Source organism: Streptomyces luteolus, assembly GCF_029968015.1.
GTDB lineage: Bacteria > Actinomycetota > Actinomycetes > Streptomycetales > Streptomycetaceae > Streptomyces > Streptomyces luteolus.
The window spans coordinates 1-57,671 of sequence record NZ_JASCIS010000003.1 but is presented as its reverse complement, the minus strand read 5'-3'; the positions used below and the strand labels follow the sequence as shown (position 1 = coordinate 57,671).

Below are 57,671 nucleotides of genomic sequence, written 5' to 3'. Positions count from 1 at the left end.
AGGCTGACCTCGACGTTGCGCGACATGCGGACGATCCCGCACTGGTGCTGCCACCACCAGTGGTCCTTCTGGAAACCCCATACGGAGAAGTCCTCATAGGCGGAGTCGAGATCCGCGAGGTCGTCGAGGAGCGCGATCATGGGCCGTCGTACGAGATGTTCCCGGTCCTTGCGGTGCCGCTCGCGCTGCTCGCGCGCGGGCTCTCCTTGCAGGCGGAGCAGTACGTCGAAGGCCTCGACCGGCCAGCCGGTGAACTGTCTGGGCATGCCCACACCCTATGAACCACGAGGCCCAACCGGGTCCGGGATCAGGGTAGTTCGCCGCGTCGATCTCGGAGCGAGCCGTGTCGTTCTGCGTCTCAGTGGGGTGTCGCTCCGACTTGGCTCAGATTTCACGCTGTCGGGGTGGGCTGATGATGCGGCAGATGTGGTCGGCGTCGCTGCAGGACTGTGGGTCGGTCTCGGCGGCTCGCTGGGCAAGGTCACGGAGGGCGGTGCGGGTCTTGCGGAGTTCGGCCATGCGCCGCTTGATCTCGTCGAGGTGCTGGTTGATGAGGTCGGTGACGTGCCCGCAAGGGGCCTCGCCGCTGTCGCGAAGGGCGAGAACGCCGCGGATCTCGGCGAGGGTGAGCCCGGCGTGCTGGGCGTCGCGGATGAACGCGAGACGGGGTTCGGCGGCGGGCGGGTAGTCGCGATAGCCGCCCGAGGTTCGTGGTGGATCCGGCATCAGGCCGGCCTGTTCGTAGTAGCGGATGGTCTTGGTGGTCAGTCCGCTTCTGGTGGCGAGGTCCCCGATGCGCATGCCTCAAGGTTAGCCCTTGACCTTCCAGTGCGCTGGAAGGTCTAGCCTCGGCCGCAGAGACGATGAACTGGGAGGACGACACCATGCGGATCACGGTGCTGACGGTTCCGGACTGTCCCAACGGGCCCGTCGTGCAGGAGCGGATCACTGCCGCGCTGAGCGGGCGGGCCGCTGAGGTGGAGCTGGTGGAGGTGACCGGGCCGGCGGAGGCCGAGCGGTCGGGGATGACCGGGTCGCCGACCATCCTGATCGACGGCGCCGACCCGTTCGGGATCGTGGGGGCGGCGCCGAGCGTGTCGTGCCGGATCTATCGGCATGCTGACGGCAAGGCCGACGGGGCCCCGAGTGTGGACGAACTGCGCGAGGCCCTGACCTCGGCGGGCCTGCCCGGGTCCGCGGATGACGACTGCTGTGCGGTGGACGCGCTGGACCTGGTCGGCCGGGACGGCCGAGGGCGACTCGCGCCCGACACCGGCGGGCTGCGGGCCGTGCATCAAGCGGTACTGCGGCACTTCGCCGACACCGGCAGCGCCCCTGAGGCGGCGGTGCTGGAGCCGGTCGCGAACGCCGCCGGCCGGACAGCGCCAGAGGTGCTGGCCGAGCTGGCACGGGAGGATTTCCTGACCCTGGGCCCGGACGGGCGGATCCGGGCGGCGTATCCGTTCTCCGCGGTGCCGACCCGGCACCGGGTGACGATCGCGGGCGGCGTGCAGGTGTGGTCGATGTGCGCGATCGACGCGCTCGGCATCCCCGCCATGCTCGGCCGCGATGTGGTGATCACCTCCGTCGACCCGGTCACCGGCGAGAGCGTCACGGTGACCAGCGAGAACGGGCAGACGGTGTGGGAGCCCGCGGCGGCGACGGTGTTCGTCGGACGCAGGGGCGGATGTTCCGGGCCCGCGGCCGAGGTGTGCTGCGACACCCTGAACTTCTTCACCAGCTCCGCCTCCGCTCGGACGTGGATCTCGCGGCACCCGGACGTGAACGGCCAGATCGTGGACCGGTCCCGCGCCGAAGAAATCGGCCGGAGGACGTTCGGGCCGCTGCTGACCTCCGGCTGACCAGCCCGGCAGGCGTCAATCCCGCCAGACCCGCCAGACCCGCCAGACCCGCCAGACCCGCCAGACCCGCCAGACCCGCCAGACCCGCCAGACCCGGCAGGCCGTCAGTCCCGGCAGGCCGGCGGTGTCGGGCCGGTCCACCACCCGCGATGACTCATCGCGGCTGACACCAGTCCGTGGCTGGTGTGGCGTCGAATCACCAGTGACAGCCACACGGTCCTGGTGAGGCGAGTGCGATGACGAAGGACGAGTTCAGGCTGCTGATCGAGCAGGCGCGTGCGGAGGCCCGGCGTACCGTTCTGGTCCCTCGGGCGGTCAGCGCAGGCGATCGGTACGCGGCCCGCGCACGGCACGCGGAGTTCGGGGCCGGCGCGCATTGACGTTCGCGGTCTGGCAACCGTTCGCGGTCTGACAACCGTTCGCGGTCTGACACCCGAAGGCGGCATCGGTCTCCCGGCCTCCGCCAGGGGCAGGCGTACGTCGTCAGAACCGCCAACCACCGCACCGCGGCGGGCACGGACAGCGAGGCGTCACCCCGATGCCGCTTCCACAGCGCCAAGGCTGATCGCTGCTGACAGGTTGACCTCGATGGTGTCCCCGAACTGAGAGGTGCCCGTGATTCACGTCAGCGAGACCTTCGCCCTGCACACCACCGAGGAGTTCCTCACGGAAGAGGAATCCACTCTGCTCGAGAAGGTCATGACATCCGACCCGCCGGAGACGGATGGGGGCGCCGAACCCTCGTCCCGCTACGAGCGTGCTCCTGCCGCGGCACAGTCGGTCCTGCAGCAGGCCTTCGAGCGGGCCCTGCCGTCCCTGAAACGCGTGATGCCCGCCGTCGCGGCCGCGGCTCCCTGGTCGTACGCGGAGATCGTCGCGGGTGACTCCGTGCCGGTCCACGTCGACGGCATCCCGGACCCGCTCGCTCACCCCAAGCGCATCGGCCGGATCGGCGTGGTCATCACGGCGGCGCAGCAGGGCGGGGAGTTCTACGTGGCCACCACCGCCAGCCCCGAGCTGTGGACGGACACCGAACTCGGCGAGACGGACGGTTTCCATCGAGGCATGCGACTGACACGGAGCCTTCCCCACGAGGTCGACCCCTCTCCGCAGATCCACGCGTCACCGACCTGGGCGCAGAGCCTTCCGCAGACCCGCTGGACGACCGACGCGCCGGCCAGGACCGCCGTCGCCTACGGAGCTCAGCTGATGCACGGTGTGACGCCTGTGACGAGCGGCGTCGTCCGCAAGTTCGTCACCGACCTGCTGGCCGCCCCGTCCCCCTGACAAGTCGGAAACGGGCCCGCCACACCCAGGCACACACGGCGGTGGCGGGCCTTCGGCCCAACTCACGTACCGGAAGCGAGCGGTGGAATCGGATCTCGACGGACAGGTCGCGCTGGTCAGCGGTGCCGCAGGCGGCATCGGGGCGGCGGTCGCGCGCCTGCTCGCTGAACGTGGTGCGCAGGTGTTGGCGACCGACCTCCGTGCCGGGCCGGTGACCTCGCCGGGCAGCGGCCGCCCGCAGCAGCTCGACGTCACCGACCGCGATGCCGTCGACACCATGATCGACAGCATCGTCGAGAACAACGAGCGCCTCGACATCCTGGTCAACGTCGCCGGTGTGCTGCGCCCGGCCACGGTCACCGAGACCACCGACGAGGACTGGGCCCACTCCTTCGCCGTCAACACGACCGGGGTCTTCCATCTGTGCCGGGCGGCGGGCCGGGTCATGGCCGCGCAGCGCCGCGGCTGCATCGTGACGGTCGGGTCCAACGCGGCGGGTGTCCCTCGTACGGGGATGGCTGCCTACGCCGCGTCGAAAGCGGCGGCCGTGCACTTCACCCGGTGCCTCGGTCTGGAACTCGCCGCCAGTGGCGTGCGCTGCAACGTCGTCTCGCCCGGAGCCACCGACACCGCTATGCAGCGACAGTGGCTCGGACCGGGCGGCCTGGGGCAGGCCGTCCAGGGCGATCCGGCCGCCTACCGGGTGCCCGTCCCGCTGGGCCGCATCGCGGCTGCCGCCGACATCGCCGAGGCCGTCGCCTTCCTGGCCTCCGACCGCGCCCGCCACATCACGCTGCACGACCTGTACGTGGACGGCGGATCCAGCCTCCGGGTCTGAAGCCTCTCCTCCAGCGGGCGGCGGCCCGGCACACGCACGGACAGGAGCCGTCGATGACCGCGCCCCCTTCCTCGCCCACCGATGTGACGACGGACCGGCGCTACAGCGCTGCCGACGAGCTGCTGCGGTCCTACCGCCCGGCCACCGATCGCTTCTTCGCCTCGCCTTCCGGAACACTGCTGGCCCGTGGCGTGAGAGCAGCGGTGAGGCACGGACCGGAACCGTTGCCCGTGCGGGTCCGGTCCGCGCTCCAGGCCGCCCGCACCGACCGCACGCCCGTGCCCGTCGCGATCGGAGCCGTACCGTTCCATGTGACGGAACCCTGCGCGGTGGCCGTCCCGAGGGTTATGTACCGGGCACCGGCTCTTGCCGCGGACCCGGCATTCGCCTCGGTCGTACCACCGTCGTCCGCCTGGCGAGGCCGGCTGCGTCCGCTGCCCGGCCCGGAGGGGTACGCATCAGCAGTGGAGGCAGTGCTTGAGCTGCTGCGGTCGGGTGAGCTCAGCAAAGTCGTCCTGGCGCGGGCCCTGGACGTCACCAGCGACCGGGATCTCGACCTGCCGGGCCTGCTGCGGCGGCTTGCCGTCAGCGATCCGGCAGCCCACGTGTTCGCCGTTCCCTCCGGAGGCGGGCGTACGCTCCTGGGCGCCAGCCCCGAGCTCCTCGTCGCCCGCCGAGGACGAACGGTGACCACCGTGCTGCTGGCCGGCTCCCGGCCACGCGGCGCCGACCCGCGTCAGGACGCACAGTACGCCGCGGAACTGCGCACCTCCGACAAGGACCGGCGCGAGCACACCATCCTCGTCGACGCGGCCCTGGAGGCGCTTCACCCACACTGCACGCACCTCGACAGGCCCCCCGTACCCCGGCTGTCGGCGACCGCCACCATGTGGCATCTGGCCACCGCGGTCACGGGCACCCTCGCCGACGAGCACATCACCGCGCTCGCTCTCGCCTGCGCCCTGCACCCCACCCCTGCCGTGTGCGGCACGCCAACTCCTGCCGCCCAGAGGGCGATCCGAGAGCTGGAACGGTTCGACCGCGGCATGTACACCGGCCTGGTCGGCTGGGAGGACCTGCACGGTGACGGCGAGTGGGCGCTCGCCATCCGCTGTGCCGAGGCAACCTCACGTACGGCACGGCTGTTCGCCGGCGCGGGCATCGTCGCCGGCTCCTGCCCCCAGGCCGAGACCGCCGAGACGGGAGCCAAGTTCGCCACCGTCCTACGAGCCCTCGGCGTCCAGCCGTGAGTCATCCGCTCACCGGCCCGTGCCGTTCACCGGCTCGTGCCGTTCACCCGCTCGTGCCCTTCACCGGCTCGTGCCCGCTTCGGCACGAATACCTCTCCAGGACGCGTACCGAGCGAGGAGACACCATGGACAGTCATCTGCACGTCGACGGCGCACTGTTGGAGTATCTGCGTGCCCATTCCCTGCGGGACACGTCCGTCCTGGCGACACTCCGTCGCGAGAACCGGCGGCTGCCTTGCGGCTCCATGCAGGTGTCACCGGAGCAGGGGCAGCTCCTGGCCCTGCTGGTCCGCATCAGCGGAGCACGGCGGGTGCTGGAAGTCGGCTGCTTCACCGGCTACAGCGCGCTGTGCATGGCGTCCGCTCTGCCGGCCGACGGTTGCCTGGTCACCATCGACCAGAGCGAGACATGGACACGGACCGCCCGCAGGTTCTGGCAGCGAGCCGGAGTCAGCCACCGAATCGACCTACGGCTGGGCGATGCCACGCGGATCCTCAGCGAACTCGTCGACGAACAGCGCGGGGAACCGGTGCCGCCGTTCGACCTGGTATTCATCGACGCCGACAAGACGAACTACCCCCACTACTACCAGTGCGCCCTGGAACTCGTGGGCGAGGGCGGGCTCATCGTCCTGGACAACGTGCTGTGGTCCGGGAGAGTCAGCGACCCCGCCCACACCGACCCGGAGACCACCGCTCTCCGCAGTCTCAACGCCCTCGTGCACCAGGACGAGCGCGTGGACACGGTGATCCTGCCCATCGGCGACGGCATGACCCTGGCCCGCAAGCGTCCCGCAGAGCGCCCCCTGGCACGGAGTGACCAGCGCGATGAAGTGCCGGGCTGAGCAACCGGGTGGAGAGGGTGCATACGACAGCGGCGCGTGTGCGCCCCCGTACGCTCCCGCGTTTGCTCCGCGCCGGCACGATCACAAGCATCGGGGGAGCTGCGCCACGGCGGTGGGACTGGCCCGCTCACCTGCGGTGTCTTCGAGATGTGCGCGGTGTTCTCGCCGGTGCCGGCCCCTCTCATCCGGGTGACAAGCCCTTCCTCCCGAGCATGGTTGTTCTCACCCTCGGGCACCTTCGGTGCGGCGCCCGCAGGCGCCACAGACGCGGGTCGTCACCTCACGCGATGACGGTGGCCCCCGCCCCATTCCCCTCACCTTGCAAGGAGTTGCTGTGCGCCGTTACCTTCCCGTCCTCGCCGGGGCCCTCTTCCTCACCGGTGTCCTCGCCGGTCCCGCCCACGCCGCCCAGGGAGAATTCAGCTGGACCGGGTTCGTCACCGATGGCGGGTTCGACAACCCGGCCGACCACGTCTGCCACACGATCGACAGCGCTCATGAACTGCCGGAGCACGGCAACGCCAACAACGACACGGACAGCCTCGCGCTGCTCTACGGAAGCAGCGACTGCCAGGGCGACCCGCACATGGCGATGGTGCCCGGCGAAGAAGCCGAAGTGATCGACGACGTGGAAGGCGTCCGCTTCATCCCCGTTCCGTAGAGCACCTGCTCGGTTACCGCTGTGGCCTCGCGAGCGAGGCCACAGTCGGCCCTCCGGCTCCGCCGGACGGACCGTCGTCGACATCGATCCCGACCCCGGGCGGAACGGGGACAGGGTGCGTCATCTCGACGTCCTGACGTGTTCCTTGGCGGCGACCAGGGAGGCATTGCGCCGCAGCGTTGGCGGCGACCAGGGAGGCATTGCGCCGCAGCGTTGGCGGCGACCAGGGAGGCATTGCGCCGCAGCGTTGGCGGCGACCAGGGAGGCATTGCGCCGCAGCGGTGATGAACCTCTGCTCGTCGTCGGCGGTGACTGCGGGGTTGAACTCGCCCCTGTGTCGCACACCGTGGCCCGCCACGGCGACAACCTCGCGGTGGTCTGGTTCGACGCCCACGCGGATCCCGAGGCGTTCAGGGGGAAGACCGCCCTAGATGAGCGGCACGGCGCCCGGCCGGGTGTCCTGGATTCAACCGTCGGCCGAACACCACTGCACCGTGATCAAAGAATACGGCGTCAACGTGGTCTCGCGCCGGCAGGGCCCAACGAGGTCGAGCTGCTGCAACTGCTCTACGACGTAAGGGACTTCGCCGACGTTAGCCCGGGTCGGTAGTGGAGACGATGATTTCCGCCGACGGGGCGTTGCGGCTCTCCGTAATCCGCGAGGGGTTCTCCCGCCGCGTCGTCGCCTGGGAGACCTCCGCCCGTGCGCGACGGTGCTGACTCACCCTGCCCAGCGCCTGTCCGTGCGCCCCTCCGTCTTGGTCAACGTACTGGCGGACGTCCTTCGAGGCCGCGGTTGAGGAGTCGGGCTGCCTCGTCGGCCATCGCAGGCAGTAGGTCCTGAACGGTGACCAGCTCGGTGATACCGCTGGCCACTTGTCCGGCGGAGACGATGCCCTCGTCCACGTCCCCGTCACGCTGTGCGTGGAACAGCGCTTTTTCGCCGCGGTACTTCGCCGTGTACGGGCTGCCGTCCCGGCGAGCTGCGGACCACCTCTCCATGGCCCGGTTCCGCAGCACCCTGGCCGGGCCTTCCGTCACGAGGTCATCGCCCTCTCCTGCTGCGAGGACTGCCTGCGCGTAGGCGGGGTGCCATTCGATGTCCTCGGTGGCGATGAAGCGGGTGCCCATGGCGACGCCCGATGCGCCGAGGCAGAGGGCTGCGGCCAGTGCGCGGCCGTCGCGGGCTCCGCCGGAGAGCAGGACGGGTATGTCCACGGCATCCGCGACGTTGGGCACCAGCACCATGGTGTGGACTGGGTGTGGCGCGATGTGGCCGCCCATCTCGTAGCCGGAGGCGATGACGGCGTCGACGCCCGCTGCCGCCGCCTTCACGGCCTGCCGGGTGGATCCCACCTTCTGGAGGTGGATGAGTCCGGCGTCGCGGATGTCCTCGCACAGCTCGCCGGGGAATCCGGAGGAGGTGATCAGCACTTTGGGTGGTTCGCCGGCCTTGCGGGCCGCGATCACGGCACGCAGGTACGTGGCGGAGATCTCGCTGATGCTGCCGGAGGGGTCCCGGACTACGGGGACGTTGACGGCGAAGGGCCGGTCGGTGAGGGAGGCGGTGTGCGCGATGCGTGAGCGCAGTTCCCGTTCGCCCCGGGAGGGTTCGGCCTCGCGGCCCGGTGAGCTGACCGTGCCGAGGCCGCCGGCGTTGGAGACGGCGGCGGCCAGACGGTCGGTGACGTACGGCCCCATGCCGTCCTGCACGATGGGATGGTCGATCTCCAGCAGTTGGGTGAAGCGGGTGGACAGGGGCGGCATGGCGGTTCTCCTCGTGAGGTGATGCGGTGGCGGCCCGGCGTGGTCACCGGGATCGCAGCGGGGCGGGAGGCGGGGCCGCTGCACGCTGCAGGAGTTCGGTGACCACCGGGCCGAGCGTGGCGGCCTGGAAACGATGCTCGGACTCCGTGAACGGACCGTGGCGCCACCCCTCGGCGATCCCGAGTCGGCGCCCGGAGATCTCGAAGACCTGCCCGGTGACACCTGCGGAGTCCGGCCCCGCCAGCCACTCCACCAGCGGGGAGACGTCCTCCGGTTCAGCGGGATCAGCGCGTTCGGCGGCGTCCGGGGTATCCGGGGTATCGGGAGTGTCCGGGGTGTCGGGAGTGTCCGGGGTGTCGGGAGTGTCCGGGGTGTCCGCGGCATCGGGAGTGTCCGGGGTGTCCGGGAGTACGCCCATGGCCACGAGGTCGGCGAGTGCGGTGGTCATCATCCGGGTGGCCGCGCGCGGAGCGATGGCGTTCACGGTCACCCCGTACTGCGCGAGCTCCCTGGCCGCGATCACGACGAACGCGGCGATGCCCGCCTTCGCCGCGCCGTACGCCGCGAAGCCCGGCATGCCGTAGAGCCCGGAGGCGGATGTAGTGCAGATGAGCCGCGCATGGCCCTGCTCCCCGGCGCGGGCGCGGTCCCGCCAGTGGGCGGCCGCAGCCCGGGCTGGGCCCAGAGTGCCCTTCAAGTGGACTCGCAACTGGGCGTCCACGTCTTCCTCGTCGAGGTCGGCGACCAGTCCGCCGCGCAGGATGCCTGCGTTGCACACCAGGACGTCCAGCCGTCCGAACGCATCGAGCGCGGTGTCGACCAGGCGGCTGCCCGATTTCCAGCAGCCGATGTCGTGGGTGGCGGCCACCGCGTGGCCGCCTGCGTCACGGATCTCTTCGACCACGACGTCCGCCGGGCTCCGGCCGGCAGGGCCGAGGTCGCCCACGACCACGCGTGTCCCGGCGGCCGCCAGGGCGAGGGCGTGAGCTCGTCCGATGCCGCGGCCCGCGCCGGTCACGATCGCGACGCGTGGCTGTTCGGTCAGCGGGTGGTGCCGTTCCTGGGCCGCGTCGAGCTCCGTCATGACAGCCGCTCGATGACCATGGCCATGCCCTGCCCGCCGCCGACGCACATGGTTTCCAGACCGAATTGCTTGTCGTGGTACTGAAGGGAGTTGATCAGGGTGGTGGTGATGCGGGCGCCCGTCATGCCGAAGGGATGGCCGACCGCGATGGCGCCGCCGTTGACGTTGAGCCTTTCCAGGTCGATGCCGAGCTCTCGGTAGGAGGGGATGACCTGCGCGGCGAACGCTTCGTTGATCTCCACCAGGTCGATGTCGTCGATGGTCATCCCCGCCAGAGCCAGGGCTCGACGGGTGGCTTCGACCGGCCCGAGGCCCATGATCTCCGGGGAGAGTCCGGAGACGCCGGTGGCGACGATCCGCGCCAGCGGGGTGATGCCCAGCCGGCGCGCCTTGGTGTCGGACATGATCACGAGAGCCGCGGCGCCGTCGTTGAGCGGGCAGCAGTTGCCGGCGGTGACCCGCCCGTCGGGCCGGAAGACCGGCCCCAGGTCGGCGACCTTTTCGTACGTGACGCCGGGGCGCGGCCCGTCGTCGGCGGTGACGAGCGTGCCGTCCGCCGCGGTGACGGCGGTGATCTCCCGTTCCCAGAAGCCGTTCGCGACGGCCTGTTCGGTGAGGTTCTGCGAGCGCACCCCGAACTCGTCCATGTCGCGGCGGGAGACGCCCTTGGCCAGGGCGAGGTTCTCCGCGGTCTGCCCCATGGAGATGTAGACATCCGGCAGCAGGTTCCGCGCCCGGGGGTCCTGCCAGCCGTCGGTTCCCTGCTCGGCCGTACGAGCGGTCCGCTTCATGGCCTCGTCGAAGCGCGGGTTGACGGTGTCGGGCAGCGAGTCGGAGGTGCCCTTGCCGTAGCGGGAGACCATCTCCACTCCGGCGCTGAGGAAAACGTCCCCTTCCCCTGCCTTGATGGCATGCAGGGCCATCCGGGTGGTCTGCAGGCTGGAGGCGCAGTAGCGGGTGACGGTGGTGCCAGGAAGCTGGTCGTGACCGGCCAGGACGGCGACCACCCGGGCCATGTTGAAGCCCTGCTCGCCGCCGGGAAGACCGCAGCCGAGCATGAGGTCGTCGATATCGGCCGGGTCGAGTTGGGGCACCTTGGCCAGCGCCGCGTTGACCATCCGGGCGGCGAGGTCGTCCGGGCGCAGCTCCTTCAGCGATCCCTTTCCGGCCCGGCCGATCGGGGAGCGTGCGGTGGCCACGATGACTGCTTCAGGCATGTGGTTTCTCCTGGGAGAGATGTCGGTGGGCTACGCGACGCCGCCGCCGAGCAGCAGGCCTCCGTCGACGATGAGGGTCTGCCCGGTGATCCAGTCGGCGTCGGCGGAGAGCAGGAACGTGGCTGCGCGGGCGATGTCCGCGGGTGAACCGAGTCGGCCGAGCGGGTACTGCGCGGCGGTCTTCTCCTCGTTGCCTTCGAAGAGCGGCCTGGCGAAGTCGGTGCGGACGACTGCCGGGGCGATGGCGTTGACCCGGACACCGGGGCATAGTTCCGTTGCCAGCTGGGCGGTCAGGTGGACCAGCGCGGCCTTGCTCGCCGCGTAGATCCCCATCATCGGTGCGGGCCGCAGACCCGCGACCGAGGCCATGTTGAGAATCGAACCGCCGTGTTCGCTCATCGAGGCGTCCCACGCCTGCTGCACCCAGCCGAGGCTTGCGACCACGTTGGTGTCGAAGACCTTGCCTACCGTGCGCAGGTCCGTGCGTGCCAGGGGCTCGAAGAGCGGGTTGATGCCCGTGTTGTTGACCAGCAGGTCCAGCGAACCGAACCGGGCCACGCTCTGGGCCACCGCATCGGCGCGGTGCGCCTCGTCGCTGGAGTTTCCCGGGACGGCCAGCACCCTGCCGGGGGCGCCGAGGCGTGCGGCCGCCTCGGCCAGCGGCTGCTCCTTGCGCGCGGTGAGGACCACATGCGCGCCCTTGGCCACCAGCGCTTCGGCGATGGCGTAGCCGATGCCCTTGCTGGCGCCGGTCACCAGCGCCGTCTTCCCTGCGAACATGGAATTGCCCTTCTGCTCAGAGGCGTTCGTCGCGCAGCCGGCTCCGGCGCAGCTTGCCCGCCGCGTCCCGCGGGAGCGCGGAGGTGAACTCATACGTCTTGGGGGCCTTGTAGGGCATGAGCCGGTCCCGGCAGTGCGCGGCCAGTTCCTCGCCGCTGGGAGGAGCCTCCGGGGCGGTGGCCGCCACCAACGCGTGTACGCGTTGGCCCCATTCGGGATCAGGCAGCCCGATCACGGCGACGTCCTCCACACCGGGATGGTCGAGCAGGACGTGCTCGACCTCGGCCGGGTACACGTTGGACCCGCCGGAGATGATCAGGTCGGTGCGGCGGTCGGAGAGGTACAGGTATCCGTCCGCGTCGAGGCTGCCGAGATCCCCGACGCTGTGGAACCCGGAGCTGTCGGCTCGTGCCTCGGCGCCCCGGTAGGAGAAGGTCGCCCCGCCGGCCTGCCGGATCCAGATCTCCCCGACCTGACCGGGCGGCAGCTCGCCACCCTGGTTGTCACGTATGGACACGTCGTAGGCGGCCATGAGCTGGCCGACGCTGCCAGGGTGCGCCAGCCATGCGTCGCCGCGCATCAGGCCGAGCCCGATCTCGGTTGAGCCGTAGACCTCCCAGACCCGCTCGGCACCGAAGAAGGCCAGCACCTCCCGTTTGAGGGTGGGTGGGCAGGCCGCCGCGCCATGCAGCAGCACCTCCAGCGACGTCAGGTCATGGCCTTCGCGCACGATGGCGGGCAGCCGCATGATGCGGCGCAGCATCGTGGGGACGACCATGGCCCACGTGATGCGTTCGGCGGCGATGGTCGCCAGGAAGCCTTCCGCGTCGAACTTCTCGGCGAGCACGATCGTGCCGCCCGCCGCCATCAGATGGATGACGCCCCAGTTGAACGGACCGCTGTGGTAGAGCGGCCCGGCCACCAACTGCCGCCCGCCCGGGCGCATGCCCAGCATCGCGGCCTTCGCGGGATGGACCGGACCGGGCTCCTCCTTGACGATCAGTTTGGGTGCGCCGGTCGAGCCGCCGGAGCCGATGGCGAGCCACGGCACCGCGGGCGTATCCGGCGGTGCTGTGTCCGCGTGGCCTTGGGCCTGGGTGTAGAGGTCGTCCAGTACGACCGCACATGTGCGGGACGGCTCGGGCCGGTCGACGACGATGACCGCAGGCCGGGCCAGGGAGTACAGGCGCTCGCGTTCGGTCTCCGGAGCGCGATGGTTCAGGGGTACGACCGTGGCGCCGAGCTTCCAGGCGGCGATGGCGACTTCGTAGAACTCCAGACGGTTCGGCAGCACGACGGCCACCGCGGAGCCGGGGGCGGCGCCGCGTTCGGTGAGGACGGCGGCGAGTTGGTTGGTGCGCCGGTCCACCTCGGCGAAGCTCCGCCGGTCCTGACCGCAGACCAGCGCCTCACGGTCGGGGTGCGCCTTGGCGAGTTCGGCGAAGCGCCGGCCGAGACCGGCAGCCGGTGCGGGCTCGGCGACCGCCGCTTCGAGCGCTGCGTCGATCTCGTGCGGGCTGAAGACCATCCCGGCTCCCCTCTCCTCCAACCGCCTGGCTGGACAAGAATGCGCTGGACTCCCTCCTGCCGATAGCGTGATCTCCCGCACGATTAGCGGATCCGCCAGTAAGCGGCGGGAATCGAAGGACGGGTTGCCCCCTCTCCCTGGCCTGTGCCCGGGCGACCCACTGGCGGATCCTCTTGGTCTGGCGCGCGGTTGGAGGGTCGTCCCTACGGGGCGAGCCGCAGCGTGCACTGGCTGCTGCGCGCCATGTCGATGAGCAGGTCATCGCCCTGGGACCGGACGGAAACGGCCGAGCAGCCGGATTCCGCTGTCATCCCGGCAGCCCCGGTGAGGCGGAGAGTGGCGGCGCCGTCCGACTCCAATGTCGCGGTCAGCGGCTCGCCTGCGGACAGCCCCATCCGGTCCCTGTCGAGGGTGGCGGAGGAGACGTTCGTCAGGGTCGCGGTGAACGCGTTCGCCTTCTCGATCGGCGTGCCCGGCTGCTGGGGTGCCCGGCCGGTCTCGGTGTAGGGGTAGGTGCCGGTACTGCCCTCGCGCTCCGGGAGCGCCTCGGTGCGCTGGTCGTACCCGCCGTGGCCCTGCGTCAGCGCGTCGACGGTGCCGTACGCCGTCAGCCCCGCGGAGGTGTCGCGGACCCGTACGTCGTCGACCCACCAGGCGCTGTTGAAGACCAGCCGGGGTGAGATGTCCGGACGCCACCACTCCTCGGAGGTCTTGAACCTCACATGCGGCGGGTTGTCCGGAATCCGGGCCTGCTCGGTCGCCTCGGCGTCCAGGCCGAGGTCGGGTGCCGTCTCCGGCGACGCCAGGTTGAGGTGGTCACAGCCCCCCGAGAGCGTCCACAGCCGGTAAGGATGCTTCAGCGCCTCGAGCCGGTCCGTCCACGGCTTCAACAGGGAGTACGGTGCCACGTTGTCGGCCTCGCAGTGCCGTATCAGGGTGTTCGTCCAGGCGGTGTTGTCCGCCAGGTCGACCGGATAGCCGTTGCCGGTTCCGCCTGCGGGTTTGTCCTCCTCCATGCCGGAGGCCGCTTCCCACTGCACGGAGGAGGCGAACAGGTCCGGGTGCAGAACGGACAGGCGGTTGGCGGAGAGCCCGCCCATCGAGTAGCCCCACAGCGCGGTGCGTTCGGGGTCCGCGGTGGGGAAGGTGGCGCGGGCGTCGTCGTAGGTCTCCAGCATCGCCAAGTGGGCGTAGTCGGTGGCGAAGTTGGTCACCCCGCGGGCGAAGGGCGCGACCAGCACTGTCCTGCCCTGCTCGGCCATCTCGATGAACTGGGTCTGCAGCGTCATCGTGCCGTGCGTGTAGTAGCCGCCGTGCAGCACCATCGTCATCCGGTCGATGCCGGAATCCGGTACGTACACCGCGTACGGCAGGTGGCTGCCGACGAAGTGGAACTCGGTGGGAACCCACGTGCCGTAGTTGGGCACGTACACGTTGCCTCTGCCTCGCACGCCGTTCGCCACGACGCCCTCGGAGGGCAGCCCGTCGCCACGCGGCACGGTCGCCGAGGAGGTGAAGATCCGCTGGTGGAAGCCGGGTTGGAGGGCCGGGGGCTCGCGGTCCGGTGCCGTGAGGTCGATGTCGGCGTGCAGTGCGGAGACGTCCCCGGACTTCAGCGCGGCGGCCTGCTGGTTGTCGAACCAGTGGCCCTTCTCCCCGGCCCGGAAGCCCAGGTTGAACACCCGGGGGTCGCCGGCCGCTCCGCCTCCCGGCTTGGTCGTGGTGTTGGATGCCTGGAGCGCCTGCCAGGACCGGGCTGCCGGGTCCCACAGTCCGGTGCCGAGGTACGCGCGGAACTTCGGGCCGGTGCCGAGCGCGGAGAGCGGCACGGACGCCTCGATCGTGTTGGACCCGAGGTCCACCGCCACCTCGCCGCCGACCTCGGACAAGTCGCTCTGGTCGAAGGCCCCGCCGCTGCCCCACAGCGTCAGCACGTGCTGCGTCCCGGGCGTGGACAGATTCGCCCCCAGCGGCCAGGCGCGGGGTGTTCCGCCGTCCTGCCCGTACGGGCCGATCGCCAGCGCCGCGACGGTGGCGTCCTCGACCAGCATGGTGTTCAGGGTGACAGCGACGTGGAGCCGGTCACCGTCCTGGGAGAGCCGCACCTCGCGCAGGTCGGCGCAGTTGTGGGCGCAGCGCTTCGGGTCGGTGGGGTAGGCGTAGTCGCCGCCGGTGGCCGCCTGGCCGCGGTAGTCCCCGCGGTTGGTCCAGCCGCCCAGCCCGGTCGGCTTGCCCGTGTCGTCGAAGAGGTAGTCGGTGTAGACGTACTCGCCGTCGGCGAGCGCGCTTGCTCCTGCCGTCTTGGGCGCGGTGGTGTTCCAGTCGTGCAGTTTCCCGTCCACGGTCTTCGCGGTGCCTGTCGGCCGTGCGTCGGCCTCGGCCTCGGCACCAGCCGGGGAGGACAAGGACAGTAGTGCGGTGAGGACCGCGACGGACAATCCGCGCGCGTAGCGATGTCTTTTCACTTGGGCTCCCTGAAGGTCTCGCCCCTGCTGTCGGCCCCAGAGTGAACTTGGTCACAAGCGCGGAATAGCGTGGTTGCCGCAACGCTAAGCGGCTGCCGCGTCGCGATGGGATGGAGGAGGGGCACAGCCCCCGGTTCCTCCGAGCCCTCACCCGGGGCGTACGGCGCAGGTGGAGCCGCTCTTCACCTTGCGGGCGCTGGTGATGGAGCCTCAAGTGCGGCCCTGGTGATGGACCCTCAAGTGCGGCCCTGGTGGCGGAGCTCAAGTGCCGGACCGGCCTGACGTCGTCAGTCCGCGGCTTCCCCGAGTGAGATTCGCCCGGTGACGATCGCGGTGGCGAGATCCGTCCGGCTGGTGCAGCCGGTCTTGACGTACACCCGGGACAGGTAGCTCTCCACGGTGCGCGGACTGATCGAGAGCATCGCGCCGATCTCCCGGTTCGGCAGACCCTCGGCCACCAACTGCGCGATGTGGTGCTCCAGTTCGGACAGTCCGGCCTCGGCGGAGCGGCGGCGGCGCCTGGGCACCGGGGCGCCGACGTCGCGCAGCGCGGCGCCGGCCCGGCGCCGCCACGGGTGCGCGGTCAGCGAGTCGAAGGTCCGGTAAGCCCCGTCAAGCAGGCCCGCGTCGCCGGTGGCACGGCCCACGGCGAGCTCGGTGCGGGCTCGTTCGAACACGGTACCCAGCTCGGTGAACCGTTCCCGCGCCCGGTGGCCCGCCACGAGGTCGCCGTCGGTGAGGAGCCTGGCCCGTTCGGCGAGTCCGTGCACGTACGGGGTGTCGTAGCGGGTGGTGAGTTCGGCCAGTCGCTCCATCGCCTGCCGTGCTGTCCCCGGCTGGTCGGCTTCGAGCGCCGCGGCGACGAGTTCGTCCAGGACGACCGGTGGCGGGGTACGCCCGGTGTGCAGCACCTGCTCCAGCAGGGCGACCGCGTCCGCCGGTCTGCCGGTGAGGCGCTCCAGGTGCGCCCTGCTCCACACCAGGTAGGGCCACACGAGCTGGTTCACACCGGCGGGGGTGTGCTGTGCGCGGGCGAGTTGCCGCCTGGCCTGGGCCAGTTCACCCCGATCCACCAGGATCGTGACCAGGCAGGGCCAGCTGCCGAGCGCCTCCGCCCGGCCCTGACGCTCTGCTTCACCGGCCGCCTTGAGGCACCGGGCGACCGCGTCGTCCCACCGGCCCTCCAACCAGCGGACCGTGGCCAGTCCGGTGTCCACCAGGGGCCGGTAGACGGGGGTCCCGTACTCTTCGGACAGCTCCTCGGCCTCTTCCAGCAACTGCCGGGCCACAGTGAGGTCTCCGGCATCGGCGTTGCAGATTCCTCCGTACGACAGCACCGACACCCGCAGCCCGGCCGGTGACCCCTCGGCGAGTCGGAACGCCTGATCGTGGAGTCGGCGGTGCCCGGCCAGATCACCGGCGGCGAAGGCGGCCTGTGCCAGCTGCCGTGTGACGCGTACGCGGGCCGCCGTGTCGTCGCCGATGAGCCGCAACGCCTCTTGTCCGGCGCTCTCGGCCTCCCGCAGGCGGCCAAGGTAGAGCAGCACGCCCATGCGGTGGCCCAGCAGCTGGCCGCGGCCCTCGCTGTCCTCGGTCGCGGCCAGTGCACGGTCCACCTCCCGCAGCGCCTCGTCCAGCCGCCCCACCCCGGTCAACGCGGCCACGGCGATACCCGCCGCCGCGGCTTTCGCCTGGCCGACCAGGTTCGGCCAGGCGTCGCGGGCGATCCGCACCGCGTCGGCGAGTTCGTCGGACAGGAACAGCGCCCTGGCCTGGCGTGCCGACAGCTCTGCCCGGCGTACCGGATCGGAGGCCGGGACCAGCCGGGTGGCCTGCGCGTACCAGGTCGCAGCAACGGCCGGGGCGCGGGCCAGCGTCTCGTCGCCCGCCGCGGCCAGCTCCTCGACCGCGTCACGTTCTCCGGTCCGCGCGCCCTTCGCCACGTGCATCGCCACGTCGACCGCGCTGAAGGCGGCACCGCCCTCACGCGCGGCTCTCAGCCCGTCGGCCAGCCGCCGGTGCATACCGCGCCTTCGGGCGACCCCCAGCTCCTCGCGCGTCAGGGTCCGGATGATCGGCTGTGCGAACTCGATGGTGTCCTCGTTGCGGACGGCCAGTACGCCCGCGCCGACCAGGTCGTCGAGGGCTGCTTCGAGATCGGGTTCGTCCAACCCGGTCACGTCGCCGACCACCGGGTACATCGGCCCGTCCACCCGCAGCGACCGCATGGCGGACAGCACTTCGGCCACGGCCTGCGCCGGGCCCCCGAGTCGGCGTATGCGTTCGGTGACGTAGCGGGCGATGCCCGCGGGCGTGGGCAGAACCGTCCCGTCGCCCGCCGAGCCGCCGCGGTCAGCGGCACCGGACTCCAGGACCGCGCGCACGGTCTGCTCGACATAGAAGGCGTTGCCGCCTGTGGCGGTGAACACCTGCTCGGCCAGGGCGTCGCTGCCGGTGTGCCCGGTCAGGTCGGCGACCATCCCTGCGCAGCCCTCGCGGTCCAACGGGCCGAGCGTGAGCTTCGTAGCGGACTGCCCTCGTTCCAGCTCGTCGAAGAACGAGGCGGCGCGTGCGGTGAGTTCGGGCGGACGGCCGCGGTAGGCGAGCAGCAGCAGACACCGGGTTTCGGCCAGCCGCCCGGCCAGCACGCTGACGAGTTCCAGCGTGCCCTCGTCGGCCCAGTGGGCGTCGTCGATCACCAGCACGAGGGGTTGACGCTCACTCCACGCGGTGAGAGTGCGGGCAAGGACGAAGTAGGCGTGGGCACGCTCGCCGGATCCTGCTTCGGCCGCCGCGGCGAGCGAGGGGAACAGCAGGCCCAGCCGAGGCCAGGAGGGGCCTGCCATCGAGGCGAGCTCGTCGGGCCCCAGCGTGCTCAAGGGACGCTCCAGTGCCGCGCCGAGCGGCCCGTAGGGCAGGGCGTGCTCGAACTCGTTCGCGCATCCGTACAGGAAGCGTGCCCCTTCGCGCTGTGCGACGGCGGCGAATTCGGTGATCAGCCGGGTCTTGCCGACGCCGGGGTCGCCGGAGATGAGTACCGTGCCGCCCTGGTCGCGCACGGCATCGGCCAGTTGATCGGTGAGTGTGGCGAGCTCCCCGTGGCGGCCGATCAACGCCGTGGTGGCAGCCGATGTCTGCGTCACGTGGGCGATTATGGCACCGGGCCCTTCGCCTGAGCTTCGGCTATGGCACGGCGTTCGGCGGCGTACAGGGTGGCGAGGAGCTCGGGCGTCGCCTGGCCGGTGGCCGCCAGGCGGACGCCGTGTGGGTCGACCACCTCACGCAGGCACCGCAGTTCGGCTTCGGTGGGCGGCGCGGTGACCGGGATCGGACCCGCCGGCTCGGGCCAGGCGAATCCGGTGCGCTGCCGGCAGTGCTCGAAGCTGACCCCAGGGTGCAGACTCTCGATCACCATGTGCTCGCCTGCCGGGTCGAAGCCGAACACGCCCAGGTCGGAGACCACCCGGCGCGGCAGGCCCGTGGTCATGCCCAGGCGGCGCCGTTCGGCGCCGAATCCCGGGCCGCACACGAAGTCGACCCGTTCCACAAAGGTCTTCGTCGAGTGACGGACCACGTGGTACGAGAGCTCGGACAGCCGGGCGGCGTCGTCGGGGATGCCGCGGGAGCCGATCATCTGCACCGTGGGGCGGGACCAGTCGCCGAGCACGGAGATGTTGCAGTTGCCGTGCCGGTCGATCTGGGCGGGCCCCAGAACGATACGGAACCGGTCCGCGGTGATCAGGTCCCACTGCTCCAGCCAGTCCAGCGGCGCCGGTGCCAGATGACCGGCGACGAACTCGTCACCCGGGATCTGCGGGGTCACCGGGCAGTCGAAACCGGCAAGGGACCCGCCCACGATCGCCAACTCCGGGGCGTGCAGGGCCTTGGCCAGCCGGGCGGCCAGATAGGAGTGCACGGTGGCACCGGTGGCCACCACCTCGCCGCTGAAGTCGCGCGCGATCCGCGCGATGACCAACTCGTCTGTGGTCCAGTCCGCGCCACGGGCGGGCAGGGGCGCGTCGGTTCCGGGCGTCGTCGTCATGGCGTGCTCCTTCCGTCCTTGACGAAGTTGCGCAGCCAGTCCTGGTCGCCGGCGTTGGCGGCATACTCGGCCGCGGCCGCACGGTCGAGCGGACGGTCGGGGAAATTGCTGGTGAAGCCGGTGCCGCCGGGCACCTCGCACACGCCGGTCACCCAGAGGCGGGAGATGAACGTGCCCTTGCTCGCGGGGCGTTCCACGATGCGTTCGGCGGTGAGAAACACCTTCCGGGCGGCCCTGGCGAGGAGGTGGTCGGCGAAGGCGTCACCGTGGATGAAGGCGTTGCCTGTCGGGTCGGCCTCGTTGACGTGAAGGAAGGCCACGTCCGGGCGCAGTGCCGGAACAGCGACGAGGTCGGTGCCGGTCAACGGGCAGGGGAAGACCTTGAAGGGGGAAGTGGGCAGGGACAGCAGATCGGTCCCCAGCCCCGAGCGGGTCGGCAGGAACGGCACACCCTTGATCGCCGCGTCCAAACCGGCCAGCACCATGAACTCGGTTGCCTCCACCGCCTCCAGGCCGTCCTGCTCCCGGGCTCGCCGGAAGTTGGGTGCCAGGCCGAGATCGTCCAGGCCGACGTAGCCGAAGTGGACGGAGCGGACCTTGTCGAGGCCGACGAGGATGTCCACGTCCGGACCGCCCAGGAAGGCGATCAGTCCGAGATCGCTCAGGTGCGAGCAGGCGACCTCGGTGACCGCCGCGAGTGGTTTGCGGACCAGGCCGCCACCGCCGAAGGCGATGTGGTCGCCGTCGGTGAGTGTGCCCACCGCATCGGCGAGTGCCATGACTTTGTTGGGCACCAGTGCTCCTTACCCTGCGACGCATGAGTCGGCACTCATGGTCGGTGTCCGGCTGAAGCCGTCGATAGCGGGAATGCCCGCTCGTTAGTGATCCGCAGCACGGGGCGTCGTTGTTGTGTTCAACTGGCCACCCCAGCAAGGGTGTTGATGTCAGACCTGTCCGTCCACCGCCACCCTCACAGGCATCAACCGGCGCCTGCGTCGCGGGATGCGGGTGACCTGGTGTGTTAACGGTCGGGTATCCCCTGTAGCCCACCTGGGCGCGGGGCCTGTTGCATGTCCGGCATGACGGCTCAGACACGGATGTCACCGGAGGAGAATTCCGGCTGCCCCGCCCCGGCACTGTCCAACGGGCGGCGATGAACGACCACAGAGGTACGACCGAGAGAGGAGCTCTGCTGTCCCTCGACGGCCTCGAAGTGCGGTACGGCGGCGCCATCCACGCCCTGCGCGGGGTGCGTCTGGAGATTTCCGACGGCGAGATCGTCGCGGTTCTCGGAACGAACGGGGCGGGCAAGACGACGCTCCTGCGGGCGCTGACGGGCCTGCTGCCCGCCCACAAGGGCCACATCACCGGGGGAACGCTCACGCTGGCAGGAACCTCCCTCCTCGGACTGGACCCCGCCGACGTGGTGCGGCGCGGCATCGCACAGGTCATGGAGGGTCGACGGGTCTTCGCCGAACTCACCGTGGAGGAGAACCTGCGCACCGGGGCGTTCACCCGCGCCGACAAGCGGGCCGTGGCCGCCGACTTCGACCGGGTCTACTCCCTCTTCCCGATTCTGGCCGAGCGGCGCCGCGCGACCGCCGGCTACCTCTCCGGCGGTGAACAGCAGATGGTGGCCATCGCACGCGCGCTGCTCGCCGGACCCCGGCTCCTGATACTTGACGAGCCCTCCCTCGGCCTCGCGCCTGCCATGGTTCGCCGCATCCGGGACAACCTGACCGAGATCAACCGCCAGGGCACCACCGTGCTCCTGGTCGAGCAGAACGCCCGCATGGCGCTGTCCATCGCCGACCGCGGCTACGTGCTGGAGACCGGCAGGGTCGTGCTGGACGGTCCAGCCGCCACGCTCCTGGCCGACCCGGAGGTGCAACGCCTGTACCTCGGGATCGGGGAGCGGGAGGGCGTCAGCATCCGCGAACTCGCCCGGCAGCGGCGCGCCGAGCAGCAGGGGGTGGTCTCGCGGTGACGACGGACAAGGCGGCGTCGACGGACACGGCGGCGTCGACAGACAAGACGTTGACGCCAGACAAGGCAGTGACGACGGACAAGACGGTGACGACGGACAACGCGGCGTCGAAGGACAAGACGGTGACGGGGGACAAGACGCAGACCGGGGACAAGCCCGGACGCCTGGACGTCAGCGCGCTCACCCTGCGGTTCGGAGGCGTGACGGCACTGAACGAGGTGAGCTTCACTGTCGAGCCGGGCGAGTTGATGGCGGTCATCGGCCCGAACGGGGCCGGCAAGACCTCGCTGCTCAACTGCCTGACCGGCGTCTACCGGCCGCAGACCGGGTCGGTGCGGCTCGGTGCGGTGGAGCTGGCCGGGCGCCGGGGCAGGGCGGCACGGGCCGGGGTGGCCCGCACGTTCCAGAACCACGGCCTGTTCACCGGCCTGACGGTGCTGGACAACCTGCTGCTGGGTCGGCACCGGCTGACGCGTACCGGCATCGTTTCGGGGGCGCTGTGGTGGGGCCGGGCCCGGGGGGAAGAGCGGGCGGAACGCGAGCACGTCGCGGGGATCGCGGAGATGTTCGAGCTGGCCGACGTCCTGCACGAGAAGGTCACGGCCCTGCCCTACGGGGTCGCCAAGCGCGTGGAGTTCGCCCGCGCGATCGCGATGGAGCCGAAGCTGCTGCTGCTGGACGAGCCGGTGGCCGGTATGGGCTTCGAGGAGACGGTGGCGATGGCCGGTCATCTCCTGGACGTCCGCGAACGGTTCAGCTGCTCGGTCGTCCTGATCGACCACGACATGCGCCTGGTCATGGATCTAGCGGACCGCGTGACCGTGCTCGACTTCGGCGTCGTCATCGCCGCCGGCACACCGGAGCAGGTGCGCACCGATCCGAAGGTGATCGAGGCGTACCTGGGGGAGGAGGAATAAGTGGAGCAGCTGCTCCAACTGCTGGTGGCCGGGCTCGCTCTCGGCGCCCGCTACGCACTCGTCACGCTCGGCTTCGTGGTGATCTTCCGGGCCACCGGGGTGATCAACTTCGCGCAGGGCAGCCTGGTCCTGCTCGGCGCCTACCTCACCTATCAGTTCGCCGGGCCGTGGCAATGGCCGTTCCTTCTCGCCGCGATAACCAGTGTGATCGCGTGCGGAGCATGCGGGCCGGTGATCGAGCGGCTGCTGCTGCGCCGCATGGTCGGCCGCCCGGCGTTCGCCGTCATCATGGTCACCCTGGGTCTGCTGATCGTCATCGAGCAGGCGGTACCGACGATGTGGGGCCAGGACCCCAAGAACATGGGCGACCCGTGGGGGATCGACACCGTCCAGGCCGGTGCCGTCACCGTCGCCGTGCGCGACCTGTGGACACTCGGCCTGACCGCTCTGGCGATCGCCGGAGTGTTCGGCTTCTTCCGCTATTCCCGCTACGGGCTCGCCATGCGCGCCACCGCCCTGGACCAGGAGGCCGCGCAGGCACAGGGGATCAGCGTGCGGCGCGTGGTGGCACTGTCCTGGACCATCGCCGGCGCGGCGGCGGCGCTGGCCGGTATCACGGTGGCCTCCGGCGAGGCCGGGGTCAGCCCGTCGATCAGCCAGATCGCTCTCGCCGCCTTCCCGGCGGCGATCCTCGGCGGCCTCGACTCCCCGTACGGAGCGATCGCCGGTGGCCTCGTCATCGGGGTCTCCCAGACGCTCACCGCCGGATACCAGCCGGACCATGCGGCGTGGCTGGGCGACAACTTCCACGTGATCATGCCGTACGTGGTGATGATCGCCATCCTGCTGGTGCGCCCCTACGGGCTGTTCGGCACCAGGGAGGTGGAACGCGCATGACCAGCCGGTCCCCTCTGCCTCACCTGCCCCTGTCCCGGCTCACCGTGGCCCTGCTCGCCGCCGGTTACCTGCTCGCCCCCTGGCGGCTGTCCGACTTCTGGCTCTCCGTCCTGATCTACGGCGGCATCGCGGCCATCGGCGCCGTCGGGCTGAACCTGCTCACCGGCTACACGGGCCAAGTCTCCCTGGGGCACGCCGCGTTCCTCGGCGCGGGCGCCTACACGGCCGGGTACGTCGGCGTCGACCTGGGCTGGCCGCTGCCCGCATGGCTGGTCGCCGCCGCACTGGCCGGCGGAGCGCTGGGCGCCCTCGTCGGCCCGGCCGCGCTACGGCTGCGCGGACACTATCTAGGCATCATCACCCTCGGTCTGGTGCTGCTGGCCCAGCACATCTTCCAGGAGTGGAACGCCCTGACCGGAGGTGCCACTGGACGCCCGACCACACTGGACGCCTCGATCGCGGGCGTGGACTTCAACGAACTCACCGTCCTGGGCCAGCCCTTCACACGCGAACAGTCCTGGTTCTGGCTGGTGTGGGCCCTGACAGGGCTCGCCGCGCTCGCGGTCGCGAACATCGTGCGGACCCGGCCGGGCCGGGCCATGCAGGCGGTACGCGATCGCGAAGTCGCCGCCGAGATGCTCGGCGTCAGCGTGACCCGCTACAAGATCGGCGCATTCGTGGTCGCCAGCGCGCTGGCCGCCGTCGCCGGCGCACTGCAGGCCGGGTTCCAGCAGTACGTCAGCCCCAGCGAGTGGAGCCTGCTGCTGTCGATCCAGTTCCTCGCCATGATCATCGTCGGCGGCCTGGGCAGTACGACGGGTGCCGTGCTGGGCGCACTGTTCGTCGGGGCGCTCCCTCACCTGATCGACGAGCTCTCCGCCGGCGTCCCCTGGCTGGCGGGTGAACAGGACAGCCTGATCAGCGTCTTCGCGCTCAACCAGATCGTGTTCGGGCTGCTGATCGTGCTGTTCCTCACGCTGGAGCCACACGGCCTGGCCGCCCTGTGGGTCCGGCTCCGCACCCACATCGCCCGTACGCCGCGGTGGCACGCACTCACCAGGAGGAGAACAGGATGAGGAACAACCGCAAGGCCCACCACGGTTGCCCGCCGAGAACCCGGACAGGCCCGCTCGCCCGAGCATCCGCGGTGACGTTGGCGCTGCTGCTGGCCGCCACCGCCTGCGGACGTGGGACCGAGGGCGGATCCACGGGCGAGGACGGCCTCGCCACCGGACCGGGCTTCGACGGCAAGACCATCACCGTCGGCGTCAACAGCGCGCTGACAGGGCCGGTGGCGGTGGTCGGCAAACCGCTGACCGAGGGCAACCGGGTCTGGTTCGAGCACGTCAACGCCGAGGGCGGCATCGCCGGCAAGTACAAGATCGAACTCAACAAGGCAGACAGCCACTACGACGCGGCCACCGCGGTCCAGCAGTACAACCGCCAGAAGGACGACGTGGTGATGTTCGCGCAGGTCCTGGGCACCGCGATCACGAAAGCCGTGCTACCCAACCTCAAGCGCGACAACGTGGTCGCGGCACCGGCCAGCCAGGAGTCCCAGTGGGTCGGCGAACCGAACCTCGCGCCGCTCGCCGCCCCGTACCAGATCCAGGCCATCAACGCGCTCGACCACTACCGGAAGCAGGGCGGCCCGGACAGCACGATATGCAGCCTGGTCCAGGACGACGCCTCCGGCGTGGCCGCCCAGGAGGGTGTCGACTTCGCTGCCAGGCAGCTCGGCTTCGACGTCGCCGCGCGGGCCACGTACCGCGTCGGCGACAAGGACATGACCGGGCCCGTCACCCAACTCAAGCGCGCCAAGTGCGACGCGGTGTTCCTGGCCGGCTCCCCGACGGACGCCGGAACAGCCCTGGGGACCGCGGCCAAGATGAAGTTCGCGCCGCAGTGGCTCGGCCAGTCCACTACCTGGTACCCGACGATCGGGGAGTCGGCGCTCAAGCCGTACGTCGAGGAGCACCTCCTCATCGTTTCCGAAGGCCCCGAATGGGGCGACACCTCGGTCCCCGCCATGGCCCAGATGCTCAAGGACCAGAGGAAATACGCACCGAAGCAGGAGCCCAGCTACTACTTCGCCTTCGGCTATGTGCAGGCCCAGCTCGTCACCAAGATCCTTGAGAAAGCCGTTGCGTCCGGCGACCTGTCCCGTGACGGCGTCGCAAAGGCCGTGAACACCCTCGGGAAGGTCGAGTTCGGCGGACTCACCGGCGACTACACCTACGGCCCGCCCACCAAGCGGAGCCCCTCGCGCGGCAGCACCATGTTCAAGATCAATATGGACAAGCCCTTCGGCCTGGAAGCGGTGTCCACCAACTACTCCTCCGCGGCCGCCAAGGCATTCACTTTCGACACCCCGTAGCACGACTCGTAGGGGTCGCCTACGGATAAGGCGAGCGCGCTGCTGGCAACCGACAGTGCTCGGGAGCCCAACCGGCGACCCGCTCACGGCCTCCGCCCTGTCGCCGCACCCCTGCCCCGGGCCTCCGCGTCCATCAACGGCCGCAGCTGCCGCTCGTCCAGGTGTGGGAACAACACCGCGAACTTCAAAGCGAGTTGGGCATGAGTCTCGTCCGGGATGCGCATACCGCACCGACGAATCCAAGGGCAGGAAGGAACACCTTGATGATCTGCAAGCCCTGACTCTGCGAACACCGTCGTACTCCAGCCGTACGCGATTTCCTGAACGAACAGAAGAAATGGAAATTCTAAGCGGACTGCCTGCTTAACGGTATTGCGGGTGCTGTGACTGATCGGTGAGCCGCCGGAAGGCTCCGTGAGCAGCCTGGCGGTGGTGACCCAACGGCGGATGCGTGGCCGCGGACGAGGCGCACATCGGCGTTGCCACGACGCTCCTCTCGCCTGAAACGCAGGAGGTGGGACAGGTTTGTCCATGGAGGTAGGCCATGACCGGCAGGCCGCCCGATCGCGGGCCGCCTGCCGCGAGGGGTCCCAAGGACTTCGCGGCTGCCGAAGGGCACGCTGGTGAGGAGCCCGCGTCATCTCCAAGCGGGCGTTAGCGCTGGCCATATGCTGCGCCCCGTCGTGCGTCAGCCACGTGGAGTCGGGCCGTTCAGACCACTGCGCTGCCCGGCGAGGCCGTGACCACGGGGAAGGAACGGCGAAAGGGCCCGCCTCGTTCGCCACGCGGTCGATCACCTCGACGAGCTGCCGCACACGGCCCCGGATGTAATCCGGGGTAGACCCCAACCCCGTCGAGGAGTACCGCGGACCGGCCAGCTGCTCGGCATACGCCGCTGCTGGTCAGCCATGTTTGCGGACGGCGGGGTTGGCGCAGTGAGCGAGGGGCTCACCGGTGAGATAGCGGGCGACTTCCTGGGCGCAGATGCGGGCGGCCTGGTGGGCGGTCTGCCTACTGGCGCCGGCCAGGTGCGGGGTCATGACGATGCCGGGCGTACGCAGCAGTCGGGAGTCGGCCGGGACGGGCTCCTCGGGGAAGACATCGAACGCGGCAGCGAACAGGTGCCCGGAGTCGAGGGCGTCGCAGAGGGCGTTGTAGTCGAGCAGGCCGCCGCGGGCGCAGTTGACGACGACGGAACCGGCGGGCAGGGCCGCCAGCTGAGGCGCGGAGATCATGTGCCTGTTGTCCTCGGTGAGCCGGGCGTGCAGCGACAGCACCCGGGAGCGGGCCAGGAGCTCGTCCAGGCCGACCAGTTCGGCCTCTGTGCCGGCGATCGCGTCGGGGGTGAGGTAGGGGTCGTGGACGAGGACGTGGGCGCCGAAACCGTTCAGGATGCGGGCGACGCGGTGGCCGATGGCGCCGTAGCCGACGAGGCCGACGGTATTGCCGGCCAGTTCCATGCCGACCTCGTCGTACTGGTAGTAGTCGCCGCGCCAGACGCCTCGGGTGAGTTCGCCGTGGGTGGTGGGGATGCGCCGCAGCGCGGCCAGGAGCAGGGCGACGGTGTGCTCGGCGGTCGCGGTGGCGTTGCGGCCGGGAGCGTAGGTGACAGCGACACCGTGTTCGGTGGCTGCCGACAGATTGGTGTTGACGGGGCCGCCCCGGCCGACGGCGAAGAGTTCCAGGTCAGGGCAGGCTTCGAGGACCCGGCGGGTGAGCGGCGCCATCTGGGTGACGCAGACGCGGACGCCCTGGAGCGCGGCGATGAGCTGGTCCTCGGTCCCGGAGGCCTCGTGGACCTCGGCGACCGGGCCGAAGGGCTCCACGGGCCAGGGCAGTTCGGTGGAGGTGAAGTCCAGGTCGGCGGTCTCCCCGACCTCGGCACGCAGGGCCTCGGTGAACAGGCCGGTGTGGACGAAGTGGTCGCCGGCGACGAGAACCTTGACCGGCGCGGAGGGGGATGCGGAGGGGCTCATGGGGGTCTTTCGTGTGATCGGGTGGGAGGCGGGGCTCGTACGGCTCACGGGTATTCCTCACGCGTTCCGCCGAGCGTGGCTTCGGAGAAGTTGGTCAGTGTCTCGGTGGGGGTGTTGAACTGGAGCAGGGAGACGTTGGCCGAGCCGTCCCAGCGCAGTTCGGTGACGGCGCAGTTGCGGACGACGGGGAACCGGCGCCGGTACTCGGACAGCGGGACACCGGTCAGGTGGCACAGCAGTAGCCGGTTGAGGGTGCTGTGCCCGACGATCAGGACCCGGCCGTTGGGGTGGGCGGCCCTGATCTCGTCCAGGCATTCCATGGCGCGGCGGACCGCGTCGGCGGGCAGTTCGCCGCCGGGGAGGTGGTCGCCGGCCGGATCGCGGTGGAACGCGGCGAGTGCCTCGGGGAACGCCGCGCGCATCTCGGCGGTGGTCATTCCCTCCGCGTCGCCGAAGTCGAGTTCGCGCAGCCTGGCGTCTACGCAAGCTTCCAGGCCGGTGGCGGACGCTGACGGGGCGGCGGTCTTGAGGGCCCGGCCGAGCGGGGAGACCCACAGGGCCTCCAGGTTCGCCTGCTTGGCCCAGGTGGCGAGGTGGTCGGCCTGGGTACGTCCGCGGGGAGTGAGCGGGATGTCGCTGCGCCCGGTGTAGCGGTTCTCGGCGTGCCAGATCGTCTCGCCGTGGCGTACCAGGATCAGGTCGGTCACGCTTCGGCCCTCCTTCGTGCGTGGATTGCGAGGGCGGGCGGGAGCCAGCCCCGGTCGTGCAGTTCGTCGACCAGGCGCAGGTGGGACCCGAGCAGCCGTTCCGTGCGGTCGGGGCGTGGGTCGACGATGTCGCGCAGGCGCACCATGGCGCTTGCCGCCGTGGCGAGGGAGTCGCCGTCGGAGGTGCGGGCGAGTACGGCCATGCCGAGGGCGGCTTCGGCGTTCTCGGGACGGGCGACGGGCCGGCCGAGGATGTCGGCGCGCAGCTCGGACCAGTAGCGGCTGCGGGCCGCCCCGCCGGTCAGTGTCAGCATGCCGTCGATGGGGGCGCCGAGCAGGTCCAGGTAGTCGAAGCAGAGCCGTTCCACCAGGGCGATGCCCTGGAGCAGCGAGGCGTAGTGGTCGGCCTCGGCGGCGGTGGCGCGGTCGCCGAGGGTGAAGCCGTGCGCGTCGGGTGCAAGGAAGGGGAAACGCTCGCCCCGCGCTACGAGCGGGTACGTCAGCAGCGACGAGGGTTCGTGGCGGGCCGCAGCGGTGTCGAGGGCGGCGAGGTCACGGCCGCCGTAGTCCCGCGACAGGGCGCCGGCCCCGGTGCTGGAGGCGCCGCCGGGCAGCCAGTGGCCGTCGGGGGCGCGGTGGGAGTAGACGACGCCGAGCGGATCCCGCAGCCGGGTTTCGGTGACTCCCTTGAGGACGAGAGTGGTGCCGAGGACGGAGTTCCACGAGCCCGGCTCCAGGGCTCCGGCGCCGATCTGGGCCGCGCAGCCGTCGGTCATCCCCGCGACCACCGCCACGCCCTCGGGGATGCCGGTCGCTTCGGCCGCCGCGGCGCACACCGTGCCGAGGCGCGTGCCGGGTCGTACCACCTCGGGCAGCATCGCTTCGGGTATGCCGAGGTCGTCGAGCAGGTCGGTTGGCCAGGTGTCGTGGTCGAGGTCGTAGCCGGTCTTCAGTGCGTGGCTGGAGTCGGCCTGTGCCGGCCGGCCGAGGAGGGCGGAGGTCACGTGGTCGGCCTGGTGCACCAGGCGGGCGCCCGGGGGCGGCGGGTTCTGCGTGTGCCGCAGCAGCCAGAGCAGTTTGGGCAGGGCCCAGGAGGGCTGGGGGCGGTGGCCGATCCGGTCCCACAGGGCCGCGCCCGCCTCCGCCGCGCGGGCCGCCTGGGCCGTGGCGCGGGTGTCGTCGTACATCAGGCCGGGGGTGAGCGGCTGTCCGGCCCGGTCGGCGAGCAGCATCGTGCCGGAGGTGGCGCACAGGGCCAGCGCGCGTACCCGGCCGTCGGGGATGCCGTTGAGGGCCTCGCGGCAGGCGGCGGCGAGGGCCGTCCACCACTGCGCGGGGTCCTGTTCGTGCCGGTCGCCCGCGCGGTGGCTGGTGAGCGGGCGGGTGGCGGCGGCGACGGTACGGCCGTCGGCGTCGACGGCCAGGACGCGGACGCTCTGGGTGCCCAGGTCCAGGCCCAGCCACACGGGGGTGTCAGTCATGGTGCTTCCCTTCGGTCGCGCCGCCTACGGGGTCCAGGCTGCCCGGCACGGTGCGCGGGGCCCGGGCCATCCGTTCCCAGCCCGGTGCGGCGGCCCGGCGCAGGGCGAGGAAGTCCTCGTGGCGGTCGGCGTAGAAGGCCGCCCGGCCGGGGTCGGGTTCGTCGGTGGTGCGCACCCGTACGTGGCGCTCGGCGGCACGGGTCAGGTCCGGCTCGTGGCCGAGAGAGACCAGGCCGGACAGGAACGCGCCCTTGGCGCCGACCTCGCTGTCGGTGGTGCGTACCGTGCTCAGGCCGGTGACGTCGGCGATCAGCCGGCGCCAGGCGTCGCTGACCGCGCCGCCGCCGCAGACGCGCAGTTCACCGGTGGCGGCGCCGGAGGCGGCCAGGCAGTCGCGGATGACGAAGGTGAGGCCCTCGAAGACCGCGCGGGCGACGTCGGCCGGTTCGTGCTGGAGGTCCAGGCCCCAAAGCGTGCCGCGGGCCCCGGGATCGAGGAACGGGGCCCGTTCGCCGGCCGGGGAGAGGTAAGGCAGGAACATCAGGCCCCGGGCGCCCGGCTGCGACCGCTGGGCGAGTTCACCGAACTCCTCGGGCGTCTCCAGACCCAGGAGCCGCATCGCCCAGGTGACGACCTCCGTACCGGCGAGCGTCGGGAAGGCTCGCAGCAGATGGCCGCGTGAGTCGAGGGCGATGGTCAGGCCGGAGGGCTCGCCGGTGGTGTCCAGGCCGTCGCGGACCACCTCGGTGCACAGGGTGGTGCCGAGAATGGTGCAGGCCTGGCCGGGGGCGGTCGCTCCGACGCCGATCGCGGTGGAGGCGACGTCGTAGGGGGCCATGACGACCGGAAGACCGGCGGGCAGGCCGAGTTCGGCCGCGGCCATGGCGGTGAGCGCCCCGCCCCGCCGACCGTTCCCCCGCACCTCGGGCATCAGGCGCTCCGCCCAGTCCAGGCCGAACAGAGACCGGACACGCGGACTGTAGGTGCGGGTGCTGGGGTCGAGGAACGGCGCGGACGCGTCGGACTCGTCGACCGCGCGCTCGCCGGTGAACCGCAGGAACAGCCAACCGCCGCAGTACAGCGCGGCGGAGGAGCGGGCCAGCCGCTCGGGGTCGTGCTCGGCGAGCCAGGCCAGGATGGCGTTCGGCAGCCCGGGGAAGGTGAGCGAGCCGTTCAGGCGGAACGCCTCGTCGAGCACGCCCGCGCCGCGCCACCCTTCCACGAGAGGGGCGGCACGCCCGTCCGACCACAGGATGGCCGGACCGGTCGGACGTCCGTCGTCGTCGACGAGCCAGCAGCCGTCGCCCTGTGCGGTGAAGGCGACGAACCGCACCTCGTCCCGCACCTGGGCGAGGGCGCCGCGCATGGTGCGGACGACCGCGTTCCACACGGCGGCCATGTCCTGCTCGGCCCACCCGGGACGCGGACGATGGACGTGCGTGGCCTGCCGGGACACGGCTACTTCGGTGCCGTCGTCGTCGAAGACAACGGTCTTGATCATCGAGGTGCCGACGTCGACGGCGAGCACCGACATGTCTGCTTCTCCGTTCGGTTGCTGGCGGGAAACGGGTGGTTGACGGAATGGTCAGGCGGAAGCGCTGCGGGCCATGCGAGCGAGAACGACCGGCAGGCCGGTCAGAGTGGTGAGCACCGCGTCCGGTTCGGCGAGCTGCGCCTGCGTGGGCGCGGGAGCGGCCTCGCCGCGCAGCATCCACACCGCACGCATGCCCACGCGGTGGGCCGGACGGATGTCGGTGTCCAGCCGGTTGCCGACGTACAGGACACGATCGGCGGACACCCCGGCCTCCCGCAGGGCGTACTGGAACGCCGTCACATCCGGCTTTCGTACGCCGATCTGCTCAGCGAGGACCGTTACGTCGAACAGATCCAGCAGTCCGTCGCGGCGCAGCGCGTCGAGCACGGTGGTGGGTGAGTTGGCGACGATGCCGAGCCGGTAGCGGCCGGACAGGGCGGTCAGCACCGGCTTGACGTCCTGGTACAGCGCGTCGGCCGGGTACTGCCAGTGCTTGCGGGCGCGGCGCGCCAGTTCCTCATCGCGGCCGGGTGCGTAGCGCTTGGCCATCGCCGTGCGCAGGGAGCCCGTACCGCGTTCGCGCTGTGCGTCGTAGACGGCCCAGAACTCGGCGTCGTCCCAGTCCGGCCCGCCCGCCCCCGGGGTGCTCTCCTCGGCGAGTTCGCGTACCGCCCGGTGCAAGGCCTGGGCGAAGCAGTCGTCGTCGTAGAGCGTGCCGCCGACGTCGAACAGGACGAGTTCCACGTCGTCGTCGCCGGTGTCGTCCTGGGGACTCAGCCGTACGGGGTGGCCGAGCAGCGAGCCGCCGGCCCGGGAGGCGAGGTCGCCGACGGCGGCGGTCCTGCCGGGACCGGCCGGGCGCTCGCCGGGCAGGCGCAGGAAGTACGCCAGGACGGCGCTGGCGGCGTACAGGCCGGTGAAGATCCACATCACGCCCGCGACACCGAGCGGGCCGAGGAAGAGACCGACGATCGCGGGACCGACGAAGGCACTGGCACCGGCACCGAGGTTGAGGGCGGCCATCGCCTGGCCCTTGTGCCGGGGCGCCAGAGACGGCATGAGCGCGGACAGCGGGACGTACCCGGCGAGGGTGGCGCCGTAGGCGGCGGCGACAAGCAGGGCGAGCGCGTAGTTGTCGCCCGCGGTGTCGGGCACGTAGTACAGCAGCAGCGTGGTGACGGCGCAGCCGACGCCGCCGAACCAGGCGACGGTGCGCTGCCAGCCGACCTTGTCGCCGACGATGCCGAAGATCAGGTTGAACACGATGTTGACCGCGAACATCACGGTCAGCAGCCGCAGCCACTGCTCCAGCGTGAACCCGATCGTGTCGGTGAAGAAGATCGGCAGGAAGACCAGGTAGCCGAACTGCGGAGCGGTGTTGATCACCCGGACCATGCAGCCGATTCCCACGCGCGGGCTGCGCCACACGATGGACAGACTGCCCATCAGGGTCGCGACCGGGCGCTCGCCGGGCGGGGCGAGCCGTTGCCCACCGGAGCGGTCGCGCACGCCCAGCAGGGCGATCAGCCCGCCTGCTACGACGAGGAGCAGCGCGCACCACAAGGTGCGGTAGGCGCCGATCTGCGGGATGAGACCGCTGGCCACCAGCGACCCCAGGGTCGGCAGGCCGCCGGTGAACGCGAACCAGAACCAGCCGGCCGCACTGCCGAGGCGGGCCTGCGGGGTAGAGGCAGCGATCCACACCAGGAACCCGAACGCGAACAGCGGATAGCCGAAGCCGCGCAGCCCGTAACTGAGCAGCAGCATCGGATAGTTGACGCTCGGGACGGCCACCGCCAGCATCAGGATCTGGAAGACCACCCAGATCCCGAGCCCGGCCCACATCACCCGCCGCGGGCCCCACAGGTCCGAAAGCGCGCCGGACAGCCAGGCCGCGACGCTCGCGGTGATGCCGTACACAGTGAACAGCAGCGCCACCTGCGAGCCGGACAGGCCCTGGTCCAGCAGGTAGGGGGACAGATATCCGGACTCGACCCCGTCACCGATCATGAAGATCAGTACGCCGAGGAAGCCCCAGGCCAGCGGCTTGGGGATGCCGACCCGGTCCAGTATGTGGCGGGAGGGCTGCGAGGCGGGGACCGGGACTTCCATGGGCAGATCCACGGGACTGGCCATCGGGGACACCTTCTCTTCAGAATCGCATCCGCGTTCTGTCGCCGCTCGGGAAGGGGCGGCTCGCGATGTGCCATGAGGAAAACGCCCGCGGACCGCTGCTGACAACGTCTTGCGGAAACGCCTCGGCGGTCGGCCGGAAGGTCACGTGAACACTTCTTGGCCCACCACCGCGGAGTACGGCATCTGCGCAGATGGGAGCAGCTGTGAGCAGAACACGGAAGGATGTTAGAAGACGGTGCGCTTAACACCGACTTGCATCACGGCCATCTCTTCGCGGAGGTTGCGGAGGCAAGCAGACCCGGCGACGCCAGGCATGGGTTCCGGGCTTGCCGAAAGGGCGTGGGAGGCGAAGGCGCGATGGGAATCGGAACGAACGGCACGTCGGGCCCGGTGGGACAGCGCGAGCGGCAGCAGCTCATCCGGGACCGTGTGGTGCGGGAAGGCTTCGTCCGCGCCGACAGCCTGGCCGAGCAGTTCGGCGTCAGTCTGATGACGGTCCACCGGGACCTGGACGCACTCCAGTCGCAGGGCTGGCTGCGCAAGGTCCGCGGCGGAGCGACCGCCCTGCCGTCAGCCGTCTTCCACGGCGACGTCAGCCAGCGCATGGCCGCCATGGCGGACGTCAAGCAGAAACTGGCGGCTGCGGCGCTCGAACTGATCACCCCCGGTCAGACGGTGATGATCGACGAGAGCACCACCTGCCTGTCCCTGGCCCATCGCCTGGCGGAACGCGCCCCCCTCACCGTCATCACCAACTCGGTCCCGGTGATCAAGCTAGTGGCCGGTCAGCCCGGCATCAGCCTCTACGCACTCGGCGGAACCTTCTACCCGGCCTACGAGGCGTTCCTCGGCCTGCACACGGCCGAAGCGGCAGGCTCGGTCCGCGCGGACACCCTGTTCATGTCCACCACAGCGATCAGCCACGGCCGCTGCTACCACCAGTCGCAGGAGACCGTGCACGTCAAGCGCGCCCTCATCGAGTCTGCCGTCCGGCGCGTACTGCTGGTGGACCACACCAAATTCGCCCGGCAGGGCCTGCACACCCTGACCCCGCTCACCACCTTCGACTCCGTCATCGTCGACGACGGTCTGCCCACCGAAGAGCAGCGACGCATCCGCGACCTCGGAGTCACCCTCAAGATCGTCCGATGCCGCTGAGCGTGACCGGTGGGGCAGGAGCGGCCTGCCCCATGGGCCACCGCGGAAGGGCTTTCACACACGCCGACGCCTTGGGAGGCCAGTCGTGGCCTACGGAGAGCCTCGCCAGCCGTTCCTCATGGTGGGTGAACTGAATCACCGTCAGCTCAGCGTGATCACGGACAGGTTGACCTCGCTGACATCGTCGCCTCCGGCGAACCGCGAATCAGGGCGCGAACCACCAGAAAACCAGTGGCAGCACACCGTCCCCTCCCTGGGCAGCGACACCCTCATGATGACCGGTTGGCCGAAGCCGTCGGCCGCGCGGGCGAGGCGCGGCCAGCTCGCGTGTGTAGAGACCAGCAACGGGGTCTCCTGGGCTGTTCGAGCGGCGCCCGCGGCAAGCGATGGCATCAAAGGGTGCAGAGGGAAGACTGGCGGCGTCGCCAACCGCGAATCCAACCCGGAAACCGAACAGAGAAGTCGCGGTAGACCTGCAGCATCGATGCGCCGTGGGTGGCCTCGGCGGCCCACATACCCTCAAGCTGCAGCGCAACCAGCAGACCCGCGTTCGAGTTCAGCCGCCTGGGGAATCGACAGCATGCATCGAACGCACCGGCCTCAGTGGCTGGCAACTGCTGGCTCAACGACCACCAGATGGCCTTCGCCTTGGGCGCGAACGACACGATGGTGTCACTCGGTTGCGGCTCTCGGCGTTCACGGCGCCGCCTACATCAGTGGTCTGAGGAGAACTGAGATGGGAAAGATCGTCATCAGCGAGAACGTCTCGCTCGACGGGGTTGTTCAGGACCCGACTGGAGAGGAGGGCTTCAGACTTGGTGGCTGGTTCGGCCAGACGGAGGCCCAGGACCTGGAAGCGTGGGCCCAAGTCGCGTTCGCCGAGGCGCTCGGCGCCGAAGCGCTGCTGCTGGGGCGACGGAGCTACGAGTGGTTCGCCGCGCGGTGGCCCTCCCGCAGTGGTGAGTGGGCGGACAGACTGAACAGCCTGCCGAAGTACGTCGTGTCCTCGACCCTCGAGGTACTCGACTGGAACAACTCGACAGTCCTGAAGGGCAACGTGGTCAATGATGTCTCGAAGCTGAAGCAGGAGGTGGCCGGGGACATCGTCGTCTACGCCAGCGGCCAGCTCGTGAACACACTGCTGGAGCACGACCTCGTCGACGAGCTTCGGCTGATGATTTTCCCGACCGTGCTCGGCGCAGGCGACCGACTGTTCGGTGAGGTCAGCCACAGGAAACCGATGCGCCTCGTCGATACTCGCACCGTCGGTGACGGCCTCGTCTGCCTCACCTACGAGCCCGCCCGAGGGGCCTGACATCCATCGGGTCGTGGCCTCGGTCTATCTGCTGACGGACAGGTTCCCTGACATTCGGCTACCACCGGCCCTCACTGGCCTCGCCCCGCCTCACAGTGATGATTCGGCCGACAGCTTGAGCCTGGTACGTACGTCAGAGGGGCAGTAGGGTGCTGCGCGGCAGCCTCCGTTGCCCGGCCCTGTTCCGCCGGTCCTGCTTTGATCCCGGAGGGCGACTTTCCGTCATATGCCCTGCATCACAGGGTAGTTGCCCACTTATTTGAAGCCACGGCCTTTTGGAGGCTGTCAGCGAGTGCCGGTTGGTCCATGAACATCCGAGATCGCAACCTCCCCCGTCAGCATGTGAGTGGGAGGCGTCCAGACCTCCGGGATCGCGCGTGGGGGTGGGCCGGGCGGGGATCCTGCCAGCACGGTCACCCGTCCGGGAACGATCAGCTACGTACGAGTAGCACGAGGCCTGCGCTGAGGACACCGAGTGCAATGGCGGCGCTTTCGCCGAGGTAGTGCAAGTGGCGCCGGGGCCAGACGCGCGGCCGGCGAGAGCGACTCATCCTGTGTGTTGTAGCTGTCGCCGGCACATCAAGGCCTACGCTCCTTGCCCATGGCTTACGACGTGGATCTCGCCGACCGTATTCGGGAACTCATGGGCGAGGAGACAGGCGTGAGCGAGCAGCCGATGTTTGGTGGCCTCGCGTTCCTGATCCACGGGAACATGGCCCTCGCCGCCAACCGTGGGGAAGGGATTCTTGTCCGCGTGGGTCCAGCCGACGCGGACAAGCTCCTTGCCTCCACCAAGGCCCATGAGGCGGTCATGGGTGGCCGGACGATGCGGGGCTGGCTGCGGGTTGCTGCTGAAGACCTGCGAACCCAGCGCCAGCTCTCTCCGTGGGTGCGCAGAGGTGTCGATTACGCCCGTTCGCTGCCAGCCAAGTGACAGGGCCCCGCTGACGAGGCCGAGCCGCCTGTTTCGCTGCGGCGAGGCGGAACGGAACCGGGCGGGCAGGACGAGCGGTCGGCTGTCGCACTCTGCGGTCTGCTTTCATCAGGTGAGTTCCAGGCCGCCGTCGATGGTGAGGACTTGGCCGGTGAGCCAGGTCGTGCCGGGATCCGCCAGGCGCAGGATCCAGGTGGCGACCTCGTCGGGATCGCCGCGGCGGCCGAGGGGGATGCGGGTGGCTTCCTCCCGCTTGATCTGTTCGACGGTCGCTTCAGGCAGTCCAGCGGCAGCGAGCGCCTGGCTCTCGGTAGGGCCGGGGGCCAGTGCGTTGACGCGGATGCCGTCGGCGGCCAGTTCGACTGCCCAGCTGCGGGTGAGCTGTTCCAGGGCTGCTTTGGAGGCGGCGTAGTGCGCGGCGCCCGGCATCGGCCGGTGGCCGTAGGTGCTGGAGATGTTCACGATCGAGCCCTGGGACCGGCGCAAATGCGGCAGGGCGGCGTGGGCGAGCAGGCTGGGTGCGGTGACGTTGAGGCCGAAAAGCGCCGCGATGCCGTCGGTTGTGGTCTCGGCCAGCGGCATCAGTCTGGTGGCGCCGGCGTTGTTGACGAGAACGTCCAGGCGCCCCCACCGATGTGTCGCGGCCTCGATCACCTCCTGATGTACGTCTGAGGCGCACAGGTCGGCCGCGTGCGCGACGATCCCGGTATGTCGGGCGACCGTCTCCTCCAGGGCCTCCTTGCGGCGGCCGACGCCGAGCACGTGGGCCCCGGCGCGGGCGAAGGCGTGGGCGGTGGCGCGGCCGATTCCCGATCCCGCGCCCGTGACCACGACGACCTTGCCGGTGAAGTCTTCGTGCGCCTGAGTGGCCATCACATAACCTCTTCGTTCGACGTTCGTGAAACATCGAACAAGCTACCATGGTCGTCATGAAGCAAGCACGACACCCCGAGCCGGACGAGATGACCCTCATCGAGGTGATGGCAGCCCTCAGCGACCCGATCCGTGTCGGGCTGGCGCGCGTACTTGCCGACGGCCGGGAGCGAGGATGGGGGGAACTGCGCGCCCCCGTCGCCAAATCGACGCTCAGCCACCATCTGCGCGTGCTGCGCGACGCCGGCGTCACCCGAACCCGCCAAGAAGGCACCCGCTGTTTCGTCAAGCTGCGACGTAGCGACCTGGACGCCAGATTCCCCGGACTGCTGAACGCCGTGCTCACTGCCGCCCACAGCGATGACGTCGGCGACCGGGTGGGCCTCACCGACAAACCGTCCGCGGGCTGACCCAGGCGTGCCCGAGCGCGTCCCCGATTCCGAACGAGGGTGACATCACAACTGGCCGTTGGGAATGCGATGGGCACTGGCCCATTGCAAGACGCTGTGCTGCACTCACGAACTCTGAGCGGACATCATGAACCCAGGTTCCGGCACCGATTGGGCACCTTCGCGCAGGTAGCACCGGACCTTGCTCAACATGCTCGTGCCGCCGCTGAACACCACGGTTTCGTCCTGGTCGGGACGATCCGGCAGGACGGAACACCTCGAATCAGCGGCACCAGCCATCCTCGACGTGGAGGAAGCGCAACGCGAGGCGACCGCTGCAGCGATCGAGGCGGCAAGCGACTGGCGACCCCGCAGCACGTGGCGCTTCTTCGCCGTGACCCTGAACGCCGCAAACTGCATCGAGTGGCACGAGGACGAAATGACCTTGAGGCACTGGGACCATGTCAATGGGCTCCAGCCAACCGAACGACGCCGCCTGGACATCGAGGCCAGGTTACGTCCCAGTCGTCGAGTGACCTGCGGCCACAGCGCGCCGGACACCAATGGCCTGCCTGGCGGGAGGAACTCCGTGGTGACCAGGTACGTGGTGCCCGAACTGACCGGCACAGCGGCGGCCAGCGCGTTCGTCCTCAGAGTGCTACCGGCGAGCGGGGACGCAGTGAGTGAGACATGAGCCGCGTCCTCGCGGGCACTGGGCAGAGACTCGACGAGGCCGGCGTCAGGGGGCCACGTCGGCGTACGTTGTGCCGATCCGCAGGTCGTCCACCCAGTTGATGGCGGGCTTGTCGGCGATCTCGGCTCCGTAGGTGCCCCACTTGGGTTTGTTGAGCGTGTCCCAGGTGCGGCCGACGAAACGCTGGGAGCCGTCGTCGAACGTCTGCTTCCGTCCGTTGTAGTACAGCTCGACCCAGCCGCCGTCCGGTGAACTGGAAGTGCGGATACCCAGGGCGATGTGCTTCCAGTGGTCGATCGTCACGGGCGTGCTCCAGATCAGGTCCCAGACCTGTCCGGCCTCGATATGGAAGAGCTTCAGGACGCCCCCCTCGACCTTCATGAGCACCGGATAGTTCTGCTGGCCGTTCGGATACGACTTCCACTGGAAGATCGTCGCGGCGTCGTCCGTGTTCGTCGCCGTCGACCAGCCGAAGAAGTACGTGGAGTTGTTGCTGAAGGTGTACTCGTCGCCGTCGGCCCGTACGCCGCGCGCTTCACATCGCTGAAGCCCGCGCGGCTTGTTGAACTTGAAGACCTTGCCGCGGGTACCGCCGAAGTCGGAGACTGTGACACTTCCCGGTGCCTCACACTCGATACCGCCGAAGACACCCGTACCGCGGGCGGCGTCCCCGTCCCAGATCGTTGACGCGACGGCGGGGGAGGCGGTGACGAGGGAGAACGCGGCACCCAGGACGACTACGTTCCAGCACAGACGCTGCCTCATAGTGGCTTCCGTTCGTAGGCTGCTACGTACAACTGACGCGGACATCGGCCCAGTTGGCGTGATCGTTGCCGTTTCCGTCGGCGGCCGTGGTGGCGATCAGGCTGACGAACCGGGCGCCTTCGAGGTCGGCGTCGATCGGCACGGCCGGATCCCGCCAGGACAGCGTGCCGGTGTCGACACGCTTGGTGCCGTCCTTCCACACCTCGAAGGTCACCGTGCCGCGCTGCGGCGCGACGTCGTCCTGACTGTCGTCGACACCGACGCGGGCGGTGAGCCGGGAGCAGCGGCCGGCCGTGTAGTAGACGGCCTCGCTCCACGCGTGCGTTCCGAGCCCCTTGGCGTAGGCGGTGCCGTCGATGGTCAGCGGGGTGCCGTCGCCACGGGCCTGGTCGCCGTTGGCCATGTCGCGCTCGACGGGTCCCCAGCCGTTGGTGGAGCTCACCCACTCCGTGTCGCTCAGGTACGACTCGCCGGGGGGTGGGGCCTTGGCGACGGTGACGAGGGTGGTCGCGGTGTCCGCGACGGTACGGCCGTGCGGCAGGCGGTACCGGGCGGTCGAGGTGAGTCGGTACCGGCCGGGATCCAGACCGGCCGGCGGAGTGACCTGCCATCTCGTGGCCAGGGGCCGGTCTTCGCGCACGAACTGCGCCGAGGTCCGGTCCTGCGGCTTCACCGACCAGCCGGACGGCGCCTCCAGCCGCACGCGTGCGTCGAGCAGCGGTGTGCGGCCGAGGTCGGTGAGTCGGGTGCGGATCGTTGCGGACTTGCCGGGGGTGACCAGCGGCGCGGGAGCGCCGTCGTACAGCAGTGGCACGTCCAGGCCGAAGGACCGGGCGGGGGTGACGGTGTCGCCGGCCTCGGACGGGCGTACCCGGTGGATGACGACCCCGTGGGCCGGGACAGACGCCCGCAGGGTGCCGGTGGTGCGGGCTTCGGTGTGGGTGAACAGGTCCCGCAGTGTGTACTCCTCCGCCGGTGGCAGCCCCGCGTCCTTGGCCGAGGTGGAGATCGTCGCCGCGTAGTCGTTCTCGTTGTAGAGGGCCAAGGCGACGGAGCCGTCCTCGAGGGGCTTGGCGAGCACGTAACGTCCGCCCTCGGCGGCCACCACGTCAGCCTGCTTCCCCAGCCGGTCCTGGTTGACGTCGACCAACTCCCGGTTGAGCAGCAGCTCCATGGTGGTGTCGGAGGCCTTCGCGAGATCGGTGCCGGCCAGCAGCGGCGCGGCCATCATGGCCCACATGCCGAAGTGGGTGCGGTACTCCCGCTCGCTCATACCGCCGTTGCCCACCTGCAGCATGTCGGGATCGTTCCAGTGGCCCGGCCCCGCATGCTCGGCCAGAGTGAGGTTCTTGCGGATGATGGACTTGACGCTGTCCCAGTCGTCGGTGATGTCTCCAGTGGTGCGCCACATCTGTCCGCCGACCGAAGTGCCCCAATTCCAGGGCTGGTTGGCTCCCCATTCGCAGATGCTGAAGAGGATGGGACGGCCCGCTTCGGCGAGGGCCTCGCCCATGGCGCGGTACCGGTCGACCGCGGGGAGGCCCTCGTTGTTGCAGTTGTCGTACTTGAGGTAGTCGATTCCCCAGTCGGCGAAGGTCCGCGCGTCCGCCTTCTCGTGACCGAGACTGCCGGGATACCCGGCGCAGGTCGCGGTGCCTGCGTCCCCGTAGATACCGAGTTTGAGACCGCGGTCGTGGACGTAGTCGGCGAGCCACTTCATGCCTTGGGGGAACTTCTGCGGGTCGGCGACGAGCCTGCCCTGGGTGTCGCGCTGCTTCAGGCTCCAGCAGTCGTCGATGTTGACGTACTCGTAGCCCACGTCCTTCATGCCGTTTGCCGCGATGGCGTCGGCCGTGTCGGTGATGAGCTTCTGGTCGACGTCGCAGCCCACCGCGTTCCAGCTGTTCCAGCCCATCGGCGGGGTCCGGGCCAGGGACGGGGTCTGGGTCAACGGCGTTACGGTGGTGGCCGGTTCGGCGGGCGTGGCGGCACTGGAGGCCGGCGTCAGGGCAGCACCCAGCAGAGCCAACCCGAGCACGGCGGTCAGAACGCGTCTCATGGCGAGGAGTAAAGCCAAACTCGGATTGCCGCGCACCAAGGCTGTCGCCGATGGACTCGGAGAGTCCATGAAGCCGACGAGGAAGTCCATCCCGCGCGCCGCCGTTCATGCGGTGTGGTTGACGCACCTGGGCCGAAGCCAAGATGACCGTTCATCACCTCCGGTGCGGACCACGGGTGTCCGACCGGTCATCGCCACACCGAAGGAGTCGTGACGCCAGTGGCAGCCACCATGAGCAGGCGCGGCCGGATCCACACCGTCGTGGCCTTGACGGCCGTCATGGCCGGGGTCAGTTTGACCATGGCGCCGGCAGGCAACGCCGACCAGGCCACCCCGCAGCACGACGCCCGCGCAGTGGCGTCGACTCCACCGATGGGCTGGAACACCTGGAACACCTTCGGCTGCGATGTGAACGAGGACCTGATCAGGCAGATGGCGGACTCCCTCGTCGACTCGGGCATGACGTCAGCCGGGTACCGCTACGTGGTCATCGACGACTGCTGGTTCGACCCCGAGCGTGACGCTCAGGGCAACCTGCGTGCGGCACCCGACCGCTTCCCGCACGGCATCAAGGCTCTGGCCGACTACGTCCACGCCAAGGGCCTGCGGCTCGGCATCTACCAGGTGCCCACGGAAAAGACCTGTGCGCAGCGAGGCGGCGCCTACCCAGGGGAAACGGGAAGCCGCGGCCACGAGGTGCAGGACGCCCGGACCTTCGCCTCCTGGGGCATCGACTACCTCAAGTACGACTGGTGTTCGCCCGAAGGGTCGCTGGAGGACCAGAAGGCCGCGTTCACCACCATGCGTGACGCCCTTGAGGCGACGGGCCGGCCGATCGTCTACAGCATCAACCCGAACAGCTACCACGACGACAAGAACGGCGCGAGCTACGATTGGGGCCACATCGCCGACATGTGGCGCACCACTGAGGACATCAAGCCGGTGTGGAACACCGGTCACCACAACGCCTACCCGATGGGCGTCGTGAACATCGTCGACATCAACCGGCACCTCGCCGACCAGGCCGGGCCGGGACACTGGAACGACCCCGACATGCTCGAGGTCGGTGTCTACGACGTGGAGGGCTTCAAGGGCCTCACCGACACGGAGGCCCGCGCCCACTTCAGCCTCTGGGCCATGATGGCCGCCCCCCTCATCGCCGGGAACGACGTACGGGCGATGCCCGAGAAGATCCGGGCGATTCTGACCAACCGCGAGGTCATCGCCATCGACCAGGATCCCCTCGGCATCCAGGGGAAGCCCGTCAGGTCCAAGGGCGGACGGGAGGTATGGGTGAAGCCCCTGTCCAATGGCGACCGCGCCGTTCTGCTCTTCAACAGGACCAAGTCACCGAAGACCATCAGCGCATCCCTGCGCGAGGCGGGAATGGACGACGGCACCTACCGGGCCCGCAACCTGTGGACGCGTGAGGAAACGAGCGTCAGCTCCACCATCAGCGCGGATGTACCCGCACACGGTGTCGCCCTCTTCCGGGTGGGCCCCACCGAGTGACAGGTGGGGAGCGGATCGCGGACCCGATGCGCTGGAGACAGTCAAACGCGACGTCTGTCTGCGTCGACTCCCGCTTCCGCAGCGTTCACCGCCTGCCGCGCGGATCTGCCCTTCTGACGGTGGATCAGTCCGGCCGGACACAAGGTGCGTATCCTCTGCGCCACCGGGAACTGCGGCGATGCGCGACAAGAAGAACGCGGGCGCTGACGCCGTGAATCCTTGCGGGGGAGCCGGGGAGGGCCGATGACGTGCCGGTGAGCGCTCCTCTTCATCGGTGAGTGAACGTGAGAGGCGCCCGCCGCACTCAGGACGTCGCGGGATGCCCGGGCAGCGCACTGTTGTCGTGGGTTCGCTGAAGGTCGAATCCGGCCCGCAGCCACTGCTTCGGCTGCGGAGGAGTCGATCAGGGAGACCGCCTCGCCGCTGGAGTCTTCGTCGCGCTCAGTTCCGGGTGGTGGGCCTGTCGCTGTTCTTGTGCTCGTGGGGCTCCCACTGCCGCAGCACTGGCCACCATCGATGGGTGGCAGAGAGAACCTGTGCGCCACGAGGTGCTCTGTTCTGCCTACCTGGTTCATCCGGTCTGTCTACCCGGTTCATCCGGGAGGAACTTGCGCAGTCCACTCGCACGCCCCCCGTCTCCGGCGGGGATCATCGCCTTCCTCCCACGAGACTGCGGAAGTAAGGCCGGCGCCGAGCGTGGCTGTCAGGCGCCGGACCTGCGCGCACCAGGAGGCCATACGATGTCGACGGTCAGCCCGGCCGAGCGGGCGGCGGCCACGGTGTCCGCCGTGCCGCCACCACGGCCGGTGGGCGCGCTGCCGTCCCAGACGGCCAGCAGACAGTCCGCGCCTTGGAGAAGGCGGGAGTTGGCCGCTTCGTAGGCCGCACGTCCCGCGTGCTCGTACGGCATGATCACCATCTCGTCGGCGGCCTCGCAGAGTGCGTCGAACCTGATGAGGTCTGCCGGGGCCACTACCGCGTCCCGGTAGTCTCTGGACGGGATGATCGCCGACAGTCGACCGCCGAGGGCCAGGATTTCCTCGGCGAATACGGTGTCAGCGCCGCGGGCCAGGCAGGAACGCCCCACGAGTGTGTCGCCGCGCAGGCCGACCAGCAGTTCGTGCAGGGCCGTGCGCACCGCTCCGGCTGCCTCGTCGGCCAGGTCCATGTGACCGGTGACGGCGACCGTGACCACGCGCCAACCCCCTTCCGGCCCGGGCGATGTGGCCGTCACTCTATCCGGTGGCGGTCACCGATTGAGCCGATCGAGAGGCACGGACCATCGGCGCTTCACAGAGCCATGGTGGCGGCGAACCCCAGGACGTAGGCCCCGGCAAAGAGGAGAGGGATCCACCGCTCGACCCGGTTCAGCGGCAGATAGACGCGCCAGTCCCGGCCCTCGCCGAGAGCGCGCCACTCGGCGGCCACGAAGGTGCGCGCCGGCAGCCGCTCCTCCAGCGCGCCGATCACCTCGAACTTGCCCCGGTTCAGCTGGTGGTAGGAGCGGACGGTGAACCACCAGGTGACACACATGCCAAGGAGGACCAGCAAGGCTGCGAAGGCGAGGACAACCGACACCTCGCGGTGGCGTTCCTGGGACAACCAGGCGCCGAGGAAGGCGAGCAGGCCGGTGTGGAGGGTCAGGAAGAAGGTGTTGGCGAGATTGCGCCGGGCGCTGACCCGGTCGGCCATCTCCACGCACAGCTTGTACTGCTCGAAGATCGCGGCGTGATAGGTGGCCTTCGCGTCGTGATAGTTCTCCGAGCCGATGCAGTCGTTCCACAGTGAGTCACTGATTTCGGCCATCGAGGCATCTCCCCGTAGTCGTCCCGCTCCCCAACCCTGCTGAGAAGATACGTGCTTTGATCGCATCGTCGGGCATAAATCCCTTTGAAGGAAGGTGAGTTGCTTGTCTCGGAGCGAACCGCCGGCCGATGATGTCGAGGCTATGCTGTCGATCCCGCCAGAGAAGTTGCGGAGTCACCCACGGTTGCTGTACGTCCGGCGCGCGGGCGAGGCGGCCGCCAAGGCGTTGGCCTATGCCCGGGGCGGGGCCGAGCGGACGTACGACGACATCGCGTACCGCTATCTGTGCGCCTGCCCGCAGGTGCCGTTCCTCGCTGTCGAGACCCTGGCGGGCCGCGCCGAGCAGGAGCGGAAGCGGCAGCGGGCGGGACTGCCCACCGACCTGGCCCGGCTCAGTGGGCAACGTGACTTCCTCGCCCACAGGCACCTCGTCATGCCTGACGGGGAGTTCCGGGTCGGCATCGAGCGGGGGCTGCTGTACGCCATGGCCGAACCCGGAGGTGAGGTGGTGGGCAGGTTTCCCCTGACGGTTCGCCACCGCATGCTCGACGGGCTCAGCAAGCCGCAGGACGTGCGTGCCCAGCCCACCATGTCGGTCTGGACGCACCTGACCGATTCGCGCTGGCTGCCACTGGACGAGCTCATCCGGTACGCGCGCTTTCCGCAGATGCGTGAGGCGTCCCGGCTGGTGCGCGGTGTCTTCGCCGGCCGGCACCATGTGTTCGTCTCGCACCGCTGGCTGGACGAGGGACAGCCCGACCCGGACGGCACGCAGGCGCGCCTGGTCGCGTGGCATCTGGTCGCCTCGATGTGCGAAGCGGTCCGGGTCGCCCACCGGCGTGGACTGCACACCCCTCGTCAGGTCGCTCCCGCCGCGATGAACATGCCGGTCGGAGTGGCCGGATCGGACCTGGCGGAGTGTCTGCTGGTCGGGGTCCTGCGCGAAGTGCTGGACGACACGTCGCTCGCGCCTGTGGCCCAGGAACTGGAGCGGGTCGGCATGGACGCGGTCGAACTCGGCGCGGCCGAGGCGTCCGACGACATCGGCCTGGAGCGCCTGAGTGCCCTGCTCGACGCCCTGCCCGCACTCCGGATGCTGCTGGAGCGCATCCATATCTGGTACGACTACACGTGCGTGCCGCAGGCTCCACGCTCCCCCGAGGAACAGGGGCTGTTCCGCAGAACCCTCGAATCGCTGTTCCTGCTGCAGTTCGCCGGTCGCACCCTCGTACTGCTGGACGACGTCGCCGACTACCTGGGCCGGGCCTGGTGCAGCCTGGAGGCGGCGACCTCGCTGAGTTCCACGGCGGGCGGGCATCCGGACATCTTGCACACCGGTGGATCGGCGCGGCCGTCGGGCCCCGCGACGGACGCGGAGTCGCTGCGCAGCCTGGTGAACGACCGCCAACTCGTCATCTGGCGCGGGCTGCTGGACACAGAGGTGTTCCGGCTGCAGACCCGCGGGGAGTGCGTGCGCCGGCTCGGACTGTCCATGGCGGAGCCGGGCGACCTTCCCTACCTCTACGACCGCATGCTCTCCTTCGCGGTGCCGCACGGCCGGATGAGTCGGCAGGCCCTGGTGACGGGCGTTGTTCCGCTGCCGGACATGGGGGAGGGCAAGATCCTCATCCCCATGCCGGACTACTCGGGGACACAGCCGGTCGACGGCGGGCGGCCGGTCCGTGTGATCGGCTCCCTCGACGGGTGGGGTGGCCTGAACCTTCGGGGCTACACCGAGGAGCGGAAGGCCGACCCAGAGCCTCCCGACGTGACGCCGTACTGGCGCTTCCCCGACCTGGACACCACCGGCACCAGGCAGACCTGCCATGTCGCGGTCGTCGCCGAGTGCGAGGGGGAAGCCGTGCTCATCTCGTCCTGGGTACGGCGACACAAGGCGGAGCTGGAGAAGCAACTGCGCGTCACGTTCGTCTCGGGGAGCTGGACTGCGGTGGACCCCGTCCCGGTCGGGCACCTGCCGCACGGGCGGGTGCGGGCGCGGCCCGTCCGGGCCGACGTGTGGGTGGTGATGGGAAAGTCCGGCCTGGTCGCCAACGACGTGGGCCAAGCACTGTGCCGCGTGGCGTACGAGGCGCGACTCCCGGCCATCACCGTGTCCCTGGACCACACCGAGGAGAACGTGGAGCAGGTCGTCGGCGACGTGGCGCCCGGCGCACCGCACAGCGGCCTCCTGTCGGGGTGGGGTGACGGCTACGAGCACCCGTCCGGCCTGCTGTACATGCACTTGTACGGCCATCTGCTGCAGTGGGGGGCGTCGGTCCGGTGAAGGTTCCGCATCTGGGGGAGTACGTCGAAGGGGAGCTGGGACGTGTATTGCGCGCCCTCAGCGTGGCCGACCGCGATGGGAACCACGCCGGTTTCCGCGCACTGTGCCGACGGCACGCCGCGGAACTCGACGCCGACCGGGACGCATGGCTGAGCGTGCCCCGGGAACTGAGGGAGAGCTTCCGCAGCAACATGGACGGCATGCGGCCCTTCCTGCTGACGGCTCAGCGGATCGCGCGCGAGCTGGACGGGCTGGGCCGTCCCGCCGCGCTGCGCCAACTGTCGGGAGCCGACAAGCCGGGCCACCCGATGGAGAAGCTCCACGAGGCGGAGATCCTCGCCGAGGACGGGGAGTTCGAGGCCGCCGACGCACTGCTCCGCGAAGAACTCGGCGAGGGGCTGGCCGACGACCGCTGGGTGGCCGTCATCCACTCCCGCCTGGCCACACACGCGGCCAAGCGAAACGACCTCGACACAGCCATCGAGCACGCCCACCGTGCCCACGAACTGACCCGCCGCACCGGGAGCCGAGACGCGGAACGAGCCGCCGAAGTCCTCGAAGACCTGCTCACCGCCCGCGAGATACGCCGCGGCACCACCGACGGACGCCGACTGGGTGCCTGCCGGGAGGCCCTGACGCACGCGCAGCGGCTGAGCGACCGAGCCCTGTTCGTGGAGAGTAACCGGGCACTGCTGCGGCTCCTCGACGAACTGGACGCATACCCCGAGGACTCGCCCGCCCGCCGCTTTCTCGGCAAGCTCTGCGGCCTGCTGGGCCTGAACCACTTCCACCTCGGCGACCGCGACGAGGCCCGGGCATGGACCCGCAAGGGCCTGCACGAGTGCCGACGGCGCGGGGACCGCGTCGGCGAAGAAGTCTATGAGGCCAACCTGAAGGAGATCGTCCGTAGGAAGTAGTCGGCATTGCCCCAGGATGCCGAGCGCCCTCATGAGCAACGTTCTTGACAGCGGATCCCGTTCACGATGCGGCTGGGGCATCCCTGCGACGGAATCGCCCTCCTGGGGCCCTGCTTGTCCTGACGTGTGCAGTGCCACAGTAAAGCGCTGACGGAACACAACCCCGAAACGTCCAACGCCCTGACCCACAACGAGCCCTGAGAGGGCATCTGATCTAGGTAGTTGGTAGTTCGGGATGCTTCTGTGACTGCAGGGGTCGAGGGTCGTTGCCCCAGGGCAGAGTGCTCGCCGGCCTTACCGCAGTGATGTCTCCGACGCCCGATGGGCCCTGATCGATCCGGTGTTCGCCGCGTGGAGGGCCGGGCGCACTGGTCCGGGTGCGGCGGCGAGGGAAGAACCAATAGGTGGCACCACTCAGCAGGTACACCCCGGAGCTCCGGGAAGAGGCCGTCCAGATCTCCCTGCGGTCGAGCACGACCGTCACTGAGGCCGGTCGTGAACTCGGAATCAGCCCGGAAACTCTTCGAGGCTGGCTGTGAAGCACAAGCCGGCGGCGAGTACTGCACTGTCTCTTGGCCAACTTGTTCACCTGAGGGAACTCCAACGTCGAATCCTCGAAGTTGAGGGAGAACGCGTTCCGTTCGTGTGCAAGCGCCCCGATGCACATCCCGACCGCTGCCGCTTCCCATCGCCCTCCTACCGCCAGTGACTTGCCGGTAGGTGCGGAAGAAAGCAGACCGGGAAGCAGCTTCTCGTCGGTGGCGGCGTCCTTGGGCAGCTGCACGAGGGTGCCGTCGGCGTACGGCACCCGAACGGCCTCGCCCTGCCCGCCGTCGGAGCCGACCTCGCCCCAGAACCCGCCGTGCGGGCAGGAAGTATGCAGGCCCTCGCGGCAGTGGTCACACGTGCCGTCGGACCAGACGAAGGGCGCGACCACGAAGTCGCCCCGGCGTCACGCCACAGAACGTGAGACTTCGCGGGAGGCCACCGAGGCGGCGGAGAAGTCGCTGCGCGAGGTCCTGCCATGAGCACAGGCCGCCGGGATCGGGCCCGCCGAGATGGCCCGCCGCACCGGGTACGCCCGCAGCGCCATGACCAAGGCCCTCCATCAACTGGAGGCCGCTGTCCCCGGAGGGTCCACACCGCAGGAGTAACGGCCGCGGCCCAAGCACTCGCCTCGCCGACGACGGCCCCGGTGTGGGTGGTGGATACCGATCCGCCGGCGCCTTCCCCACTGCCCAGGTGGTGGTCCGTATCCGCCACCGTTGGCCTGCCGGATATCGCGCCCGCGCCACTGGCCGATGTCCCAGCCCGTGTCCGGAGCCGATCCGCAGCGATGGGCAACTGCCGTCTGAGGGCTTGTGTTTGGACATCGCGACGGTCGGCTTGAGGCTCAGCCGGCCGAGCGGGACCGGACAGCGGCCGACAGGAGTCGGCGACGGACAAGGGCCGACTCCTGCGCGAGCAAGACCCTCGATCACGAACTGCGACAGCTGGTGCAGAAACCGGGCAGGCTCCGCACCGCCGACCGTACTGCGGACGCCGCAGGTGCTACTCGCACTTCTCGCGTATGAACTGACGAACCGCGGATCCGCTGCTACACCGGCCCCCCCCGGCCCCGCGCCCCGCACCCCGCAGGGACAGCATGCCGGTGGTGCGGATACTGATCTCCCGGTCGGCGTATCCCTCGGCCCTGCGCTGGAACCTTTCCGCCCCGGCCAAGCCCGGCCGAGGGTGGCAGGGGCGAACTCCAGGGTGTAAAGCGACCTGCGACCCAGCCTGTTGGGAGATGGGGTGCGACCGGCCCGACCTGCATCCGGGTTCGTGCGGGCGCAGCGGCTGCGGCAGCCGCATAACCCCCATCGCCCCAGATCGGCCCGGTCAGCTCGACGGAGAGATCGCGCAGTGCCCAGGCCGGGTGGGTGATGTCAAAGCAGAGCGCGACCGATGCTTCCCGCAGTGTCCGCAACACACAGTGACCGCACTGCCGTTCAGCCGACGAAGGCCTTCACCTGGCTGTAGACCGTGGCGTCTGTGCGGAGTTCGCCGTGGCTGAGGCAGGCGGTCTCGGTGTTGGTGGCGCCGGTGAGGGCCACGCTGCTGTCGGGGTTGATGATGCTGTCACAGGGAGACCACCAGGTGGCGTAGCGGGAGACTCCTGGGGTTTCGTCACCGGAGTTGAGGGTGTTGAGGAAGGTGGAGCCAGGGCGCATCTCTGCACACGAGGTGTCGCCGCAGAGGTTGGCGGTGTCGGTTCCGTGGTTGGGGCCGCCCAGGGATATCCAGGCGTCGACCTGGGCGTCTCCGCCGAGGTTCTTGGTGTAGTAGCGGGAGGACAGTCCTCCCATGGAGTGCGTGATGACGTCGACCTTGGTGGCGCCTGTGGCGGCGAGCACGCGGTCGATCTCCTCGGCGAGTTGGGATGCGGTGGTGACGTTGGACTGGCTGGTGTTGTAGGTCCACTGGTCGAGGTGGGTGGCCGGCCAGCCGTCGGCTGTGAACCGGTCGGCCATGGTGTCCCAGGTGGAGCCGCTGGAGTTCCAGCCGTGGACGAGGACGATCGGGTCGGGTCCGGCTGCGGGCTCGGCGTCGGCCGCGGCCGGTGTCTGGAGGGAGACGGCGGTGAGTGCGGCGACGGCGAGCGTGGTCAGGGTGGTGCGAGGCGCGATGCGCATGACGGACTCCATGTCGGGCGAGTTGGAGAGAGGAGTCCGGTACCGCGGCTCGGACAGGAGTCCGCGGTACCGGGTGACTGCGTCATCCGGTGAGGCCTACCGGGCGCAGCGGTATGTGCGGCTCACGTACCGGCGCAGTACTGGGCTTCCTTGCCGATGGAGCGGTACATGCAGTCGGCGTTCTCCAGCAGTTGGAGTACGGCGTCGCGGTTGCGGCTGGTCTCGCGCCCGATCACCTCGTCGGGCGGGTAGAAGCCGCCGTTCCAGAACGAGGTCGGGTACATCTCGAAGGTGTAGCCGAAGATCTTGTGGGCGCCCCAGAGGTAGTCGTCGATCGACCCGTCCGTGATGTAGAGGTCGCTCGACTGCTCGGGTGTGTAGCCGTTGCTGGCGGCCATCTTCTGGCCGACCGAGGCGAACGCGTCGCGGTCGTCCTGGGTCATGCCCGGGGCGGTGTCGTCGGTGGTGTAGCCGTAGGGCCACAGCACCAGTTCGCTGTACGTGTGGAAGTCGATGGCCGCGCTGATCTGCTGCTCGCCGCCGATGACCCGAGAGCGGACGAAGTCGGCGACGGCCGTCACCTCGGGGGCCGACTCGGGGGCCGCGCCGCGGTAGGTGTCGGAGCTGGGGCTGCCGGAGGAGCCGCCGCAGCAGCCCCACTTGTAGTCCCAGTTGCGGTTCTCGTCCGTCCCGATGGCGGACGAACCTGCGTTGGGCTGGCGGTTCTTGCGCCAGTTCTTGTAGTCGCCGGTCGAGATGTCGTATTCGCCGCCGTCCGGGTTGAGGTCGGGGATGATCCAGATCTCACGGCCGTTGACGGCGTCGGCGATGCGCGTGTCGGTGGCGTAGTCCTCGCCGAACTCGCGCAGCAGATAGAGCGCCATTTCCACGGTGAGGTGCTCACGCGCGTGCTGGTGATGGGTGAAGAGGACCTCGGGCTCGTTCTCGTCCGTACCGACGTTGTCGCTGATCTTGATGGCGACCAGGTCCCGGCCCTCGTACGACGTGCCGATGACCTGCTTGCTCATGATGGACGGGTACTGCTGCACGCGCTGGTCGATCTCCGCCATCATCTCCGCGTAGTTGTGGTACTGGGAGTCGGACGGCGGGAAGTCCATCGGATTCACGGTGCCTTCGCCGGTGCGGTCAGGCGGCGCGGGCAGGGCTTCGAGCTTGTATCCGAGAGCACGCAGCTTCTTGGCCTGTGTCGTGTCGGCGCTGACGATGACGGTGTGGTCGCCCACCTCGTCGATGGCGACACCGGTGGCCGCCAGGGCAGTTCGGGCGGCGACGGTGGAGGGGCCGTGGATCTCGTACTGCCTGATGCTCTCTTCAGCGCTCACGGTCGGAGGCCGGTGAGGAGGGGACGGGGTGGCGGTCGCGGTGAGCGGCGTGGCGATCGCGAAGGTCAGTAATGCCGCGAGGACGGTGACCCTGCTGCCGTGCATGCGCAGTCGCATGGGAGCTCCTGGAAGTGTGGGGGTCGTGCCTGGGCAGGGCTTCCGGCGGGCGCCACAGATGCGGGCGCCCGCCGGAAGTCAGGCGTGTTCCACGAGGGTCAGAACAGCGAGTGGAGGAGCTTGTTCGGGGAGCCGGACTTCGGGTCCTGGACCTTGCCGTTGGTGGCGTTGTTCACGATCGCGTCGCGGACCTGGGCCGGGCTGGCGCTGGGGTTGTCGGCCAGGTAGAGGGCGGCGGCTCCGGCGACGTGGGGTGCGGCCATGGAGGTGCCGCTGATGGTCTTGGTGGCGGAGTTGCTGTCCTTCCAGGCGCTGGTGACGTCCACGCCGGGGGCGAACAGGTCCAGACAGGTGCCGTAGTTGGAGAAGGAGGCGCGCTGGTCGGAGCTGTCGGTCGCGCCGACGGTGACGCCTTCGGCGACCCGGGCCGGGGAGACGTTGCAGGCGTCCTCGGGGAAGCCGAAGATGTTGCCGTTGCCGGCGGCCAGGGAGTAGGAGACGCCGGAGGCGATGGAGTTCTTCACCGCGTTGTCGAGCGACGTGCTCGCACCGCCGCCCAGGCTCATGTTCGCCACGGCGGGCTTGGCGGCATTGGACGTCACCCAGTCCACACCGGCGATGACACCGGATGTGGTGCCGGAGCCTTCGCAGTCCAGGACGCGGACGCCGACGACTGCGGCGCCTTTGGCCACACCGTAGGTGGAACCGGCGGCGGTACCTCCCACGTGGGTGCCGTGGCCGTTGCAGTCGTTGCCGTTCTGGCCGTCGCCGACGGTGTCGGTGCCGATGGACGCGCGGCCGCCGAACTCGTTGTGGGAGGTACGCAGTCCGGTGTCGATCACGTACACATGGACGTTGGAGGCGGTGGTGTTGTACGTGTACGTGCCGCTCAGCGGCAGATCGCGCTGGTCGATGCGGTCGATGCCCCAGGTCGCGTTGGGCTGTGTGTCGGTGAGGGCGACCTTCGCGTCCTGTTCGACATAGGCGACTCTGGGGTCGGCGGCCACCTTGCGTGCCTGGGCCTGTGTCATCTTCGCGGAGAAGCCGTTCACCGCGGTGCGGAACACGTGCGAGAGACGGCCGTTGCCGCGCCGCGTCAACTGGTTCGCGACCGACGGGGTGGACGTCGTGCCGTCCTTGAGGACGACGATCCAGCTGTTGGCGATGGCCGTCTGCTCGGGTGCGAGACGGACGTCGCCGGTGGGAGCGGCGGCACTGTGGGCCGGGGAGCCGACGAACTGCATACCCGCCGCGAGTAGAACTGCGGGTATCAATGCGCTCATTCGGCGTGTGAGGGGTCGCATGGGTGGGGCACCAGACCTTTCGTCGACCGGATCACGGACACGTACGGACTGACTGCCTCGCACCGGACTTTCCGGGTCGGAGCACACGGTGCGGAGCACGGCTGCGCTGAACCGTTCGGGTGCGGAGCGAGGTAACAGCGCCCTGGAACACCTGCCGCCCCCTGTGCGTTGCGACACGGTCTCTGAACGAAGCCCCGTTTCTCCCCCCGCCCGGAAGCGGGACAGTTTCCGGGCGGGGCTCCGCCTTGCACCACAACTGTCAACAGGGAATTCGAACGCTGTTACCTCGCGGTGGGAAGTGTGGCCGCAACCCGAAGGTGCGTCAAGAGCCCTGTGAGGACTGAGCGTTGGGCGCTACGTGAGGGGCTGGACCGGAGCGTGCCCGCCACGCCTGCGCGAGGTCCACGACGTCGGGCCGGCAACGCCGCAGCCCTGCTCATCGCGGTCGCGCCCGCAGGTGCTGCTGGAGCCGTGTGCCGGGATCGGGCTGTCACCCTCGGCGGTGACGACCGGGCGACTCCACCCAGGACCTGGCGGCCCTCCGTCACCTGGGACCTGCGGGAGTTCGTCGGCGGCGGGCGGGGCTCCACCCCCTGCCGGGCATACGGAACTCAGGCTGCGGAGCCGACGACGTAAGGCCGGCGATCGGCCTGGCCGACCTGGCCGACGCCTCGTTTCGGATCGTCGGCGAGTGAGTTCTTTCCGGCCAGATTCAGACTGTTAACAGAGCAGGTCACAGTTGTTACGTCAGTTGGCACAGTGACGGGTTCACGCCCGTCCGCAGCCCATTCCCCTGGCGGCCCGGAAATCTCCGCTGTATCTGCATGGGCATGGCAAGCCTGTTCCAGACAGAGCGGTGTGAGTGCCTCGGAGCCGCGGGAGCCACCGCTCAACCAACCGGTGAGAGAAGGAGATGCTCCATGACATACCTCTCGAAGCTCAGTGCTGCCGCAGCGACCACGGCGCTCGTCCTCGCGGCGTCCTCGGCGGCGAGCGCGGTCGGAAACGTGGCTGATCAGAAGGTCGATGGAAGCTTCACGATCGGAGATATCGCCTGCAGTTGGACCGGCGGAAGCACGAACGCCAACCCGCCGAACTCCCTGACCGTCGACCGGAGCACGGTCAACCAGCCGGGTGGCAACCTCAGTTGCGGCGAGGGCGCCAGTGGCACGCTCAACAACGACCCGACGTTCACCTTCGATGACGCGAACGCCCTCGCGACCTCGGACACGATCGACATCTCGGGCAGCCAGGGGGTCTCCTGCCGCTACTCAGCCGCCAACGTCCAGTGGGACCGGCAGGGAACGACGAGGCAGTACACGAACAGGGCGTTCACCGCCCAGAAGGTCTCCGGCGGCCCGCTGTGCCCGGGCACGGTCGACGCCGACCCCGCCGACGCTTCCGTCACCTTCAACTGAGCCTCCGTTGTAGCCGTTGCGGAGGGGGGCCGATCGGAGGTCGGGCCGCATGGGCCGCCCTCCACCAATGAACAGTCGCCTGCCACGGCAGACGAGCGGCCCCTACGCACACCGGTCGGCGACACCCCTGTCATCGGGAGGGTGCGCCGCAAGGCACCCCGTCGCTAGCCGCGTTCCCAAGCCGTCAGGCCGCGGCGGTAGATTTCCGCAGCTTCCGCCGTACGCCCCCATGCCATGAGCCGGTCGCCGAAAAGGCGGCAGGTCAGGCCGGTCTCGTAGGCGGCACCGACGCCGGCGTAACGTTCGAGTGCGGAGCGGAACAGCTGCTCGCTGTCGGCTTCTTCCCCGATGTCGGCCGCTGTCTGGGCCTCGATCCGGTCGAGTTCGGCCGCCTGCTCCGGATCGTGACTGCGCCGAGCGAGGGTACGGCACTTCCGCACGAGGTCCATCGCTTCGTCGGTGCGGCCCAGCCGACGCAGCACCTCGGACAGTTCGGCGTTGGCATTGACGAGGCGAGGCAGCGCTCGTGTTGCCGTGAAGTGCGCGGTCGCCTCACGGAGACTCGCCTCGGCTGCGCCGAGATCGCCTCGGCAAGCGGAGAGATATCCTCGCGCGAAGTGGCACATACCGACCTCGGTGCGCAGGCCGAGGTGTTCGTTGAGGGTCAGGGCCCGGGCCAGTACCCGTTCCGCTTCCGTGTAGCGTGACTGCACGACCAGAACACGGTTGATGTGGTAGTAACCCTGGGCGAGTATCTCGGAGTCGCGGACGCGCGCAGCGATCCGCAGCGCTGCGTCCGCAGCTGCCGCGGCCCGGTTCAGGTCGCCCCGCTCCACATGCGGCAGCACGGTGGCAGCCCGCAGGGAGAACTCCGCCTCAATCTGCCCCGTCAGCTCAGCCTCCCGCAGATGCTCCTCGGCGAGGGTGAGCGCCTGGTCTATCGCACCGCGCGCGAACAGCCCCCCCATGGTTCCGACGACAGCTTGGAGTCTGGACCTGAGCGGTGCGCCGCAGAGTAGTTTCTCTGCCCGCGTGAAGAGCGCGACGGCCTGGTCTGGGTCACCCTCGTGGCGAGCGATCATCCCGAGTCCGCACCGCGCCTGTGCGCCAACTTCAGGGTCCTGGCGGCGGTCAGCCTCCGCCATGGCCTGCTGGTAGGCCTCCCGCGCTCTGTCGGTCTCGCCGCCGGAGAGGGCGATCCGTGCGTCCGCGAGAGCTTGGCGCAACTGCCCGCGGATGCCGGGCTCGTAGTCGAAGCAGAGATCTTCCGTCCTGACACCGAGACGGTCGGCGAAGTGCGCCACGGCACGAGGTGACGGAGTGCGCTTGCCCGCCTCGATAGACGAGACGTAGGCACGAGTGAACGAGTCCCCGGCGAGGTGGGCCTGGGTGGCGCCTTCCACAGTACGCAGCCGCAACAAGCGTGGCCCGATCCCTCGAACGTCTGCTCCCATGGGCAACGCGTCGTCGGACATGTCCGTCACTGTAGCCCCTCCTCATCACCCGTTCGCGCCACCTTCGACTTCGGGCGACAAGGACGGGGAAGCCGGGCGACGCGTGGCGTTCCTCGGCCTCCCGACCGACGGCCGCAGCGTTACCGCGGAGCAGTGTCAGCCTACGAGATCGCGGCCGAACTCGGAGTACCAGCAGCGGTGTTCGTTCCCACGGGGGTAGGGCGAGCTGCCGTTCGGTGTGGGAACGGGATTCGCGGAGCTGCACCGGCTGGGGCTGACCGATCGGATGCAGCGTCTGTTCGCTGCGAGTCCGCGGTGGACTCTCGCCACGGCAGTACGCATCGGTGTCCCCGGCGACCAGGGGCGACGTCGGCCCGACCGAGGCCTACAGCATCCACCTCCACCTCCATGATCTGGGTCAAGGAGCTCCCGCGGAGCCCGTGTTCACGACTGGCTGGGGTGTGCCCTGCGCGAGTGCTGGATGATCTCGCGGGCCACGCAGACGAGGGCGGCGTTGTCCGGGGCGGGCATGGCGTCGGGAAGGTGGAGCACGTCTTCCAGGCCGATTCGGGGTATCGCCGAGATACGTGACACAGGGGCAATGAGTTGATCCTGAAGCTCTGAAGGCCGCCGTCACCCGGCGTCGGGGCGGGCGAAGTAGCGTCTGGCGTGGGCGCCGACGGCGGCGACGCCCGCCGCGGGCGCCTCGCGTTCGCTTCGGGGGATCTGACGGAACCAGTCACTCCGTTATCGCGAGGATCGTGGGATGCGTGAGCTTCCTCGAGCCAAATCGACGCCAATTCCTCTTCGGGCTTCTCTGCGCCGATTAGCCCTTCGATCGAGGAGCGAAGGGATAACACTACGCCCATATATTCCGCCTCTTTGAAAGCCTGCATCACCGAAATGGGTGTGCTGACCCCTAGATCGTAATCTTGGTGAAAAATGCGCCTTCGCCAGGCAGGAGATCGGATCTGTCATTAGAGCTCTGGCGCGGTTACGATGCGATCCTTGGCCGG

Annotated in this window: 50 protein-coding genes and 1 pseudogene (1 of these 51 running past the window's edge); 23 read left to right on the top strand and 28 right to left on the bottom strand. The window is 69.6% G+C overall.

Annotated elements, in window-relative coordinates:
- Both QIT00_RS03435 and QIT00_RS03430 read right to left on the bottom strand, forming a co-directional pair.
- A protein-coding gene (locus QIT00_RS03435) for a DUF2461 family protein (protein WP_282533551.1) crosses the window boundary here: on the bottom strand, positions 1 to 266 show its 5' end (the start). Its footprint begins 385 nt before the window's first position; 266 of the gene's 651 nt are visible here — the first part of the coding sequence; it begins with the start codon at positions 264 to 266; its stop codon lies off the left edge, out of view.
- A 118-nt stretch (positions 267 to 384) separates the two neighbouring features.
- Entirely contained in the window at positions 385 to 801 is a 417-nt protein-coding gene (locus tag QIT00_RS03430; RefSeq protein WP_282533550.1) for a heavy metal-responsive transcriptional regulator, read from the bottom strand.
- A gap of 62 nt (positions 802 to 863) precedes the next feature.
- Between QIT00_RS03430 and merB the strand changes: the two genes are divergently transcribed.
- From merB to QIT00_RS03390, 8 genes are all read left to right on the top strand, one after another.
- On the top strand, positions 864 to 1,862 hold the full coding sequence (gene merB / locus QIT00_RS03425) for an organomercurial lyase (RefSeq protein WP_282533549.1): 999 nt from the start codon (positions 864 to 866) through the stop codon (positions 1,860 to 1,862).
- Between the two features lie 236 nt (positions 1,863 to 2,098).
- The gene (locus tag QIT00_RS03420; protein WP_282533548.1) at positions 2,099 to 2,242 is read left to right on the top strand and encodes a hypothetical protein; all 144 of its coding nucleotides are present in this window, start codon (positions 2,099 to 2,101) and stop codon (positions 2,240 to 2,242) included.
- 235 nt (positions 2,243 to 2,477) lie between these two features.
- A complete protein-coding gene (locus tag QIT00_RS03415; protein WP_282533547.1) occupies positions 2,478 to 3,149 on the top strand; it encodes a hypothetical protein in 672 nt (223 codons plus the stop codon).
- Positions 3,150 to 3,231: 82 nt separating this feature from the next.
- Positions 3,232 to 3,987: a 2,3-dihydro-2,3-dihydroxybenzoate dehydrogenase gene (locus tag QIT00_RS03410; RefSeq protein ID WP_282533546.1), complete on the top strand. Its 756-nt coding sequence runs from the start codon at positions 3,232 to 3,234 to the stop codon at positions 3,985 to 3,987.
- A gap of 53 nt (positions 3,988 to 4,040) precedes the next feature.
- Entirely contained in the window at positions 4,041 to 5,237 is a 1,197-nt protein-coding gene (locus QIT00_RS03405) for an isochorismate synthase (RefSeq protein WP_282533545.1), read from the top strand.
- A 125-nt stretch (positions 5,238 to 5,362) separates the two neighbouring features.
- Entirely contained in the window at positions 5,363 to 6,082 is a 720-nt protein-coding gene (locus QIT00_RS03400) for an O-methyltransferase (protein WP_282533544.1), read from the top strand.
- Positions 6,083 to 6,416: 334 nt separating this feature from the next.
- A complete protein-coding gene (locus tag QIT00_RS03395) occupies positions 6,417 to 6,743 on the top strand; it encodes a hypothetical protein (RefSeq protein WP_282533543.1) in 327 nt (108 codons plus the stop codon).
- Positions 6,744 to 6,858: 115 nt separating this feature from the next.
- Entirely contained in the window at positions 6,859 to 7,353 is a 495-nt protein-coding gene (locus QIT00_RS03390) for an arginase family protein (RefSeq protein WP_282533542.1), read from the top strand.
- A 152-nt stretch (positions 7,354 to 7,505) separates the two neighbouring features.
- Here QIT00_RS03390 and QIT00_RS03385 read toward each other — a convergent pair whose 3' ends face one another.
- The 9 genes from QIT00_RS03385 to QIT00_RS03345 form a co-directional block, all read right to left on the bottom strand.
- The gene (locus QIT00_RS03385; RefSeq protein ID WP_282533541.1) at positions 7,506 to 8,510 is read right to left on the bottom strand and encodes an NAD(P)H-dependent flavin oxidoreductase; all 1,005 of its coding nucleotides are present in this window, start codon (positions 8,508 to 8,510) and stop codon (positions 7,506 to 7,508) included.
- Between the two features lie 43 nt (positions 8,511 to 8,553).
- Positions 8,554 to 9,594: an SDR family NAD(P)-dependent oxidoreductase gene (locus QIT00_RS03380; RefSeq protein WP_282533540.1), complete on the bottom strand. Its 1,041-nt coding sequence runs from the start codon at positions 9,592 to 9,594 to the stop codon at positions 8,554 to 8,556.
- A complete protein-coding gene (locus QIT00_RS03375; RefSeq protein ID WP_282533539.1) occupies positions 9,591 to 10,811 on the bottom strand; it encodes an acetyl-CoA C-acetyltransferase in 1,221 nt (406 codons plus the stop codon). The genes QIT00_RS03380 and QIT00_RS03375 overlap by 4 nt, the downstream gene beginning before the upstream one ends.
- 30 nt (positions 10,812 to 10,841) lie before the next feature.
- The gene (locus tag QIT00_RS03370) at positions 10,842 to 11,591 is read right to left on the bottom strand and encodes an SDR family oxidoreductase (RefSeq protein ID WP_282533538.1); all 750 of its coding nucleotides are present in this window, start codon (positions 11,589 to 11,591) and stop codon (positions 10,842 to 10,844) included.
- Positions 11,592 to 11,607: 16 nt separating this feature from the next.
- Positions 11,608 to 13,119 carry a class I adenylate-forming enzyme family protein gene (locus tag QIT00_RS03365; RefSeq protein WP_282533537.1) on the bottom strand — a complete coding sequence of 504 codons (1,512 nt, stop codon included), beginning with the start codon at positions 13,117 to 13,119 and terminating at the stop codon, positions 11,608 to 11,610.
- A 203-nt stretch (positions 13,120 to 13,322) separates the two neighbouring features.
- Positions 13,323 to 15,584, bottom strand: a complete 2,262-nt coding sequence (locus tag QIT00_RS03360) for a hypothetical protein (protein WP_282533536.1) — start codon at positions 15,582 to 15,584, stop codon at positions 13,323 to 13,325.
- Between the two features lie 287 nt (positions 15,585 to 15,871).
- A complete protein-coding gene (locus QIT00_RS03355) occupies positions 15,872 to 18,727 on the bottom strand; it encodes a helix-turn-helix transcriptional regulator (protein WP_282533535.1) in 2,856 nt (951 codons plus the stop codon).
- An 8-nt stretch (positions 18,728 to 18,735) separates the two neighbouring features.
- On the bottom strand, positions 18,736 to 19,626 hold the full coding sequence (locus QIT00_RS03350; RefSeq protein ID WP_282533534.1) for a CoA-transferase: 891 nt from the start codon (positions 19,624 to 19,626) through the stop codon (positions 18,736 to 18,738).
- The gene (locus QIT00_RS03345) at positions 19,623 to 20,420 is read right to left on the bottom strand and encodes a CoA transferase subunit A (protein WP_282533533.1); all 798 of its coding nucleotides are present in this window, start codon (positions 20,418 to 20,420) and stop codon (positions 19,623 to 19,625) included. Before QIT00_RS03345 ends, QIT00_RS03350 begins: the two co-directional genes overlap by 4 nt.
- A gap of 359 nt (positions 20,421 to 20,779) precedes the next feature.
- Here QIT00_RS03345 and QIT00_RS03340 point away from each other — a divergent pair, with 359 nt between their 5' ends.
- The 5 genes from QIT00_RS03340 (at position 20,780) to QIT00_RS03320 (ending at position 25,804) form a co-directional block, all read left to right on the top strand.
- Positions 20,780 to 21,613, top strand: coding sequence for an ABC transporter ATP-binding protein (locus tag QIT00_RS03340; protein WP_282533532.1), 834 nt, complete (start codon positions 20,780 to 20,782; stop codon positions 21,611 to 21,613).
- A gap of 122 nt (positions 21,614 to 21,735) precedes the next feature.
- Entirely contained in the window at positions 21,736 to 22,530 is a 795-nt protein-coding gene (locus tag QIT00_RS03335) for an ABC transporter ATP-binding protein (protein ID WP_282533740.1), read from the top strand.
- Positions 22,531 to 23,427: a branched-chain amino acid ABC transporter permease gene (locus QIT00_RS03330; protein ID WP_282533531.1), complete on the top strand. Its 897-nt coding sequence runs from the start codon at positions 22,531 to 22,533 to the stop codon at positions 23,425 to 23,427.
- Positions 23,424 to 24,503: a branched-chain amino acid ABC transporter permease gene (locus QIT00_RS03325; RefSeq protein ID WP_282533530.1), complete on the top strand. Its 1,080-nt coding sequence runs from the start codon at positions 23,424 to 23,426 to the stop codon at positions 24,501 to 24,503. Before QIT00_RS03330 ends, QIT00_RS03325 begins: the two co-directional genes overlap by 4 nt.
- Positions 24,500 to 25,804: an ABC transporter substrate-binding protein gene (locus QIT00_RS03320; protein ID WP_282533529.1), complete on the top strand. Its 1,305-nt coding sequence runs from the start codon at positions 24,500 to 24,502 to the stop codon at positions 25,802 to 25,804. The genes QIT00_RS03325 and QIT00_RS03320 overlap by 4 nt, the downstream gene beginning before the upstream one ends.
- A gap of 902 nt (positions 25,805 to 26,706) precedes the next feature.
- Here QIT00_RS03320 and QIT00_RS03315 read toward each other — a convergent pair.
- From QIT00_RS03315 to QIT00_RS38715, 5 genes are read right to left on the bottom strand one after another with little or no spacing between them, the layout of a single operon-like run.
- The gene (locus QIT00_RS03315; RefSeq protein WP_282533528.1) at positions 26,707 to 27,780 is read right to left on the bottom strand and encodes a 2-hydroxyacid dehydrogenase; all 1,074 of its coding nucleotides are present in this window, start codon (positions 27,778 to 27,780) and stop codon (positions 26,707 to 26,709) included.
- A 44-nt stretch (positions 27,781 to 27,824) separates the two neighbouring features.
- Positions 27,825 to 28,487, bottom strand: a complete 663-nt coding sequence (locus tag QIT00_RS03310) for a histidine phosphatase family protein (protein WP_282533527.1) — start codon at positions 28,485 to 28,487, stop codon at positions 27,825 to 27,827.
- Positions 28,484 to 29,968: an FGGY-family carbohydrate kinase gene (locus QIT00_RS03305; protein ID WP_282533526.1), complete on the bottom strand. Its 1,485-nt coding sequence runs from the start codon at positions 29,966 to 29,968 to the stop codon at positions 28,484 to 28,486. Before QIT00_RS03305 ends, QIT00_RS03310 begins: the two co-directional genes overlap by 4 nt.
- Positions 29,961 to 31,502, bottom strand: coding sequence for an FGGY-family carbohydrate kinase (locus QIT00_RS03300; protein WP_282533525.1), 1,542 nt, complete (start codon positions 31,500 to 31,502; stop codon positions 29,961 to 29,963). Before QIT00_RS03300 ends, QIT00_RS03305 begins: the two co-directional genes overlap by 8 nt.
- A 51-nt stretch (positions 31,503 to 31,553) precedes the next feature.
- Complete coding sequence (locus tag QIT00_RS38715) at positions 31,554 to 33,638, bottom strand: RbtT/DalT/CsbX family MFS transporter (protein ID WP_349017154.1); 2,085 nt, start codon at positions 33,636 to 33,638, stop codon at positions 31,554 to 31,556.
- Between the two features lie 357 nt (positions 33,639 to 33,995).
- Between QIT00_RS38715 and QIT00_RS03285 the strand changes: the two genes are divergently transcribed.
- Positions 33,996 to 34,796, top strand: coding sequence for a DeoR/GlpR family DNA-binding transcription regulator (locus QIT00_RS03285; RefSeq protein ID WP_282533524.1), 801 nt, complete (start codon positions 33,996 to 33,998; stop codon positions 34,794 to 34,796).
- Between the two features lie 141 nt (positions 34,797 to 34,937).
- Here the strand turns inward: QIT00_RS03285 and QIT00_RS03280 are convergent, their stop codons facing one another.
- Positions 34,938 to 35,141: a hypothetical protein gene (locus tag QIT00_RS03280; protein ID WP_282533523.1), complete on the bottom strand. Its 204-nt coding sequence runs from the start codon at positions 35,139 to 35,141 to the stop codon at positions 34,938 to 34,940.
- A gap of 47 nt (positions 35,142 to 35,188) precedes the next feature.
- Positions 35,189 to 35,461, bottom strand: a complete 273-nt coding sequence (locus QIT00_RS03275; RefSeq protein ID WP_282533522.1) for a hypothetical protein — start codon at positions 35,459 to 35,461, stop codon at positions 35,189 to 35,191.
- 71 nt (positions 35,462 to 35,532) lie between these two features.
- Here QIT00_RS03275 and QIT00_RS03270 point away from each other — a divergent pair, with 71 nt between their 5' ends.
- Together QIT00_RS03270 and QIT00_RS03265 are read left to right on the top strand one after the other, a co-directional pair.
- Positions 35,533 to 36,111, top strand: a complete 579-nt coding sequence (locus QIT00_RS03270; RefSeq protein ID WP_282533521.1) for a dihydrofolate reductase family protein — start codon at positions 35,533 to 35,535, stop codon at positions 36,109 to 36,111.
- 601 nt (positions 36,112 to 36,712) lie between these two features.
- Positions 36,713 to 37,045 carry a TfoX/Sxy family protein gene (locus tag QIT00_RS03265; RefSeq protein WP_282533520.1) on the top strand — a complete coding sequence of 111 codons (333 nt, stop codon included), beginning with the start codon at positions 36,713 to 36,715 and terminating at the stop codon, positions 37,043 to 37,045.
- 108 nt (positions 37,046 to 37,153) lie between these two features.
- Here QIT00_RS03265 and QIT00_RS03260 read toward each other — a convergent pair whose 3' ends face one another.
- On the bottom strand, positions 37,154 to 37,918 hold the full coding sequence (locus tag QIT00_RS03260; RefSeq protein WP_282533519.1) for an SDR family NAD(P)-dependent oxidoreductase: 765 nt from the start codon (positions 37,916 to 37,918) through the stop codon (positions 37,154 to 37,156).
- A 56-nt stretch (positions 37,919 to 37,974) separates the two neighbouring features.
- On the opposite strand from QIT00_RS03260, the gene QIT00_RS03255 reads away from it, so the two are divergent.
- Positions 37,975 to 38,328, top strand: coding sequence for an ArsR/SmtB family transcription factor (locus QIT00_RS03255; protein ID WP_408909716.1), 354 nt, complete (start codon positions 37,975 to 37,977; stop codon positions 38,326 to 38,328).
- A 181-nt stretch (positions 38,329 to 38,509) separates the two neighbouring features.
- Positions 38,510 to 39,001, top strand: a complete 492-nt coding sequence (locus tag QIT00_RS38880) for a hypothetical protein (RefSeq protein ID WP_408909715.1) — start codon at positions 38,510 to 38,512, stop codon at positions 38,999 to 39,001.
- Between the two features lie 45 nt (positions 39,002 to 39,046).
- On the opposite strand, the gene QIT00_RS03245 is transcribed toward QIT00_RS38880, so the two are convergent.
- Positions 39,047 to 39,766: a heparin lyase I family protein gene (locus tag QIT00_RS03245; RefSeq protein ID WP_282533517.1), complete on the bottom strand. Its 720-nt coding sequence runs from the start codon at positions 39,764 to 39,766 to the stop codon at positions 39,047 to 39,049.
- Positions 39,767 to 39,788: 22 nt separating this feature from the next.
- Positions 39,789 to 41,825: an NPCBM/NEW2 domain-containing protein gene (locus QIT00_RS03240; protein WP_282533516.1), complete on the bottom strand. Its 2,037-nt coding sequence runs from the start codon at positions 41,823 to 41,825 to the stop codon at positions 39,789 to 39,791.
- A gap of 219 nt (positions 41,826 to 42,044) precedes the next feature.
- Between QIT00_RS03240 and QIT00_RS03235 the strand changes: the two genes are divergently transcribed.
- Positions 42,045 to 43,337, top strand: coding sequence for a glycoside hydrolase family 27 protein (locus tag QIT00_RS03235; protein WP_282533515.1), 1,293 nt, complete (start codon positions 42,045 to 42,047; stop codon positions 43,335 to 43,337).
- A 703-nt stretch (positions 43,338 to 44,040) separates the two neighbouring features.
- Here the strand turns inward: QIT00_RS03235 and QIT00_RS03230 are convergent.
- Together QIT00_RS03230 and QIT00_RS03225 are read right to left on the bottom strand one after the other, a co-directional pair.
- Entirely contained in the window at positions 44,041 to 44,532 is a 492-nt protein-coding gene (locus QIT00_RS03230; protein WP_282533514.1) for a hypothetical protein, read from the bottom strand.
- A 95-nt stretch (positions 44,533 to 44,627) separates the two neighbouring features.
- Entirely contained in the window at positions 44,628 to 45,143 is a 516-nt protein-coding gene (locus QIT00_RS03225) for a RipA family octameric membrane protein (RefSeq protein ID WP_282533513.1), read from the bottom strand.
- A gap of 184 nt (positions 45,144 to 45,327) precedes the next feature.
- On the opposite strand from QIT00_RS03225, the gene QIT00_RS03220 reads away from it, so the two are divergent.
- From QIT00_RS03220 to QIT00_RS38875, 3 genes are all read left to right on the top strand, one after another.
- On the top strand, positions 45,328 to 47,427 hold the full coding sequence (locus QIT00_RS03220; RefSeq protein WP_282533512.1) for a hypothetical protein: 2,100 nt from the start codon (positions 45,328 to 45,330) through the stop codon (positions 47,425 to 47,427).
- Positions 47,424 to 48,344 carry a hypothetical protein gene (locus QIT00_RS03215; protein WP_282533511.1) on the top strand — a complete coding sequence of 307 codons (921 nt, stop codon included), beginning with the start codon at positions 47,424 to 47,426 and terminating at the stop codon, positions 48,342 to 48,344. The genes QIT00_RS03220 and QIT00_RS03215 overlap by 4 nt, the downstream gene beginning before the upstream one ends.
- A 404-nt stretch (positions 48,345 to 48,748) precedes the next feature.
- Positions 48,749 to 48,883: a transposase gene (locus QIT00_RS38875; protein ID WP_408909714.1), complete on the top strand. Its 135-nt coding sequence runs from the start codon at positions 48,749 to 48,751 to the stop codon at positions 48,881 to 48,883.
- A 190-nt stretch (positions 48,884 to 49,073) separates the two neighbouring features.
- On the opposite strand, the pseudogene QIT00_RS03210 reads toward QIT00_RS38875, so the two are convergent.
- From QIT00_RS03210 to QIT00_RS03195, 4 genes and pseudogenes are all read right to left on the bottom strand, one after another.
- Positions 49,074 to 49,296, bottom strand: a pseudogene (locus QIT00_RS03210) (alcohol dehydrogenase catalytic domain-containing protein); the annotation flags it as partial.
- A gap of 1,039 nt (positions 49,297 to 50,335) precedes the next feature.
- Positions 50,336 to 51,019: an esterase/lipase family protein gene (locus QIT00_RS03205; protein ID WP_282533510.1), complete on the bottom strand. Its 684-nt coding sequence runs from the start codon at positions 51,017 to 51,019 to the stop codon at positions 50,336 to 50,338.
- A gap of 122 nt (positions 51,020 to 51,141) precedes the next feature.
- Positions 51,142 to 52,479, bottom strand: coding sequence for a M14 family metallopeptidase (locus tag QIT00_RS03200; protein WP_282533509.1), 1,338 nt, complete (start codon positions 52,477 to 52,479; stop codon positions 51,142 to 51,144).
- Positions 52,480 to 52,577: 98 nt separating this feature from the next.
- Positions 52,578 to 53,762 (bottom strand): S8 family peptidase, encoded by a 1,185-nt coding sequence (locus QIT00_RS03195; RefSeq protein ID WP_282533508.1) that lies wholly within the window; start codon positions 53,760 to 53,762, stop codon positions 52,578 to 52,580.
- Positions 53,763 to 54,703: 941 nt separating this feature from the next.
- On the opposite strand from QIT00_RS03195, the gene QIT00_RS03190 reads away from it, so the two are divergent.
- Positions 54,704 to 55,201: a hypothetical protein gene (locus tag QIT00_RS03190; RefSeq protein ID WP_282533507.1), complete on the top strand. Its 498-nt coding sequence runs from the start codon at positions 54,704 to 54,706 to the stop codon at positions 55,199 to 55,201.
- Positions 55,202 to 55,365: 164 nt separating this feature from the next.
- On the opposite strand, the gene QIT00_RS03185 is transcribed toward QIT00_RS03190, so the two are convergent.
- Positions 55,366 to 56,676 (bottom strand): helix-turn-helix domain-containing protein, encoded by a 1,311-nt coding sequence (locus QIT00_RS03185; RefSeq protein WP_282533506.1) that lies wholly within the window; start codon positions 56,674 to 56,676, stop codon positions 55,366 to 55,368.
- Positions 56,677 to 57,671 lie beyond the last annotated feature (995 nt).

Coding starts and splice junctions, on each gene's coding strand:
- QIT00_RS03340 (WP_282533532.1), top strand. CDS start 20,780: ATGAACGACCACAGAGGTACGACCGAGAGAGGAGCTCTGCTGTCCCTC.
- QIT00_RS03195 (WP_282533508.1), bottom strand. CDS start 53,762: ATGAGCGCATTGATACCCGCAGTTCTACTCGCGGCGGGTATGCAGTTC.
- QIT00_RS03385 (WP_282533541.1), bottom strand. CDS start 8,510: ATGCCGCCCCTGTCCACCCGCTTCACCCAACTGCTGGAGATCGACCAT.
- QIT00_RS03260 (WP_282533519.1), bottom strand. CDS start 37,918: ATGGCCACTCAGGCGCACGAAGACTTCACCGGCAAGGTCGTCGTGGTC.
- QIT00_RS03225 (WP_282533513.1), bottom strand. CDS start 45,143: ATGGCCGAAATCAGTGACTCACTGTGGAACGACTGCATCGGCTCGGAG.
- QIT00_RS03300 (WP_282533525.1), bottom strand. CDS start 31,502: ATGTCGGTGCTCGCCGTCGACGTCGGCACCTCGATGATCAAGACCGTT.
- merB (WP_282533549.1), top strand. CDS start 864: ATGAACTGGGAGGACGACACCATGCGGATCACGGTGCTGACGGTTCCG.
- QIT00_RS03400 (WP_282533544.1), top strand. CDS start 5,363: ATGGACAGTCATCTGCACGTCGACGGCGCACTGTTGGAGTATCTGCGT.
- QIT00_RS03380 (WP_282533540.1), bottom strand. CDS start 9,594: ATGACGGAGCTCGACGCGGCCCAGGAACGGCACCACCCGCTGACCGAA.
- QIT00_RS03285 (WP_282533524.1), top strand. CDS start 33,996: ATGGGAATCGGAACGAACGGCACGTCGGGCCCGGTGGGACAGCGCGAG.
- QIT00_RS03305 (WP_282533526.1), bottom strand. CDS start 29,968: ATGACTGACACCCCCGTGTGGCTGGGCCTGGACCTGGGCACCCAGAGC.
- QIT00_RS03365 (WP_282533537.1), bottom strand. CDS start 13,119: ATGGTCTTCAGCCCGCACGAGATCGACGCAGCGCTCGAAGCGGCGGTC.
- QIT00_RS03405 (WP_282533545.1), top strand. CDS start 4,041: ATGACCGCGCCCCCTTCCTCGCCCACCGATGTGACGACGGACCGGCGC.
- QIT00_RS03190 (WP_282533507.1), top strand. CDS start 54,704: ATGACATACCTCTCGAAGCTCAGTGCTGCCGCAGCGACCACGGCGCTC.
- QIT00_RS03370 (WP_282533538.1), bottom strand. CDS start 11,591: ATGTTCGCAGGGAAGACGGCGCTGGTGACCGGCGCCAGCAAGGGCATC.
- QIT00_RS38715 (WP_349017154.1), bottom strand. CDS start 33,638: ATGGCCAGTCCCGTGGATCTGCCCATGGAAGTCCCGGTCCCCGCCTCG.
- QIT00_RS03350 (WP_282533534.1), bottom strand. CDS start 19,626: ATGACGACGACGCCCGGAACCGACGCGCCCCTGCCCGCCCGTGGCGCG.
- QIT00_RS03205 (WP_282533510.1), bottom strand. CDS start 51,019: ATGCGCATCGCGCCTCGCACCACCCTGACCACGCTCGCCGTCGCCGCA.
- QIT00_RS03325 (WP_282533530.1), top strand. CDS start 23,424: ATGACCAGCCGGTCCCCTCTGCCTCACCTGCCCCTGTCCCGGCTCACC.
- QIT00_RS03430 (WP_282533550.1), bottom strand. CDS start 801: ATGCGCATCGGGGACCTCGCCACCAGAAGCGGACTGACCACCAAGACC.
- QIT00_RS03265 (WP_282533520.1), top strand. CDS start 36,713: ATGGCTTACGACGTGGATCTCGCCGACCGTATTCGGGAACTCATGGGC.
- QIT00_RS03420 (WP_282533548.1), top strand. CDS start 2,099: ATGACGAAGGACGAGTTCAGGCTGCTGATCGAGCAGGCGCGTGCGGAG.
- QIT00_RS03185 (WP_282533506.1), bottom strand. CDS start 56,676: ATGTCCGACGACGCGTTGCCCATGGGAGCAGACGTTCGAGGGATCGGG.
- QIT00_RS03375 (WP_282533539.1), bottom strand. CDS start 10,811: ATGCCTGAAGCAGTCATCGTGGCCACCGCACGCTCCCCGATCGGCCGG.
- QIT00_RS03315 (WP_282533528.1), bottom strand. CDS start 27,780: ATGAGCCCCTCCGCATCCCCCTCCGCGCCGGTCAAGGTTCTCGTCGCC.
- QIT00_RS03200 (WP_282533509.1), bottom strand. CDS start 52,479: ATGCGACTGCGCATGCACGGCAGCAGGGTCACCGTCCTCGCGGCATTA.
- QIT00_RS03245 (WP_282533517.1), bottom strand. CDS start 39,766: ATGAGGCAGCGTCTGTGCTGGAACGTAGTCGTCCTGGGTGCCGCGTTC.
- QIT00_RS03320 (WP_282533529.1), top strand. CDS start 24,500: ATGAGGAACAACCGCAAGGCCCACCACGGTTGCCCGCCGAGAACCCGG.
- QIT00_RS03240 (WP_282533516.1), bottom strand. CDS start 41,825: ATGAGACGCGTTCTGACCGCCGTGCTCGGGTTGGCTCTGCTGGGTGCT.
- QIT00_RS03255 (WP_408909716.1), top strand. CDS start 37,975: ATGAAGCAAGCACGACACCCCGAGCCGGACGAGATGACCCTCATCGAG.
- QIT00_RS03270 (WP_282533521.1), top strand. CDS start 35,533: ATGGGAAAGATCGTCATCAGCGAGAACGTCTCGCTCGACGGGGTTGTT.